General features: G+C 60.6%; 60 protein-coding genes and 1 tRNA gene (2 of these 61 only partly in view). 37 read left to right on the plus strand and 24 right to left on the minus strand.

The features are described from left to right. Positions 1 to 254: the 5' end (the start) of an N-acetyltransferase DgcN gene (gene dgcN, locus GLP52_RS10855; RefSeq protein WP_237272387.1), read on the minus strand. It extends 748 nt beyond the left edge of the window; 254 of the gene's 1002 nt are visible here — the first part of the coding sequence; the start codon lies at positions 252 to 254; its stop codon lies beyond the left edge, outside the window. Between the two features lie 249 nt (positions 255 to 503). On the opposite strand from dgcN, the gene GLP52_RS10860 reads away from it, so the two are divergent. The 3 genes from GLP52_RS10860 to GLP52_RS10870 all read left to right on the plus strand — a co-directional run bounded on the left by GLP52_RS10860 (position 504) and on the right by GLP52_RS10870 (position 3197). Further along, positions 504 to 1463: an L-malyl-CoA/beta-methylmalyl-CoA lyase gene (locus GLP52_RS10860; RefSeq protein ID WP_237272388.1), complete on the plus strand. Its 960-nt coding sequence runs from the start codon at positions 504 to 506 to the stop codon at positions 1461 to 1463. A gap of 107 nt (positions 1464 to 1570) precedes the next feature. Then, positions 1571 to 2170 carry a LysE family translocator gene (locus tag GLP52_RS10865; RefSeq protein WP_237272389.1) on the plus strand — a complete coding sequence of 200 codons (600 nt, stop codon included), beginning with the start codon at positions 1571 to 1573 and terminating at the stop codon, positions 2168 to 2170. 64 nt (positions 2171 to 2234) lie between these two features. Then, positions 2235 to 3197, plus strand: coding sequence for an acetyl-CoA carboxylase carboxyltransferase subunit alpha (locus GLP52_RS10870; protein ID WP_093731502.1), 963 nt, complete (start codon positions 2235 to 2237; stop codon positions 3195 to 3197). Positions 3198 to 3219: 22 nt separating this feature from the next. Here the strand turns inward: GLP52_RS10870 and GLP52_RS10875 are convergent, their stop codons facing one another. Continuing rightward, positions 3220 to 3870, minus strand: a complete 651-nt coding sequence (locus GLP52_RS10875) for a GntR family transcriptional regulator (RefSeq protein WP_093731503.1) — start codon at positions 3868 to 3870, stop codon at positions 3220 to 3222. Between the two features lie 61 nt (positions 3871 to 3931). After that, entirely contained in the window at positions 3932 to 4624 is a 693-nt protein-coding gene (locus GLP52_RS10880) for a M48 family metallopeptidase (protein WP_093731504.1), read from the minus strand. A gap of 112 nt (positions 4625 to 4736) precedes the next feature. On the opposite strand from GLP52_RS10880, the gene GLP52_RS10885 reads away from it, so the two are divergent. The 4 genes from GLP52_RS10885 to GLP52_RS10900 all read left to right on the plus strand — a co-directional run bounded on the left by GLP52_RS10885 (position 4737) and on the right by GLP52_RS10900 (position 7016). Beyond that, positions 4737 to 5063, plus strand: coding sequence for a TIGR02300 family protein (locus GLP52_RS10885; RefSeq protein WP_093731505.1), 327 nt, complete (start codon positions 4737 to 4739; stop codon positions 5061 to 5063). A 116-nt stretch (positions 5064 to 5179) separates the two neighbouring features. Further along, positions 5180 to 5255: transfer RNA gene (locus tag GLP52_RS10890), tRNA-Ala, on the plus strand. 165 nt (positions 5256 to 5420) lie between these two features. Then, positions 5421 to 6014, plus strand: a complete 594-nt coding sequence (locus GLP52_RS10895) for a TetR/AcrR family transcriptional regulator (RefSeq protein ID WP_237272390.1) — start codon at positions 5421 to 5423, stop codon at positions 6012 to 6014. 21 nt (positions 6015 to 6035) lie between these two features. Further along, entirely contained in the window at positions 6036 to 7016 is a 981-nt protein-coding gene (locus tag GLP52_RS10900) for a zinc-binding dehydrogenase (protein WP_237272391.1), read from the plus strand. A 98-nt stretch (positions 7017 to 7114) separates the two neighbouring features. Here GLP52_RS10900 and pobA read toward each other — a convergent pair whose 3' ends face one another. Beyond that, positions 7115 to 8284, minus strand: a complete 1170-nt coding sequence (gene pobA / locus GLP52_RS10905) for a 4-hydroxybenzoate 3-monooxygenase (protein WP_237272392.1) — start codon at positions 8282 to 8284, stop codon at positions 7115 to 7117. 93 nt (positions 8285 to 8377) lie between these two features. Between pobA and GLP52_RS10910 the strand changes: the two genes are divergently transcribed. The 17 genes from GLP52_RS10910 to GLP52_RS10990 all read left to right on the plus strand — a co-directional run bounded on the left by GLP52_RS10910 (position 8378) and on the right by GLP52_RS10990 (position 24535). After that, positions 8378 to 9229 (plus strand): helix-turn-helix domain-containing protein, encoded by an 852-nt coding sequence (locus GLP52_RS10910; protein WP_237272393.1) that lies wholly within the window; start codon positions 8378 to 8380, stop codon positions 9227 to 9229. Between the two features lie 194 nt (positions 9230 to 9423). After that, the gene (locus tag GLP52_RS10915) at positions 9424 to 10461 is read left to right on the plus strand and encodes a TRAP transporter substrate-binding protein (protein WP_237272394.1); all 1038 of its coding nucleotides are present in this window, start codon (positions 9424 to 9426) and stop codon (positions 10459 to 10461) included. 112 nt (positions 10462 to 10573) lie between these two features. Beyond that, positions 10574 to 11140: a TRAP transporter small permease subunit gene (locus GLP52_RS10920; protein WP_093731511.1), complete on the plus strand. Its 567-nt coding sequence runs from the start codon at positions 10574 to 10576 to the stop codon at positions 11138 to 11140. Further along, positions 11137 to 12450, plus strand: a complete 1314-nt coding sequence (locus GLP52_RS10925) for a TRAP transporter large permease (RefSeq protein WP_237272395.1) — start codon at positions 11137 to 11139, stop codon at positions 12448 to 12450. Before GLP52_RS10920 ends, GLP52_RS10925 begins: the two co-directional genes overlap by 4 nt. A gap of 154 nt (positions 12451 to 12604) precedes the next feature. After that, on the plus strand, positions 12605 to 13477 hold the full coding sequence (locus tag GLP52_RS10930; protein WP_093731513.1) for an urease accessory protein UreD: 873 nt from the start codon (positions 12605 to 12607) through the stop codon (positions 13475 to 13477). 1 nt (position 13478) lies between these two features. Next, complete coding sequence (locus GLP52_RS10935; RefSeq protein WP_093731514.1) at positions 13479 to 13781, plus strand: urease subunit gamma; 303 nt, start codon at positions 13479 to 13481, stop codon at positions 13779 to 13781. Positions 13782 to 13808: 27 nt separating this feature from the next. Beyond that, positions 13809 to 13994, plus strand: coding sequence for a hypothetical protein (locus GLP52_RS10940; RefSeq protein ID WP_005851166.1), 186 nt, complete (start codon positions 13809 to 13811; stop codon positions 13992 to 13994). Further along, complete coding sequence (locus GLP52_RS10945) at positions 13991 to 14296, plus strand: urease subunit beta (protein WP_093731515.1); 306 nt, start codon at positions 13991 to 13993, stop codon at positions 14294 to 14296. Before GLP52_RS10940 ends, GLP52_RS10945 begins: the two co-directional genes overlap by 4 nt. 24 nt (positions 14297 to 14320) lie before the next feature. Continuing rightward, positions 14321 to 16030, plus strand: a complete 1710-nt coding sequence (gene ureC / locus GLP52_RS10950) for an urease subunit alpha (RefSeq protein WP_237272396.1) — start codon at positions 14321 to 14323, stop codon at positions 16028 to 16030. A 9-nt stretch (positions 16031 to 16039) separates the two neighbouring features. After that, the gene (locus GLP52_RS10955) at positions 16040 to 16492 is read left to right on the plus strand and encodes an urease accessory protein UreE (RefSeq protein WP_237272397.1); all 453 of its coding nucleotides are present in this window, start codon (positions 16040 to 16042) and stop codon (positions 16490 to 16492) included. A 12-nt stretch (positions 16493 to 16504) separates the two neighbouring features. Then, entirely contained in the window at positions 16505 to 17140 is a 636-nt protein-coding gene (locus GLP52_RS10960; protein ID WP_237272398.1) for an urease accessory protein UreF, read from the plus strand. Continuing rightward, complete coding sequence (ureG, locus tag GLP52_RS10965; RefSeq protein WP_093731519.1) at positions 17137 to 17766, plus strand: urease accessory protein UreG; 630 nt, start codon at positions 17137 to 17139, stop codon at positions 17764 to 17766. Before GLP52_RS10960 ends, ureG begins: the two co-directional genes overlap by 4 nt. A 133-nt stretch (positions 17767 to 17899) precedes the next feature. Beyond that, positions 17900 to 18520 (plus strand): CHAP domain-containing protein, encoded by a 621-nt coding sequence (locus tag GLP52_RS10970; protein ID WP_093731520.1) that lies wholly within the window; start codon positions 17900 to 17902, stop codon positions 18518 to 18520. Positions 18521 to 18605: 85 nt separating this feature from the next. Next, the gene (locus GLP52_RS10975; protein WP_093731521.1) at positions 18606 to 20174 is read left to right on the plus strand and encodes a gamma-glutamyltransferase; all 1569 of its coding nucleotides are present in this window, start codon (positions 18606 to 18608) and stop codon (positions 20172 to 20174) included. 164 nt (positions 20175 to 20338) lie between these two features. Then, positions 20339 to 22513 carry a DEAD/DEAH box helicase gene (locus GLP52_RS10980; protein WP_237272399.1) on the plus strand — a complete coding sequence of 725 codons (2175 nt, stop codon included), beginning with the start codon at positions 20339 to 20341 and terminating at the stop codon, positions 22511 to 22513. Between the two features lie 270 nt (positions 22514 to 22783). Next, positions 22784 to 24181: an aminotransferase family protein gene (locus tag GLP52_RS10985; RefSeq protein ID WP_237272400.1), complete on the plus strand. Its 1398-nt coding sequence runs from the start codon at positions 22784 to 22786 to the stop codon at positions 24179 to 24181. 96 nt (positions 24182 to 24277) lie between these two features. After that, positions 24278 to 24535, plus strand: coding sequence for a glycine zipper 2TM domain-containing protein (locus GLP52_RS10990; protein ID WP_037944890.1), 258 nt, complete (start codon positions 24278 to 24280; stop codon positions 24533 to 24535). Between the two features lie 149 nt (positions 24536 to 24684). Here the strand turns inward: GLP52_RS10990 and dapA are convergent, their stop codons facing one another. Further along, complete coding sequence (gene dapA / locus GLP52_RS10995) at positions 24685 to 25560, minus strand: 4-hydroxy-tetrahydrodipicolinate synthase (RefSeq protein ID WP_093731524.1); 876 nt, start codon at positions 25558 to 25560, stop codon at positions 24685 to 24687. A 119-nt stretch (positions 25561 to 25679) separates the two neighbouring features. On the opposite strand from dapA, the gene GLP52_RS11000 reads away from it, so the two are divergent. Then, complete coding sequence (locus tag GLP52_RS11000) at positions 25680 to 27653, plus strand: lytic transglycosylase domain-containing protein (RefSeq protein WP_237272401.1); 1974 nt, start codon at positions 25680 to 25682, stop codon at positions 27651 to 27653. Here the strand turns inward: GLP52_RS11000 and GLP52_RS11005 are convergent. Together GLP52_RS11005 and mnmD are read right to left on the minus strand one after the other, a co-directional pair. Beyond that, positions 27609 to 28517, minus strand: a complete 909-nt coding sequence (locus tag GLP52_RS11005) for a DMT family transporter (RefSeq protein WP_237272402.1) — start codon at positions 28515 to 28517, stop codon at positions 27609 to 27611. The two genes, GLP52_RS11000 and GLP52_RS11005, sit on opposite strands and share 45 nt — an antisense overlap. Further along, entirely contained in the window at positions 28514 to 29185 is a 672-nt protein-coding gene (gene mnmD / locus GLP52_RS11010) for a tRNA (5-methylaminomethyl-2-thiouridine)(34)-methyltransferase MnmD (RefSeq protein WP_237272403.1), read from the minus strand. Before mnmD ends, GLP52_RS11005 begins: the two co-directional genes overlap by 4 nt. A 59-nt stretch (positions 29186 to 29244) precedes the next feature. On the opposite strand from mnmD, the gene GLP52_RS11015 reads away from it, so the two are divergent. Next, a complete protein-coding gene (locus GLP52_RS11015) occupies positions 29245 to 30276 on the plus strand; it encodes an NAD(P)/FAD-dependent oxidoreductase (RefSeq protein ID WP_237272404.1) in 1032 nt (343 codons plus the stop codon). A gap of 98 nt (positions 30277 to 30374) precedes the next feature. On the opposite strand, the gene GLP52_RS11020 is transcribed toward GLP52_RS11015, so the two are convergent. Both GLP52_RS11020 and GLP52_RS11025 read right to left on the minus strand, forming a co-directional pair. Beyond that, complete coding sequence (locus GLP52_RS11020; RefSeq protein WP_237272405.1) at positions 30375 to 31043, minus strand: OmpA family protein; 669 nt, start codon at positions 31041 to 31043, stop codon at positions 30375 to 30377. Between the two features lie 128 nt (positions 31044 to 31171). Beyond that, positions 31172 to 32065, minus strand: a complete 894-nt coding sequence (locus tag GLP52_RS11025) for a methylated-DNA--[protein]-cysteine S-methyltransferase (RefSeq protein ID WP_093731529.1) — start codon at positions 32063 to 32065, stop codon at positions 31172 to 31174. A 139-nt stretch (positions 32066 to 32204) separates the two neighbouring features. Here GLP52_RS11025 and nth point away from each other — a divergent pair, with 139 nt between their 5' ends. From nth to GLP52_RS11040, 3 genes are read left to right on the plus strand one after another with little or no spacing between them, the layout of a single operon-like run. Continuing rightward, complete coding sequence (nth, locus tag GLP52_RS11030; RefSeq protein WP_237272406.1) at positions 32205 to 32849, plus strand: endonuclease III; 645 nt, start codon at positions 32205 to 32207, stop codon at positions 32847 to 32849. Further along, positions 32846 to 33835, plus strand: coding sequence for an adenosine kinase (locus tag GLP52_RS11035; RefSeq protein ID WP_093731531.1), 990 nt, complete (start codon positions 32846 to 32848; stop codon positions 33833 to 33835). The genes nth and GLP52_RS11035 overlap by 4 nt, the downstream gene beginning before the upstream one ends. Next, positions 33835 to 34425 carry a GNAT family N-acetyltransferase gene (locus GLP52_RS11040; RefSeq protein ID WP_093731532.1) on the plus strand — a complete coding sequence of 197 codons (591 nt, stop codon included), beginning with the start codon at positions 33835 to 33837 and terminating at the stop codon, positions 34423 to 34425. The genes GLP52_RS11035 and GLP52_RS11040 overlap by 1 nt, the downstream gene beginning before the upstream one ends. Before the next feature lie 15 nt (positions 34426 to 34440). Here the strand turns inward: GLP52_RS11040 and purU are convergent, their stop codons facing one another. Together purU and GLP52_RS11050 are read right to left on the minus strand one after the other, a co-directional pair. Next, on the minus strand, positions 34441 to 35325 hold the full coding sequence (purU, locus tag GLP52_RS11045) for a formyltetrahydrofolate deformylase (RefSeq protein WP_093731533.1): 885 nt from the start codon (positions 35323 to 35325) through the stop codon (positions 34441 to 34443). A gap of 211 nt (positions 35326 to 35536) precedes the next feature. Then, on the minus strand, positions 35537 to 36028 hold the full coding sequence (locus GLP52_RS11050) for an RNA pyrophosphohydrolase (protein ID WP_237272407.1): 492 nt from the start codon (positions 36026 to 36028) through the stop codon (positions 35537 to 35539). 167 nt (positions 36029 to 36195) lie between these two features. On the opposite strand from GLP52_RS11050, the gene GLP52_RS11055 reads away from it, so the two are divergent. The 3 genes from GLP52_RS11055 (at position 36196) to GLP52_RS11065 (ending at position 40333) form a co-directional block, all read left to right on the plus strand. Further along, entirely contained in the window at positions 36196 to 38223 is a 2028-nt protein-coding gene (locus tag GLP52_RS11055) for an NADPH-dependent 2,4-dienoyl-CoA reductase (RefSeq protein WP_237272408.1), read from the plus strand. A 136-nt stretch (positions 38224 to 38359) separates the two neighbouring features. After that, the gene (locus tag GLP52_RS11060; protein ID WP_093731536.1) at positions 38360 to 39301 is read left to right on the plus strand and encodes a zinc transporter ZntB; all 942 of its coding nucleotides are present in this window, start codon (positions 38360 to 38362) and stop codon (positions 39299 to 39301) included. Between the two features lie 126 nt (positions 39302 to 39427). Continuing rightward, entirely contained in the window at positions 39428 to 40333 is a 906-nt protein-coding gene (locus tag GLP52_RS11065) for a LysR family transcriptional regulator (RefSeq protein ID WP_093731537.1), read from the plus strand. A 94-nt stretch (positions 40334 to 40427) separates the two neighbouring features. On the opposite strand, the gene GLP52_RS11070 is transcribed toward GLP52_RS11065, so the two are convergent. The 4 genes from GLP52_RS11070 to GLP52_RS11085 are packed head-to-tail and all read right to left on the minus strand — an operon-like array spanning position 40428 to position 43386. Continuing rightward, positions 40428 to 41381 (minus strand): OmpA family protein, encoded by a 954-nt coding sequence (locus GLP52_RS11070; protein ID WP_237272409.1) that lies wholly within the window; start codon positions 41379 to 41381, stop codon positions 40428 to 40430. Then, entirely contained in the window at positions 41378 to 41947 is a 570-nt protein-coding gene (locus GLP52_RS11075) for a peroxidase-related enzyme (RefSeq protein WP_093731539.1), read from the minus strand. The genes GLP52_RS11070 and GLP52_RS11075 overlap by 4 nt, the downstream gene beginning before the upstream one ends. 12 nt (positions 41948 to 41959) lie before the next feature. Continuing rightward, complete coding sequence (locus tag GLP52_RS11080; RefSeq protein WP_237272410.1) at positions 41960 to 42670, minus strand: GNAT family N-acetyltransferase; 711 nt, start codon at positions 42668 to 42670, stop codon at positions 41960 to 41962. Further along, positions 42667 to 43386 carry a competence/damage-inducible protein A gene (locus GLP52_RS11085; RefSeq protein WP_237272411.1) on the minus strand — a complete coding sequence of 240 codons (720 nt, stop codon included), beginning with the start codon at positions 43384 to 43386 and terminating at the stop codon, positions 42667 to 42669. Before GLP52_RS11085 ends, GLP52_RS11080 begins: the two co-directional genes overlap by 4 nt. Before the next feature lie 46 nt (positions 43387 to 43432). Here GLP52_RS11085 and sfsA point away from each other — a divergent pair, with 46 nt between their 5' ends. Then, a complete protein-coding gene (gene sfsA / locus GLP52_RS11090) occupies positions 43433 to 44170 on the plus strand; it encodes a DNA/RNA nuclease SfsA (protein ID WP_093731542.1) in 738 nt (245 codons plus the stop codon). A 34-nt stretch (positions 44171 to 44204) separates the two neighbouring features. Then, positions 44205 to 45020 (plus strand): type I methionyl aminopeptidase, encoded by an 816-nt coding sequence (map, locus tag GLP52_RS11095; RefSeq protein WP_093731543.1) that lies wholly within the window; start codon positions 44205 to 44207, stop codon positions 45018 to 45020. Positions 45021 to 45023: 3 nt separating this feature from the next. Here the strand turns inward: map and pssA are convergent, their stop codons facing one another. From pssA to GLP52_RS11115, 4 genes are all read right to left on the minus strand, one after another. Then, complete coding sequence (gene pssA / locus GLP52_RS11100) at positions 45024 to 45785, minus strand: CDP-diacylglycerol--serine O-phosphatidyltransferase (RefSeq protein WP_237272412.1); 762 nt, start codon at positions 45783 to 45785, stop codon at positions 45024 to 45026. After that, entirely contained in the window at positions 45786 to 46445 is a 660-nt protein-coding gene (locus GLP52_RS11105) for a phosphatidylserine decarboxylase (protein ID WP_208596004.1), read from the minus strand. 93 nt (positions 46446 to 46538) lie between these two features. Beyond that, on the minus strand, positions 46539 to 47090 hold the full coding sequence (gene rsmD / locus GLP52_RS11110; RefSeq protein WP_093731546.1) for a 16S rRNA (guanine(966)-N(2))-methyltransferase RsmD: 552 nt from the start codon (positions 47088 to 47090) through the stop codon (positions 46539 to 46541). After that, positions 47087 to 48295, minus strand: a complete 1209-nt coding sequence (locus tag GLP52_RS11115; RefSeq protein ID WP_237272413.1) for an NAD(P)/FAD-dependent oxidoreductase — start codon at positions 48293 to 48295, stop codon at positions 47087 to 47089. Before GLP52_RS11115 ends, rsmD begins: the two co-directional genes overlap by 4 nt. 92 nt (positions 48296 to 48387) lie before the next feature. On the opposite strand from GLP52_RS11115, the gene GLP52_RS11120 reads away from it, so the two are divergent. Then, on the plus strand, positions 48388 to 48876 hold the full coding sequence (locus GLP52_RS11120) for a peroxiredoxin (RefSeq protein WP_138924495.1): 489 nt from the start codon (positions 48388 to 48390) through the stop codon (positions 48874 to 48876). An 86-nt stretch (positions 48877 to 48962) separates the two neighbouring features. Here GLP52_RS11120 and GLP52_RS11125 read toward each other — a convergent pair whose 3' ends face one another. From GLP52_RS11125 to GLP52_RS11140, 4 genes are read right to left on the minus strand one after another with little or no spacing between them, the layout of a single operon-like run. Continuing rightward, positions 48963 to 49274, minus strand: coding sequence for a 4a-hydroxytetrahydrobiopterin dehydratase (locus GLP52_RS11125; RefSeq protein WP_093731549.1), 312 nt, complete (start codon positions 49272 to 49274; stop codon positions 48963 to 48965). Then, entirely contained in the window at positions 49271 to 50458 is a 1188-nt protein-coding gene (locus tag GLP52_RS11130; RefSeq protein WP_237272414.1) for a GNAT family N-acetyltransferase, read from the minus strand. Before GLP52_RS11130 ends, GLP52_RS11125 begins: the two co-directional genes overlap by 4 nt. A gap of 50 nt (positions 50459 to 50508) precedes the next feature. Then, a complete protein-coding gene (locus GLP52_RS11135; RefSeq protein WP_237272415.1) occupies positions 50509 to 51270 on the minus strand; it encodes a glycerophosphodiester phosphodiesterase family protein in 762 nt (253 codons plus the stop codon). Next, positions 51267 to 51725, minus strand: coding sequence for a RidA family protein (locus GLP52_RS11140; RefSeq protein WP_093731552.1), 459 nt, complete (start codon positions 51723 to 51725; stop codon positions 51267 to 51269). Before GLP52_RS11140 ends, GLP52_RS11135 begins: the two co-directional genes overlap by 4 nt. A 191-nt stretch (positions 51726 to 51916) precedes the next feature. On the opposite strand from GLP52_RS11140, the gene GLP52_RS11145 reads away from it, so the two are divergent. Beyond that, entirely contained in the window at positions 51917 to 52666 is a 750-nt protein-coding gene (locus GLP52_RS11145; RefSeq protein WP_237272416.1) for an MlaA family lipoprotein, read from the plus strand. Positions 52667 to 52804: 138 nt separating this feature from the next. Here the strand turns inward: GLP52_RS11145 and GLP52_RS11150 are convergent, their stop codons facing one another. Further along, entirely contained in the window at positions 52805 to 54988 is a 2184-nt protein-coding gene (locus tag GLP52_RS11150) for a transglycosylase domain-containing protein (RefSeq protein WP_237272417.1), read from the minus strand. A gap of 256 nt (positions 54989 to 55244) precedes the next feature. Here GLP52_RS11150 and GLP52_RS11155 point away from each other — a divergent pair, with 256 nt between their 5' ends. After that, positions 55245 to 55310: the 5' portion of a P-II family nitrogen regulator gene (locus GLP52_RS11155; RefSeq protein WP_005851080.1), read on the plus strand. 273 nt of this gene lie beyond the right edge of the window; the window shows 66 of its 339 coding nt (coding positions 1-66); it begins with the start codon at positions 55245 to 55247; the stop codon falls past the right edge of the window.

Raw genomic sequence — 55310 nt, forward strand, 5'->3', positions numbered from 1 at the left:
TCGACCAGCACGGCGCGCCATGTGGCGCTGATGGTGCCACCGCGGTTTGCGACACCGATGACCAACGTCTTTGCGCCCGCTTCTTTCGCCTGCGCTAGGGTCATATCGGTCAGGCCCAGATCCGCCTTACACCCGTCCAGCCGCAATTGGCCGACAGCATTATCGGGACGCCAGTCCTTGATGCCTTGCGCTACTTTAGCAGCAAGATGATCTGGCGCGTCGCCCAGGAAAAGAAGGTATGGTGTTTTGATCATGATCACATGCTCCTGTAATTTGGCTTTGGCTCAGTTTCGCAGCCTTTCGGCGCGATAAGGTTGCAAATGAATGGCCGACGCAAGAGAGACCGGAGAATATTTGCAAAGATCCGCCCATCTGCGCAAGAATTGTGCATAGAAATTTAGCGCCCGATGCTGCAGCTGCGAGATCACTCTTGCAGGGCGCAGCGCAATTTAATACCACCCAAGGCAATCAAGTCGTAACTTTATTACTCAAGGAGTTCGCATATGAGCTTTCGCATCCAGCCCACAGCCCCTGCACGCCCCAACCGTTGCCAATTGTTCGGCCCGGGTTCGCGCCCGGCAATCTTCGAGAAAATGGCAAGCTCTGACGCAGATGTCATCAACCTGGATTTGGAAGACAGCGTTGCCCCCTCGGACAAAGACAGCGCCCGCGCCAATATCATCAAAGCGATCAGCGACGTAGACTGGGGCGACAAGACGTTGTCCGTACGGATCAACGGCCTGGACACACCTTATTGGTACCGTGATGTCGTCGACCTGCTGGAACAGGCGGGCGAGCGTCTGGACCAGATCATGATCCCCAAGGTCGGCTGCGCCGCTGACGTCTATACTGTCGACGCGCTGGTCACGGCAATTGAAACCGCCAAAGGCCGAAGCAAGAAGATTTCGTTCGAGGTCATCATCGAATCGGCGGCGGGAATTGCCCATGTTGAAGAAATTGCGGCTGCCAGCCCGCGCTTGCAAGCGATGAGCCTTGGCGCGGCCGACTTTGCCGCCTCTATGGGGATGCAGACCACCGGCATCGGCGGCACGCAAGAAAACTACTACATGCTGCGCGACGGGACCAAGCATTGGTCTGATCCGTGGCATTGGGCGCAGACAGCCATCGTCGCCGCTTGCCGGACCCATGGCGTGCTGCCGGTCGATGGTCCGTTCGGTGATTTCTCGGACGACGAAGGCTACCGCGCGCAGGCGCGCCGGTCGGCAACTTTGGGCATGGTCGGCAAATGGGCCATTCACCCCAAGCAGATCGCCGTCGCGAACGAGGTGTTCACCCCCTCTGACGAGGCCGTCGCTGAAGCCCGCGAGATTCTAGCCGCGATGGAAACAGCCAAGGCCAACGGCGAAGGTGCGACCGTCTACAAGGGTCGTCTGGTCGATATCGCCAGCATCAAACAGGCCGAGGTCATCGTGCGCCAGTCCGAGATGATCGCCTCGCGCTAACCCCGCAATACGACACAGCGGCGCGGACCTTGCCCCTGCGCCGCTGTTGCCCCCGCCCGTAGCGAAGCGGGCTTGGCATACCCTGCGGCTTGGGGCATCAAGGCGGCATGTCCATTGATGTCCTTTCCGCGCTCGCGCTTTTCGCCCTCATCACCTCTATCACGCCGGGGCCGAACAACCTGATGCTGATGGCGTCCGGGGCGAATTTCGGCTTCGCGCGCACAGTGCCGCATATGCTGGGGATTACCCTTGGCTTTATGGTCATGCTGCTGCTTGTCGGCTTTGGACTGATCCGCGTGTTCGACGCATTTCCCATCATATATACCGTGCTCAAGCTGCTGAGCCTGATCTATCTGATCTACCTTGCCTATAAGATTGCCACCGCCGCGCCGGTACAAAGCGCAGACCCGAACGCCAAACCGCTGAGCTTTCTGCAGGCGGCGGGGTTTCAATGGGTCAACCCCAAGGCCTGGGCCTTCGGTCTGAGCGTGATCACGATCTACGTGCCCTCTGCCGGCATATTGCCGCTGGTGATCACGGCGCTTGTCGTGGCGGTGATGGCGCTGCCTTCGGTAACGCTTTGGACCCTTCTTGGCGGGCAGATGGCCCGTTTTCTGACGAATCCCCGACGTTTGCGGGTGTTTAACGTGACCATGGCCGCGCTGCTTGTGGCATCGCTGTTGCCTGCCCTTTGGCCGGCCAGCTGACAGGTCACGTTGCAAAGACCGCAAATCAACGCCATATAGCCCTGAACAAAGCGCGGAGCAGGTGATGACACAGTATCTGGATTTCGAAAAACCACTGGCCGAAGTTGAAGGCAAAGCGGAAGAACTGCGCGCACTGGCGCGGACCTCTGAAGGGATGGACGTCAGCGCCGAAGCCAAGACGTTGGACGAAAAAGCCCATCAAATGCTGGACGATCTGTACAAGTCCTTGACGCCGTGGCGCAAATGTCAGGTGGCACGTCACCCCGACCGCCCCCATTGCAAAGACTATATCGAAGCCCTGTTCACCGAATTCACGCCGCTGGCGGGCGACCGGAACTTTGCCGATGATCTGGCTGTCATGGGCGGTCTGGCGCGGTTCAATGATACACCTGTCGTCGTGATCGGCCACGAAAAGGGCAACGACACCAAATCCCGCATCGAACGCAATTTCGGCATGGCCCGCCCCGAAGGCTACCGCAAGGCTGTGCGCCTGATGGAGCTGGCGGATAAATTCGGCCTGCCCGTGATCACGCTGGTCGACACCCCCGGTGCCTACCCTGGTAAAGGGGCCGAAGAGCGCGGCCAGTCCGAAGCCATCGCCCGTGCGACTGAAAAATGTCTGCAAGTCGGCGTGCCGCTTGTGTCGGTCATCATCGGCGAAGGCGGATCGGGCGGGGCTGTGGCCTTTGCCACGGCGAACCGTGTCGCCATGCTGGAACATTCCGTCTATTCCGTGATCTCGCCCGAGGGCTGCGCGTCGATCTTGTGGAAAGACGCCGAAAAGATGCGCGAAGCCGCCGAAGCGTTGCGCCTGACAGCGCAAGATTTGAAACAGCTCGGCGTGAACGATCGCATCATCCCCGAACCCCGCGGCGGCGCGCATCGTGACCCCAAAGCCGCCATCGCATCGGTACGCAGCGCGATTGCCGCGATGCTGGATGACCTGTCAGGCAAAGACGCCAAGGCGCTGGTCGCGGATCGCCGCCAAAAGTTCCTTGGCCTCGGGGCCAAAGGGCTGGCGGCGTAATTCTACGCCGCCCCGCAGGGCCCTAGGACACCAGCATCCGCAAGCCTTGCGTCACATCCGTACGCACCGCCAGACGCAGACCGGGTTCATCCCCGGCGCGCAGGGCTGCGATAATCAGCTTGTGAAAATGCGGCGGCTCTGTCCGTCGCAACCGCCCATAGAGCGCACGCATCGTCGGGCCCATCTGTAGCCAGACAGTCTCTGCCATCGCGAGCATCGCAGGTGCCTGCGCCCGCAGATACAACGTGCGGTGAAATTCGAGGTTTGTACGGATATAATTCACGGCGTCGCGATTGTTCACCGCGTCGGAAATGGCATTGTTGATCGCCTGCATCCGGTCAATCAACGCAAGGTGGGCACGGGGCAAAGCACGACTGGCGAGCTCTACCTCGATCAGCGCCCGTAGCGCGGCCAATTCTTCGATGCGTTCGTTGCTCAGCTCGGGTGTGGAAATCCGGCCCGACGCCGACATGGTCAGCGCCCCCTCTGCCGCCAACCGGCGCACGGCTTCGCGCGCGGGGGTCATCGACACCTCGTATTCCTTGCCAATCCCCCTCAGGGTCAACGCCTGCCCCGGTGGCAGATCCCCGTACATGATACGGGTCCGCAACTGCCGGTACACGCGGTCATGCGCCAATGGATGCGCATCAAGAGGACGAGGGTTCAGGTTCATATCGTCGTTGTGATCACGAATCGCCGGTGCGTCAATGTGGTAAACGCGCCGAGGTGCTGCGCTACGCAGTAAACTTGAACCGGTGCAGGTCGCTGCCATGCCTGCGCAACCAGCCACGCGCCTCCTGATAGGGTCCGTAAATCCGTTCGACCTCGGCCCAGAAGGCGGGCGAATGATTCATCTGCGCCAGATGCGCGACCTCGTGCGCGGCAACATAATCAAGCACGTCGGGCGGGGTCAGGATCAACCGCCACGAAAACATCAACCCCCCGTCAGAGGTGCAGGACCCCCACCGCGACCGCGTATCGCGCAGCGTCAGCTTGGCATAAGGACGCCCCAGCAACGCACTATAGTCGTCACAGGCCCCCGTCAGCCGGTCGCGCGCAAGCTCCTTTAGATGGGCAGCCAGCCGCACGGGCACGCGATCCGCGGGTCCGGGGACACAGATCGTATCGGCCCCCAGAACCACCCGCCTGCCCTGTCCCGCCTCGACCCGAAGCATCCGCCCGCCCAAGGGAAATTCTGCTCCGATGCCCACCACGACATCTTCACCGCGCGCGTCGAGATGCTGCCGAATCCAGGCCTCCTTCTCGCGTGCAAAGGCGATTCCCTCGGCTTCCTTCAGACGTTTTGGCATCGTCAGCGTCACCCGCCCGTCCAGCTGCGATATCCGCAGCGATATGCGCCGCGCCCGTGCAGAGCGGCGCAGGATCAGCGGGATAGGTGGGTTTCCGGGCAGGACAGGATCAGGCATTTCAGGGTTCCGGGTCGCGATGAGGTGGCGATTGCCTTTGACAGTGCGTATCTCATATGGCACTTGGCCTGAATCATCTATACGCAACAACACTTTCAAAAAGGGGTCTTCGATGCCCAATGAAGAATGGGGAACCAAGCGCCTGTGCCCCACAACGGGCAAACGGTTCTACGACCTGAACAAAGATCCGATCATCAGCCCATACTCCGGCGAAGTGGTCGAGGTTGATAACTCCAAATCCCGCATGATCGCCGCAGACGCCGAAGATGCCGTCACTGCCAAATCCAAGAAAGGCAACTCTGATGATGAAGAGTCGCTGGTGGATGATGACGACGTAGACGTAGATCTGGACGACGACATTCTGGACGATGATGACGACGATGAGGATACTGTTCCTCTCGAAGAAATCGCGGACGTTGCCTCCGAAGACGACGATTAATTGAATTTTGCGATGGCGGGATAGATTTTCCTCTTGATCCCGCCCTCGCGACCGCCTATTCAGCGGCGCATCGGCCTTACACGGTTGATACACTTCCCGGATCTTTGATCCACGATGGGGCCTTAGCTCAGCTGGGAGAGCGCCTGCATGGCATGCAGGAGGTCAGCGGTTCGATCCCGCTAGGCTCCACCATTCACTCACCAAAAATCCAGCATAAACGTTTCGCACCACGCGAGGCTGACTGACGCGCGCCCGCAAGGTGTTACATGTGCTGCGCATCTTTAGCGCGGCTCGACGCTGACAAAGATTTCTGCTCCGGCACTAGACGACCGGTCTAATAGCTCCTATCTCCCTCCTATGACAGAGCAAAAGAAATCAGATCAAACGCGGAAGAAAATTCTGACCGCCGGACGATCGCTCATCAGCAAGCACGGGTTCGGTGCCGTCGGGCTGGCGCGTATTCTGAAGGAAAGCGACGTTCCCAAGGGGTCGTTCTACTACTATTTTCCGTCCAAGGATGCCTTTGGTCAGGCATTATTGCATGATTATGTCGCCGACTATCTGGCCCGCATCGATACGCTGTGCAGCGGGGCGGGGTCTGCGCATGACAAGCTTACGGCCTTTTGGTCAGCATGGCTGGCGCATGCGGATTCCGAAGGGATCGCCAACCAGTGCCTTGTGGTCAAGTTGGGTGCCGAGGTCGCTGATTTGTCTGATGAGATGCGCCGTATTCTGAATGACGGCGTGGCAGAACTTGTGACCCGTATCGCCGACCTGCTGGTTGCCGGAGCGAAAGACGGCTCCGTCCCGCCGATCAGTGACCCACGTGCGACCGCGCAGACGCTTTATGCCAAGTTCCTAGGGGCCGCGATCCTGTCAAAACTCTCGCAGGATCAAATCCCGCTACAGCAGGCTTTGTCACAAACCACCGATTTTCTAGCCATACGATAAACACAAGAAAGCGAGACACCTATGAAAGCAGCAGTCCACAACAGCTTTGGCGAACCCATCGACGTCATTGAAGGCACTGAAATCGACACCCCCACCGCAGGCGCGGGCGAGGTTCTGGTCAAGATGACGCTGTCCCCGATCCACAACCACGACCTTTGGACAATCCGCGGCAACTACGGTTACAAGCCCGAGCTTCCCGGTGCGATTGGCGGGAGCGAAGCGCTTGGCACGGTAGAGGCCGTTGGCGAGGGCGTTGACGAAGCGATGATCGGCCAGCGCGTGTCGATTGCGGGCGTGCATGGCACATGGGCTGACTACTTTGTTGCCCCCGCCACTGGCGTTCTTCCCCTGCCCGACGCGATCTCTGATGTCGCCGGTGCGCAGTTGATCGCCATGCCGTTCAGCGCGATTTCCCTACTGGAAACGCTGAAGGCAAAGAAGGGCGACTGGATCGTCCAGACCGCAGCAAACGGGGCCGTGGGCAAGATCATGACCACGCTCGCCAAAAGCCGCGGCATCAACCTGCTGAACCTCGTGCGGCGCGAAGACGCTGTGACAGAGCTGACGGATCTGGGCATCGACAATGTGCTGTCGACCTCGGAAGCGGGCTGGCAGGATAAAGCGCGCGAAATCATTGGCGAAAAAGGTGCCGCATCCGCGATCGATTCCGTGGGGGGTGATATCTCTGCTGATCTGGTCGATCTGCTGGGACTGGACGGCGAGCTTGTCGTTTTCGGGACAGCCACCGGTGCGCCGATGCCGCTGAACTCGGGTGCGCTGATCATGAAGCACATCACGGTAAAAGGCTTCTGGGGTTCCCGCGTGAGCGGCGAGATGGACCCCGAAGAGCGCAAGCGCCTGATCACAGAGCTGGTGACGCTGGTCGCCAAAGGCGAGCTGGTGCTGGAAGATGGCGGGCAGTTCGGGTTGGACGATCTGTCTGGGGCACTGAAAGCGTCGCTGACACCGGGTCGCTCTGGTAAGGTGATGATCCGCGGCTAAACGCAGCTGCACCGAAAACAAAGACGCGGCCCGCCCCCTGATCATGCGTCAGTGGGCGGGCCGTTTTCGTATCGCAAGCCCATCTTGGGCCGCGATCTTTAGAACGGCAGCCCTGTATAATTTTCGGCCAGATCCCGCCGCGCCGTTTCGCTTTGTGCCAGATGGGCAAGCGACGCCCGACGCATCTGCGGCGCAAAGCTGTCTTCGCCCTCGAACTGGTGCAGCATGGTCGTCATCTGCCAGCTGAACCGCATCGCCTTCCAAATCCGCGCCAGCGCATGTTCGGAATAGCCATCAATGCCGCGCTGATCCCCTCGCTTGAGCGCGGCAATCAATGCGTCGTGCAAATAGAAGACATCCGACACCGCAAGGTTCAGCCCCTTGGCGCCGGTCGGGGGGACGATATGCGCAGCGTCGCCCACCAGAAACAGATTGCCCCACCGCAACGGCTCGCTCACAAACGACCGTAGCGGCGCGATGGATTTTTCCATCGACGGACCGGTGATCAATGCGCTGGCCACGGACTGAGGCAGCCGTTGCTTCAGCGCCTCCCAAAAACGGTCATCGCTCCAGTCTGCGACGTTCTCTGAGGAGGCCACCTGAACGTAATACCGGCTCAGACTTTCGCTGCGCATAGATGCAAGGGCGAAGCCGTGTTCGGAACTGGCATAGATTAATTCGTCATTCACCGGCTTCGTACGCGACAAAACCCCCAGCCAGCCAAAGGGGTAAACGCGTTCGAATTCCTTGCGTTTGGCGGCGGGGATCGTCTTGCGGCTGACACCGTGGAATCCGTCACAGCCTGCGACGTAGGTGCAGCTGATCTCTTGCCGCTGGCCATCTTTGGAAAAGGACACCGTGGGCGCGTTGGTGTCTGCGCCGGCAATAACCACGTCCTCGACCTCGTGGATGATCGTCGCACCCATTCTGTCCTGCGCCTCGTATAGATCGCGGGTGACTTCGGTCTGGCCATAGACCATGACCTGTTTCCCGATCAGCTTTTGGAAATCGATATGCACCATCGAATCGTTGTCGGTCAGGTAGCAGCCCTTGTGCGGCAGACCTTGCTGATCCATCCGTGCGCCCACACCGGCGTGGCGCAGCAGGTTCGTCGTACCGTCTTCCAGCACACCGGCGCGGATTCGAGACAAAACATGGTCGCGGGTGGTCCGTTCAAGAACGACAGTGCTGACACCTGCATTATTCAGCAGTTGCGACAATAACAGACCAGATGGCCCGCCCCCGATAATGACGACTTGCGTTTTCATATTAAATTTTCCTGCCCGACTATCGGATTAACCTATTGTACGAAACGTGCAGGAAGAATGGATCGTTAGGGCAACTTCTGGTACTATTCGTGCATGACACAGCTTTCCCCGATCCCCAGCTATGCGCTTTTTGGTGAAACCAAAGGGTTTCCCGATGTGCTGCATTGCGAACGGATCAAGGACCGCGCACCGGATCACGCTTGGCATATCGCGCCGCATCGCCACGCTCAGCTTGCTCAGGTACTGTATATTCTTTCGGGCGGTGGCACCGCAAATATCGAGGGCGACCGCTTTGCCCTGACGCAGGGGTCGGCTGTGTTTATTCCACCGCGCATGGTGCATAGCTTCGACTTTACCCCTAACACCCAAGGCATGGTGCAATCCTTTCCCATCGCGATTCTGCACAGCATCGGGCCGGTGAATGCAGAACTGGGCAATGCGCTGTCCAAACCCGCGGTTGGGCGGGCGGCGGGCTCCTTGGTTGCGCTGATGACACAGCTTGAAACGGTGACCGCCCAGACGACTGCCCCGTTTCGGGCGCAGATCGCTGTGGGGCTAGGGCACGCTGTTCTGTCCAGCATCGCGGCATGGGGGACGCTGCAAAAGGACGGCAGCGCCCCGCACGACGACCGGCTGGCGCAGCTGGACCAGTTGATCAGTGATCCGGCCAACGCGGGCTGGACGGCCAAGGATTTTGCCGGCAGCATTGGCGTCAGCACCGGACATCTGTCGCGCCTGTGTCGCGCAGCCAAAGGCCAGTCCGCCACCGCCTATATCGAAGCCCGCCACATCGACGAGGCCTGCCGCTTGCTCGCATTCACGCGCCTTTCAGTGGCCGAGATAGGCTACCGTCTGGGCTTTGCCGACCCGTCCTATTTCTCGCGGCGATTTCGTACCGTTCAAGGCGTCACCCCGTCGCAATACCGCCATCAGTTCGCAACATGACCGCTGTTTCCCTGCACCACAGGTTGAAGAGTCGGCAATTCCGTGCCCCAAAGCTGACAAACGTCAGATTTATTAACTGTTATCGCTAACAGCCGTTTGACCTCCCCCTGACGATGCGTGAAGGTGACGCTAGGGAGCCTGCGTAAATCGTGATGCGCAGAATAAAGAAACCAAAGTTTCTGGGAGGAAATCTAATGACTAAAGGCAATATGAACCGCCGCACCATGCTGCGTGGGGCCGCTCTTGGCGCGCTGGCAACACCGGCGCTGGTTGGCAAGGGTATCGCACAAGGTAAGGTAAACTGGCGCGTGCAGGCGCACTGGCCCAAGGCGTCCAGCTCTTTCAACGACAGCCTTGGTAAACTGGCAGAAGTGCTTGAGGCGCGCACCGAAGGCGCGTTCAAGATGGATCTGCTGGGTGCGGGCGAATTCGCCAAAGGCCCCGACATCTACAACATTGTGCGCAAGGGCGTTGTGCCCATGGGGACGGTCAGCCCGTCCTATGTGCAGGATCAGGCGCAGGCCGCGTCCTTCCTGTTCGGCATCCCCGGCACTTTCCGTCAGGCGTGGGAAATGGAACACGCGGTCAAGAACCTCGGCCTTGAGGCCCTGGTGAACGAAGAACTGAACGCCGACGGCGTGATGATGAAGACGGAAAAAGTTCTGCCCGTCGAGATCGTCGTGTCGAAAAAGATCGAATCCGCCGAAGACTTCAAAGGGCTCAAGCTGCGGTCGTCCGGCACAATGCTTGATTACCTGCAGTCCGCCGGTGCCGCGCCGCAATACATTCCAGGCTCCGAGCTTTATCAATCGCTCAGCTCGGGCGTTGTGGATGGCGCACACTGGGGCGCTGCCGTGGGGGCGAAATCCATGTCCCTATGGGAGGTCTGCAAATACCATTACAAACCCGCGCTTGGTCAGACCACTGACGCCTTTATCCTGAATATGGAGGCCGTTGACGGGCTGGAAGACGATCTGCGCACTGCCCTGCTCGACACAATGGAGACGCGGTTCTTCCAGCGGTCGGCCGAATACCAGCACGCCGAAGCCATCGCGATTTCCGAAGGCATTGCCGAGAACAACATCGAAGTATCTGAACTGCCCGACGATGTGCTGGCAATCCTTGCGGATGCGTCGTCCAAGATCCTCGATACAGAGGCGCAGAAAGGCGAACGCGCGGCGAAGGCGGCAGACATCTACAAAACCTTGATGACCGACCTCGGCTATCTTTAAGCGTCTGATCCGGGGGGATCCCCCCCGGTAAGGCCGCGCTGAAAATCATTGTAGCCGCCTGATATGTCCTTGCATTTCTGGCGGCTCGTTTTTGTCCTGAGGGAGAAACGTTTTGTTTAAACTTGCGCGCTTCATCACGCAATTGAACCGCATTATCGGCTATTGGATCAGCTTTTGCGTGCTGATTATCTTTGCCCTGCTCTTGGCCGATGTGGTCATGCGCTATCTGATCGGACAGCCCGCGATCTGGACTGCCGAACTGGCGACGCTGATCTTTGGGGTCTATGCAATCATCGGGGGCGGGTACCTGCTGACCGAACGCGGCCACGTGAACGTCGATATCATCTACGGCCAGTTTTCACCCAAGCGCAAAGCGCTGGTGGACATCGTGACATGGCCGCTGTTCCTGATCTTTGTCGGCGTGCTGCTGTGGCAAGGCTACGACATCGCGTCCGAGGCCATTGCGGATATGGAGCGGTCGAACTCTGTCTGGAAAGCCCCGCTGTGGCCGACTAAATCCCTGATCCCCGTCGCCGCCTTGCTGCTGCTGTTGCAGGGGTTTGTACGCCTTTGGGCCGATGTGCGCACCCTGATGGGACTGCCCAATGATCCCGCTATTTTTGGTCAACCCGCCACCGGTGACACCGAAGCCGCCCAAGCCGCTGGAGGCCACTCATGAGCGTTGAAATTCTGACCATGCTATTCTTTGGCGCGCTGCTGCTGTTTGTGATGCTCGGCACGCCGCTTGCCTTTGCCCTTGGGGGAATTTCGGTCATCTTCCTGTACGCCGAAATGGGCGATCTGGGGTTCTATCTGCTCGCCTCTAAAATGTGGGAGACGATGCAATCACCCACCCTGATGGCGATCCCGCTGTTTGTCTTCATGGCGATCCTGCTTGAAAAATCGGGGGTCGCGAATGACCTTTACGATATGATGCACGAATGGTGGGGCGGCCTGCGTGGCGGTCTGGCAATTGGCACGGTGCTGATCTGCGTGATCTTTGCCGCCATGTCGGGCATCTCGGGTGCGGCGGTTGTGACAATGGGTACCATCGCACTGCCCAAGATGCTGGAACGGGGCTATGACAAAAAGCTCGCACTTGGGGCTATTAACGCGGGCGGCGGCTGGGGCATCCTGATCCCGCCGTCGATCCTGATGGTGCTCTATTCGCTGCTCACCGAGGTGTCTGTCGGTCGGCTGTTCGCAGCGGGCATCGGGCCGGGGCTGCTGCTGTTTTTCCTCGTGTCCGTCTATATCGGCGGACGCTGCTGGATGCAGCCGGAACTGGGTCCCGCCCTCCCGAAAGAGGAACGCGCGAACTGGGGGCAGAAACTGCGGTCTCTCAAGGCGGTGATCCTGCCGATCCTGATCGTGGTGATCGTGCTGGGGGCCATCTTTGGCGGGTTCGCCACCCCGACCGAAGCCGCCGCCATCGGTGTCTTTGGTGCGATGGTCGCCACAGGCGTGAACCGGCAACTGTCATGGGCCGTGATCCGTGACGCCTCTGTCGCGACGCTGAAACTGACCGCGCTGATCATGTGGATCCTGTTCGCGGCCCACGCCTTTAGCACGGCCTATACCGCGCTTGGGGCACAAAGCCTGATCCAGGACATGATGAACCTTGTGCCCGGTGGGCGTTGGGGGTCGCTGGTATTTATGCTGGCGGTGCTCTTCATCCTTGGCATGGTGCTGGATCCGGTGGGGATCATGCTGATCACCCTGCCTGTGTTCCTGCCCGTGGTGCAGAGCTATGGCTTTGATCCGATCTGGTTCGGCATCCTCTTCATCATCATGATGGAGGTCGGGTATATGACCCCGCCCTTCGGCTTTAACCTCTTTTACCTCAAAGGGGTGGCCCCGCCGGATGTGACGATGGGCGACATCTATGCCTCTGTGACGCCCTATGTGATCGTCACGCTGATCGGGGTCTTGCTGATCATTCTGATCCCCGAGATCGCGACCTATCTGCCCAAGTACTTCTACGGGTAGGCCGACCGCAAAACTGCTTTGACCCGCGCCCAAGCTGCGGGTCAAAGCCACTGACGGGATATGCCCAAATTATAGGCATCCGTCGCGAAGCAGCCTCAAATTGCGCCAAAAATGCCCATTTCGGATCGCACCCGACGGGAATCACGCTATCCAGATGGGAGTTATTTTCAACTGGACGAGGCCCCCCATCAACATCGCCGCCCATACCGATCAGGCTTTCGCCGTGCCGATGCAACCCCGCGCCCGCGGGGCGTTGCGCATCAGCAGCAAGACCTACGGCGGGACGTCGGTGATCGACGATCTGTACCAGCAGGGCTGCTTCAAGGCGCTCTTTCCGCGTGCGGCGGCGGGTGGTCTGACGGGGGTCTTCCTTAACACTTCAGGCGGGATGACGGGCGGCGACGAACTGTCGATCCACGCCACTGCCGGTGCGGACAGCCGCCTGACCTTGACCAGTCAGGCTGCCGAACGTGTCTATCTGGCACAACCCGGCCCGATGGCGCAAATGACGACGCGGCTGGTCGCAAAAGGCGGGGCACGGATCGATTGGCTGCCGCAGGAAACGATCCTGTTCAACGGCTCTGCCCTGCGCCGCAAGCTGGAGGTGGACCTGACGGGCGATGCCTGTTTCTTCGGCGTAGAGCCGCTGGTCTTTGGCCGCGTCTCCATGGGCGAAACGCTAAGCGACGCGCGCTTTGCCGATAACATCACGATCCGCCGCGACGGGCACCCCATCTTTGCTGATGCCGTGCGCCTGTCCGGCGATATCCACACGCAACTTGCTGGCACCGCCACGGCGGGCGGCAACTGCGCTATGGCCAGCGTGATCTACGCCGCCCCCGATGCCGAGGCGCTGCTTGCCCCCCTGCGCGCGCTGCTGCCCGCCAGCGCCGGTGCCAGCCTGATCCGCGACGGCGTGCTTTATGCGCGGCTCCTCGCGCCCGACAGTTACATCCTGCGCCAGTCTCTGGTGCCGATCATCGCCCGCCTGCACGGCGCGGCCCCTCCCAAAACATGGATGCTTTGACATGCAGCTGACCCCCCGTGAAAAAGATAAATTGCTGATCGCCATGGCGGCCGAAGTCGCGCGTAAGCGCTTGGCCCGCGGCGTCAAGTTGAACCACCCCGAGGCAATTGCCCTGATCACCGATACCGTCGTCGAAGGCGCACGCGATGGCCGCAGCGTGGCCGAGATGATGCAGGCCGGTGCCCAAGTCATCACCCGCAACGACTGTATGGAAGGCATCGCCGAGATGATCCACGACGTACAGGTCGAAGCCACTTTCCCCGACGGGACCAAGCTGGTCACCGTGCACAACCCCATCCGCTAGACCCCGTTCGCAAGAAAGGCCCCCGTTATGAAACATCTGATGATCCTGCCCGCCGCCCTGATGGCCGGCCCTGCCCTTGCCCACCCCGGTGTGCATATCGCCCCCCACGGGGCCGAATGGATGCCTGTCTTCATGGGGCTCGCCGTCATCGCAACCGCCGCGGCCATCGCGCTGCGCGGGCGGGTCAAGGCCCCCCGCAAGGCGCGCAAATGATCCCCGGAGAGGTGCTTTGCGCCACAGGGGACATCACCCTGAACGCGGATCGCACGGCCATCACCCTGATGGTCGCCAATACCGGCGACCGTCCGGTGCAGGTCGGCAGCCATTATCATTTCGCCGAAACCAACCCCGCGCTCGACTTTGACCGCGCCGCCGCGCGTGGTCACCGGCTGGACATCGCCGCCGGCACCGCCGTGCGCTTTGAACCCGGTCAACGCCGCGAGGTGCAGCTGATCCCGCTCGCGGGCGACCGTAAGGTGTATGGGTTCAACGCTGAAGTGATGGGCGCGCTCTAAGGCGCTTCGAGGAAAGAGAGACCGATGACCACCACACTCCCCCGCTCTGAATATGCAGCGATGTACGGCCCCACCACGGGCGACCGGCTACGGCTGGCTGACACCGATCTGATCATCGAGGTCGAACGCGATCTGACGACCTATGGCGAAGAGGTGAAGTTCGGCGGCGGCAAGGTGATCCGTGACGGCATGGGTCAGTCGCAGGTCACGCGGGCGAATGGTGCGGTGGATACCGTGATTACCAACGCGCTGATCGTCGATCATTCGGGCATCTACAAGGCGGATGTCGCGCTGAAAGACGGGCGCATCGCGGCGATTGGCAAGGCGGGCAACCCCGACACCCAGCCCAACGTCGACATCATCATCGGACCAGGAACCGAGATCATCGCCGGCGAAGGGCGCATCCTGACCGCCGGCGGTTTCGACAGCCACATCCACTTTATCGCGCCCCAGCAAATGGAGGACGCACTCCATTCCGGCGTGACCACCTGCTTTGGCGGCGGCACCGGTCCGGCGCATGGCACGCTCGCCACCACCTGCACCCCCGGCCCGTGGCATATCGGGCGCATGTTGCAGGCGATGGACGGCGTGGTGATGAACATCGGCCTCGCGGGCAAGGGCAACGCAAGCCAGCCCGGTGCCCTGATCGAAATGGTGAACGGCGGGGCCTGTGCGCTGAAGCTGCACGAAGATTGGGGCACCACCCCCGCCGCGATTGATTGCTGCCTGTCGGTCGCGGACGACATGGACGTGCAGGTGATGATCCACACCGACACGTTGAATGAATCCGGCTTTGTCGAACATACGCTTGGCGCGATGAAAGGCCGGACCATCCACGCCTTCCATACCGAGGGCGCAGGCGGCGGCCACGCCCCCGACATCATCAAGATTTGCGGCGAAGAACACGTGCTGCCGTCATCGACCAACCCTACGCGCCCCTTCACGGTGAACACGCTCGAAGAGCATCTGGACATGCTGATGGTCTGTCACCACCTTGATAAATCCATCCCCGAAGACGTCGCCTTTGCCGAAAGCCGCATCAGACGCGAGACGATTGCCGCCGAGGATATCCTGCATGACATCGGCGCGTTCTCGATCATCGCTAGCGACAGTCAGGCCATGGGACGTGTGGGCGAGGTGCTGATCCGCACGTGGCAAACCGCCGACAAGATGCGCAAGCAGCGCGGGCGCTTGCCCGAAGAAACCGGCGACAACGACAACTTCCGCGTCAAACGCTATATCGCGAAATACACGATCAACCCCGCCATCGCCCATGGTGTCAGCCGCGAGGTCGGGTCGATCGAGGTCGGCAAGAAGGCCGATCTGGTGCTGTGGAACCCCGCCTTTTTTGGGGTGAAGCCCGAAATGGTATTGATGTCGGGCATGATCGTCGTGGCGCAAATGGGCGACCCGAATGCGTCGATCCCCACGCCGCAACCGGTCTATACCCGCCCGATGTTCGGGGCCTATGGCAGCGCGCTCCAACATTGCGCGGTGACCTTTATCTCGGAAGCCGCGCAATCGAACGGGCTGCGCGACAGCCTTGGCCTGCGCAAACAGACCATCGCGGTGCAAAACACCCGCAACATCGGCAAATCCGATCTGATCCATAATTCGGCCACCCCCAAGGTAGAGGTGAACCCCGAAACCTACGAAGTCCGCGCGGACGGCGAGCTGCTGACCTGCGCGCCCGCTGAAACCGTCCCCATGGCGCAACGCTATTTCATGTTCTGAGGCCCCACGATGACCGACCTTCCCCCCGCCCATACCATCAAACGCCACGGCCAGTGGGACCACGCGGATGACAGTTGCGTGTTGACCTACGACGACCGTTTTTTACGCCGCAAGCGGTTGCTCACCAGTCACAATCGCGGGTTCCTCGTCGACCTCGCCCATACGGAATCGCTGAACCACGGCGATGCATTCGAGCTTGAAGGCGGGCAGATCATCGAGGTCATTGCAGCCAAGGAAGCTTTGCTGGAAATCACCGGCGACGATCTGGTGCGGCTGGCGTGGCATATCGGCAACCGCCACTGCCCCTGCCAGCTTGAAGCCGCCCGCCTGCTGATCCAGAACGACCACGTGATCCGCGACATGCTGACCAAGCTCGGCGCGACGCTGCGGGATGTGTCCGAACCCTTCATTCCCGAAGGCGGTGCCTATGGCCACGGTCGCACCCACAGCCACGCCCATTAGGCCGCTTTGACGATGCAGACCCAAGCGCTGATCACATTGGCCCAATGGCTGTCGCCCAGCTTTCCCATCGGCGCGTTCAGCTATAGCCACGGGCTGGAAATGGCCGTGCAGGACGGCACCATTCACGATGCGGCCAGCCTTCAGGCATGGCTGTCGGATCTCATCACCCACGGTGCGGGCCGGACTGATGCGATCCTGCTGAACGCTGGCTTTGCGGGCAAGGGGGTGGACGAGGTGGATGCGCTGGCGCGCGCGCTGGCACCCTCGTCGGAGCGACTGACAGAGATGACCCAACAGGGCGCGGCCTTTGTACGGGTGGTCAATGACGTCTGGGGGCATGAGCTCCCCGACCTGACGCTGCCCGTCGCCTTTGGCGCGGCCTGCGCAGCGCAGGGCTTGCCTGTGGATCAAGGCGCGCAGCTGTTCCTGCACGCCTTCGTCAGCGCACTGGTGTCTGCCGCGATCCGTGCGGTGCCTTTGGGCCAAACGGACGGGCAGCGGGTCATCACCGCCCTTGCCCCTTTGTGCCACCAAACAGTGACCCTGGCCCTGTCACAAACCGTCGACGATATCGGCAGCGCCTGTTTTCTGGCCGATATCGCATCGATGCAACATGAAACGCTTTACTCTAGGATGTTCCAGACATGACCTCTCCCCATGGACCGCTTCGTATTGGCATTGGTGGCCCCGTTGGCGCGGGCAAGACCACGACGACCGCCGCGCTGTGCCGCGCCATGCGCGACCATTGGTCAATCGGCGTGATCACCAATGATATCTACACCCAAGAGGACGCCGAAGCGCTCATGCGGCTTCAAGTCCTGCCGCAAGACCGGATCATCGGTGTCGAAACCGGCGGCTGCCCACATACTGCTATCCGCGAAGATGCCTCGATCAATCTTGCCGCCATCGCGCGGATGCGTGATCGCCATCCCGATCTGGACTGTGTGCTGATCGAATCCGGCGGCGATAACCTGTCTGCGACCTTCAGTCCCGAGCTGGCAGATGTGACGCTTTACGTGATCGATGTGGCCGCAGGCGAAGAAATCCCGCGCAAGGGCGGGCCGGCGATTACAAAGTCAGACATCCTGATCATCAATAAAACAGACCTCGCGCCGCATGTGGGCGCGTCGCTTGAGGTGATGGATCGTGATGCAAAACGGATGCGCGGTGATCTGCCCTATCTCTTTGCAGAGATGAAACACGATAGGGGTGTGGCAGAGTTGCTGGACCTGATTGTCAAAATCGGAGGCCTTCGTCCGGTTCCCGAAAATTAACAATTTGCAATAATACTGGCGGAATTTTGCCCACAGGAATCCAGACGCTTTGATTTTGGCCAAGAATCGCGGAATGTCTGCCGGACTTTACTGGGACAGTAAGGTGAGTGGAAACGAGCAGCAGGACAGATAAATGAGCGTGAAACGCCAGTGGACGTCGAAAATCGGTATTTCAATTTTGTCCGCAGCCCTGCTGCTGACAGCGGCCTGTGCCCGCGGCCCGGTTGAGGTTCAAACCATCAGCCAAGCGGGCATCAACCCTGACCTACACGCCATGGCGATCCGCGAAGTTCGCGTTCTGCAATCCAAAGGCCAGCGCGTTTGGTGCGTACCCTTCGCGCGCAACGCCAGCGGTGTCCAAATCCGCGGCAACGCCAACACTTGGTGGGCCAAAGCCAACGGTCTTTACGAGCGCGGCACAAAACCCGCTGTTGGCGCCGTCATGGCGTTCAAAGGCACCCGCCGGAACCCGATGGGCCATGTCGCCGTGGTCTCCGAAGTTGTTTCCCCCCGCGAGATCAAGGTTGATCACGCCAACTGGAAGCGCAACAAGATCTCTCTGGCGATGACCGTCAAAGACGTGTCGCCCCGCAATGACTGGTCCGATGTGCGGCTGGAAAGTCAGGCTGGTTCATTCGGCAGCGTTTATCCGATCAACGGGTTTATCTATCCCAACACGAAAAAGGGCCCGTCCAACGAGATGGCCCAGGCCCCCGTGTTTGCATTTTCAGCGACACCGACACAAAGCAACTAATCAGCGGGGCGGCAACGCTCCTCATGGTTGCAAATCTGCTGACACTGGCGTTGGGTAGGCACACCTAGATAACAGGATGCCCCCAATGACCCAGCAGCAAAACGCCTCTTGGCAGATCACCAAACCCGCAACCCGCAGCCGCAAAGGCATCGTCGCGTCGCAAAGCCGTGTGGCGGCTCAGGTCGGGGCGGATGTCATGGCGCAAGGCGGCAATGCGGTGGATGCCGCCATTGCCACCTCCTTTGCGCTTGGGGCGGCTGAACCGTGGATGAGCGGAATGGGTGGCGGCGGCTTTATGGTCGTGCGTATGGCCGGCGAGAAGACTGCCAAAGTCATTGAGTTCGGAATGAAATCCCCCAAGGGGCTGGATGTTGCCGACTATCCAATCGTCGGTGGCAAGGCGAGCGATCTGTTTCCGTGGCCTTCCGTGCTGGACGATCGCAACGTTTTCGGGGCCAAGGCGATTGCAATTCCTGGTCAGGTCGCAGGCATGGGGCTGGCGCATGAACGCTTTGCCACGAAGCCCTGGGCCGATCTGCTCGCCCCTGCGATCAAGCTTGCCGATGCGGGGCTGCCCGTCGATTGGTATACGCAGCTGATCCTTGGTGGATCGGCCAAAGACCTCGCCCCCTTCCCCGCCTCGGCCGAGACGTTCCTTAATGAAGACGGCTTTCCGAAATCCTCGGGGTGGACCGCCTTGGGCGAGACGACATGCGACCTGAGCCGTCTTGCGGCATCGCTGCGCACCGTGGCAACAGATGGGCCGCGTGCATTTTACGAAGGGCCGCTGGCGCAGTCGATTGTCGCGGATTTGCAAGCGGCGGGCGGACACCATGCGGCAGAGGATCTGGCGCAATATCAGGCGACACTGGTCGATGCGATGCACTATGCCTATCGCGACCACGAGGTGATCGCCACGCCGACGCTGACCGCAGGCCCCACCATGCGCCGCGCACTTGATCTTATGACGGCTTGGCAGCCCGGCACTGACACCCCCGACGCCGATGCGTTCATCGCCTATGACCGCGCCATCCGGCAGGCCAATCAGGAACGCTATGATACGATGGGCGATACCGAACATGAACCGGATCCGTCCTGCACCACACACTTTAGTGTCGTGGACGAAGCGGGCAATATGGTCGCCGTCACGCAAACGCTGCTGTCGATCTTTGGCTCGCGGATGATGCTGCCGCAATCCGGCATCCTGATGAACAACGGTATCATGTGGTTCGACCCCGAACAGGGCAAGCCGAACTCGCTCGGGCCAAACAAGCGTTGCCTTGCCAATATGTGCCCCACCCTGCTGCACCGCGCTGATGGCTCGCAGTTCGCGCTTGGTGCATCTGGCGGGCGCAAGATCATGCCCGCGGTGGTCGAGCTGACGTCGCTCCTGCTCGATTACGGGATGGATCTGGAAACCGCCTTTCACGCGCCGCGCACGGATATGAGCCTTGCCGATATCACCATAGTGGATCAGGCGCTCCCGCCGCAGGTGATCGCGACGTTGAAAGAGACGCTGGAAAACGTCGTGACTGCACCGCGCACGATCTTCCCCTATCACTTCGCCTGCCCCTCTGCTGTCGGCCGAAAGGGAGATGAAAACACCGGCGCGACAGAGGTGATGTCGGCGTGGGGGGATGCGATCAGCGCCTGAAAGAAAGGCGGCGGAGCATAGCCGCTCTCACCTGTGCGCCTGACAAAGAGATGTACATTCGCGTCATAACCGACTAGGGACGGGCGCAACACGTGGCTGGCGTATCCGCTTTTGCCGCGACGCGCGTATTTGTAGCGCGACATTTTCTCAGACAGGACAATCCCTTGATCCAAACCATCGCAGACGCGCTTGCCACCCAAGGCTATGATTCGCTTACCCCCGTCCAAGAGGCGGTTACCAACCCAGATCTGGTCGAAGCCGACCTTCTGGTGTCAGCCCAGACGGGGTCCGGCAAGACAGTGGCCTTTGGTCTGGCCATCGCACCGACCCTTTTGGGCGACGATGAAAAATTCGGACACGCTGGCGCGCCACTGGCGCTGATCATTGCACCGACCCGCGAATTGGCCATGCAGGTCAGCCGCGAACTGACGTGGCTGTATGGCAAGGCCGGTGCGGTCGTGACCACCTGCGTTGGCGGCATGGACACACGCACCGAACGCCGTGCGCTGGACCGTGGCGCACATATCGTCGTCGCGACACCGGGCCGCCTGTGCGACCACATCAAACGCAACAACATCAACCTGTCCGACATCCGCGCCGTGGTGCTGGATGAAGCGGACGAGATGCTTGATCTGGGTTTCCGCGAAGAGCTGGAATTCATCCTCTCCGAAGCGCCGGAAGAGCGCCGCACGCTGTTGTTCTCGGCCACCGTGCCTGCGGCGATCGCCAAGCTGGCCAAATCCTACCAGCGTGATGCGCAGCGCGTCGAAACCGTGGGCGAAAAGAAACAACACGCCGACATCGAATACCGTGCGTTGAACGTACACCCGCGCGACACTGAAAACGCGATCATCAACGTGCTGCGCTTCTACGAGGCGAAAAACGCCATCGTCTTCTGCAACACCCGCGCCGCCGTTGCGCGCCTCACCACCCGCTTTACCAACCGTGGTTTTTCGGTCGTGGCACTGTCGGGCGAACTGACGCAATCTGAACGGACCAACGCGCTGCAAGCGCTGCGCGACGGACGGGCCCGCGTTTGTATCGCGACAGATGTGGCCGCACGTGGCATCGATTTGCCCAACCTTGAACTGGTTGTGCATGCTGATCTGCCGTCGAACTCTGATACATTGCTGCACCGGTCGGGCCGTACCGGCCGTGCGGGTCGCAAAGGTGTGTCCGCCCTGATCGTCCCTGCCAAGATGCGCAGCAAAGCCAACCGCCTGATTGGTGGTGCCAAACTGAAAGTCGAATGGGCCAACCCGCCCTCCGCCGAAGAAGTGAACGCCGAAGACGAAAAGCGCTTGCTGGCCGATTCCGCTTGGTCGAACCCGATCCCCGATGATGCGGCAGGCTTTGTTGCGAACCTCGTGGATCAGTTCAGCCCCGAGCAACTGGCCACCGCTTTTGTGAACCTCTATCGTGCGCGCCAGTCGGCACCCGAGCAGTTGGCAGAGCCCGGCACACCCGCCGACGAACGCCCCCGTGGCGACTTTGGTCCGTCGGTCTGGTTCTCGATCTCGATCGGGCGCAACGACGAAGCCGAACCGCGTACGATCTTGCCGATGATCTGCCGTATGGGCGATCTGACCAAGGATGACGTGGGCGCGATCCGTGTGCAGCCAAGCCATACTTTTGTCGAAATCCTCGCGACGTCGGCTGATAAATTCACCACCGCCCTTGGCCCCGAAATGAAAGTCGAAGACGGCGCTGTTGTGACCAAGCTCGACAAGGCTCCTGATCTGTCGCGCGGGCCCAAGCCCGGCGGCCGCGGCCCGAAACCCCAGCGTGGCGGTTCGCGTTTTGATGACAACGCGCGCCCGGATCGCGGGCCGCGCCCGGACCGTGCACCTTACGATCCCGACGCGCCACGCGCACCGCGCAAACCCCGTGCGGCGGGCACCGAAGAGGCCTCGGTCTCTTATGACAAGCCACGCGGGCCACGCCCCGACAAAGGGTTCGACAAACCACGCGGCGACAAGCCCAAGTTTGACAAGCCCAAGGCCCCCAAAGGTGAACGCCCGCCCAAGTCGCACAAGACCGAACGGTCCCCAATGAAGCCCGGTGCCGCACCAAAGCCAAAGACTGCGGGCAAGCCCGACAGCTCTGACAAGCCCAAGGCCAAAGCCGTCTGGAAAAAAGACAAGCCGGCGGATCGCTCGGGTGGCGACAGCAAGCCTGCGGGCGACAAGCCGTTTAAGGCGCGCGCGTCTGACCCTTCGAAACGTTTTGTCCCTCCGGGCAAAGTGGGTGCCAAGCCCAAGGGTGGAAAGCCTGCAGGCAAACCCGCCGGTGGCGACGCATCCCCCAAGCGCGGAAAATCGAGCTTTCGCCCGAAATAAGCGCTTAAGCGCACGCCCCGCGTAGAACCGGGGAAATATAGATCGATCAAATGCTTAGGGGCTGGAATTTTAATCAATTTCAGCCCCTTTTGCGTGCGTCACCCCCCCAAAGCTCCCCTGCGGGGCAGGTTTTTGCTTTTCAGAGGGGGACGTTGCTCCTAACAATCACTGCATAGGGACCGAAACAGGCGCAGGACGCCTGCGCACGGGCCGTTAGAAACAGGGTGCTTTGCCACCCGTCCCAATCCCAACCTCGGAAAGGTCACGCACATGGATGGTACATTTAGCGAAAACGATATCTCCCGTGTGGTCGAGGCAGATCGCGCGCACATCTGGCACCACCTCAGCCAGCATAAAGCCTATGAAACCACCGACCCGCGCATCATCGTCGAAGGCAAGGGCATGCGTGTCTGGGATCAAAAGGGCAAAGAGCATCTGGACGCTGTGTCCGGTGGCGTCTGGACGGTCAACGTCGGCTATGGCCGCGAAAGCATCGCCAATGCGGTACGCGACCAGCTGATCAAGCTGAACTATTTCGCGGGCTCTGCCGGGTCCATTCCGGGGTCGATCTTTGCCGAAAAGCTGATCGCCAAGATGCCGGGCATGAGCCGCCTCTACTACTGCAACTCCGGCTCTGAGGCGAACGAGAAAGCCTTTAAGATGATCCGCCAGATCGCCCACAAACGCTATGGCGGCAAGAAGCACAAGATTCTCTATCGCGACCGTGATTACCACGGCACGACCATCGCTTGCCTGTCTGCAGGCGGTCAGGACGAACGGAACGCGCAATACGGCCCGTTTACCGACGGCTTCGTCCGCGTGCCCCATTGTCTTGAGTATCGCAAGTTCGAACAGGACGGCGCCCCCGAGGATAACTACGGCATTTGGGCAGCCGACCAGATCGAGAAAATCATCCTTGCCGAAGGCCCCGATACCGTGGGCGGGCTCTGCCTTGAACCCGTTACAGCGGGCGGCGGTGTTATCACGCCTCCGGACGGCTATTGGGAACGGGTGCAGGAAATTTGCCGCAAATATGACGTTCTGCTGCACATCGACGAAGTCGTCTGCGGCGTCGGGCGTACCGGCGAATGGTTTGGCTATCAGCACTTTGGCATCCAGCCGGATATGGTCACAATGGCCAAAGGCGTCGCGTCGGGCTATGCGGCGATCGCCTGCCTTGTGACAACCGAAGAGGTGTTCAACCTGTTCAAGGACGACGCCAGCGATCCGATGAACTATTTCCGCGACATCTCGACGTTTGGCGGCTGTACCGCAGGCCCTACCGCCGCAATTGAAAACATGGCCATCATCGAGCGCGAGAACCTGCTGCAAAATACCTGCGACATGGGGCAATATATGCTCGAAGAGCTCGAAGAACTGTCGGACAAATACGATGTGATCGGTCAGGTGCGCGGCAAGGGTCTGTTCCTTGGCGCTGAGTTGGTCCAAGACCGCAGCACCCGCGTTCCCGTTGTCGAAGCGCAGATTCAAGCGGTCGTCGCAGACTGTATGGCGCAGGGCGTGATCATCGGGGCGACCAACCGGTCGGTGCCGGGCAAGAACAACACCCTTTGCTTCAGCCCTGCGTTGATCGCGAAGAAGGACGATATTGATCAGATCATCGCGGCTGTAGACGGGGCAATGGGTCGGGTGTTCGGCAGCAAATAGGCTGCCGCTCCGGCACTTTGTTGCCGATCAAAATAATCTTACTGGAACCAAACCCGTCACATAGCGTTAAGTACTGAAGCTAGTATGGAGTATATCATGAAAAAGCTACTTTTGGTCCTGCCTATGGTTGGCGCACTCGCCGCTTGCGAAACGCAGACTCAATCTTCTGTAACCGGCGCTGCTGCTGGTGCGGCTCTGGGTGCTGTCGTGTCGGGCGACGATGACAAAACCAAAGGCGCCGTTCTGGGTGGCTTGGCTGGCGCTGCTGCAGGTGCATACCTGGGCCGCGGCAAAAACGGCCAGTGTGTCTACCAGAACTCCGCAGGTCAGCGTTACACAGCTGCTTGCCCATAAGCGTTTTCTGCTCCCGAAGGCAGATATTCACATCAGGCCTCGGCGTTTTGCCGGGGCCTTTTTTATGCGCTGACCGATTGGCTGGGTCTTGCCCATAAAAAAAGGGCGGCTAGATGCCGCCCCGTCTTACCCGTGATTTTACCGCGTGATCAGCCCAGCAAACCCGCGTGCTTCAACCCGTGATCCACGAGCGCTTTGGTGGCATCGGTAAGCGGCACCAGTGGCAGGCGCACCTCGTCCGAACACAACCCCAGACGCGCCATCGCGTATTTCACACCCACCAGGCCCGGCTCGGTGAAGATCGCGTTGTGCAGCGGCATCAGCTTGTCCTGGATTTCCAGCGCCGAGGCATAGTCCCCCGCAAGGCAGAACGCCTGCATCTGGCTCAGCAGCTTGGGCGCGACATTCGCGGTGACAGAGATACAGCCAACGCCACCTTGGGCGTTGAACCCGTGCGCTGTGGCATCCTCGCCCGAGAGCTGGACAAAATCCGGCCCGCACAGCATCCGCTGGTCACAGACCCGCGCCAGATCGCCGGTGGCATCCTTGACACCGATGATGCGCGGCAGCTTGGCCAGCTCCGCCATGGTTTCGGGCAGCATATCAACGACCGAACGGCCGGGGATATTGTAGATGATGATCGGCAGACCGCAGGCCTCGTGGATCGCGGTGAAATGCGCGATCAGACCGGCTTGGGTCGGCTTGTTGTAATAGGGCGTGACAACCAGAACCGCATCGGCACCGACGCTTTCGGCGTGTTTGGCCAGACGGATGCTCTCGGTCGTGTTGTTCGAACCGGCACCTGCAACGACGGGGATACGCCCCGCGGCGGCTTTGACGACTTCGGCGACAACGGTTTCATGCTCGGCATGGGTCAGGGTGGGCGATTCACCGGTGGTCCCGACAGGCACCAGCCCGTTCGATCCTTCCGCGATGTGCCATTCCACCAGCTTCTTGAGCGTGTCCAAATCCAGCGCGCCGTCCGTGAACGGCGTGACGAGTGCAGGTAGTGAACCTTGTAGCATATGCACGCTCCTATTCTTGCGTTGCTGGGCAAGCGCCCAATTGCTGATAGCGGCAAGTTGAGTTGAAACCCCCGCGCCGCGCCGTATGTTGCAAGGCTGTAGCCTTTGACCAGTAGGAAATGCAAGTGATGAGACGCGCCTTGGCGACGCTGACGATGGTTTTTGCCCTCGCCCTTCCGGCCCATGCCGAAAGGCCGCGTCCGCTGGGATGGGCGATGGACGCCATGCGCGCGGGCAGCTGGGATAATGCCGCCCTGATTGCGCGCCGTGATGGTGCCGTTGCGGTAGATGTGATCGAATGGCACCGCCTGCGCGCTGGTCGGGGCACCTATGCCGAGGTGACCGATTTCCTCAGCCGCCGCCCAGACTGGCCGGGCGAAGCCTATCTGCGCAGACAGTCCGAAGAGGCCGTGATCCGCGAAGGTGACAAGGCGATACTGGATTTCTTTATCGGTCAGGGCCCGCAGACGCCCGAGGGTGTGCTGGCCCATGCCGCAGCGCTGCTGCGTGCGGATCGTCTGGGCGAGGCACAGGCGCGGCTGGTGCTGGCGTGGCGTACCCTCCCCATGAGCGGGAACGATCAGGCAAAGTTTATTGACGCGCATGGGTCTTTGTTGAAACAGCACCACGCCGCCCGTCTGGACGAGATGCTATGGCAACGGGAACACGCCGAAGCCCGCCAGATGTTCGATCTGGTCAGTGATGCCGACAAGGCGCTGGCCGAAACCCGCATCGCCTTGCAAAATCTGGACGGCGATGTAAACGCCCTGATCGACGCGCTGCCCGCCAGCAAGGCCGGTGATCCGGGGCTGCAGGCCGACCGCTTTGAATGGCGCATCCGCAAGGGCTACGGCGACAGCGCCAAGGATCTGATGCTGTCGCAATCGATCAGCGCTGCGGCCCTTGGTCAGCCCGCTGCATGGGCCAACCGCCGCCGCGCGCTGGCGCGGGATGAAATGCGCAATGGCGATCCGGCGCGGGCCTATCAGATGGCGTCGAAACACTTCCTTTCCGAAGGGTCGCATTTTGCGGACCTTGAATGGCTGTCGGGCTATATCGCCCTGCGGTTTCTCAAAGACCCCAAGCTGGCGCTTGGTCACTTTCAGGCCCATGACGGCGCAGTAGAATCCCCCATCAGCCAAGGGCGCGCGGGCTATTGGCAGGGTCGCGCTTATCAGGCCATGGGCGACGCCGAGGGCGCCGCCAAAGCCTATGCCCAAGGCGCGAAGTTCCAATCCTCTTTCTACGGTCTGCTTGCGGCAGAGCGGGGCAATCTGCCGTTCGACACGAGCCTTGCAGGCGCGCGCCCTGAACAGGATTGGCGCACATCGGCGCTGGCACAGGCACCGCTGTTTCAGGCGGGGCTGTTGCTTCAAGCCTCGGGCGAGCTGTCGACCGCGGAACGGTTCTGGACCCATCTGGCAGAGCAGTTGATCACCGAGGACGCTGCCCTTCTGGGACAGGCCGCGATTGACGTGGGCCAGCCGCATCTGGCCGTGATGATCGGCAAACGTGTGGCGCAACGGGGCATCACCATCGCCGGCCCCTATTACGCGCTGCATGATGCGATCAAGCTGGACCTGAACATGGCCCCCGAAATGGTGCTGGCCATCGCCCGCCGCGAAAGCGAATTCGATCCCGTGGTCCAAAGCCATGTGGGCGCGCGCGGTCTGATGCAGCTGATGCCCGCCACGGCCAAGGATGTCGCCCGCGATCTGGATATCAGCGCGCTGCACACCACCGACCGGCTGACCGCCGACCCGGAATACAATGCTTTGCTAGGGTCCGAATACCTGTCGCAGATGGCGGGCCGGTTTAACGGGAACGTGGTCATGGTCTCTGCCGCCTATAACGCCGGCCCCTCGCGTCCGACGCGCTGGATGGACACCTACGGCGACCCGCGCGAGGGCGACATCGATATCGTCGACTGGATAGAGATGATCCCTTTCCGCGAGACGCAGAACTATGTGATGCGGGTGACCGAAAGCCTGCCCGTTTACCGCGCGCGCATGGGCAAAGACCCCCTGCCCCAACCCTTTACCGAGGAACTAACGGGCACGACCCTTTTGCCGTTCGCGCCAAAAGGTGAATAGCCCCGCCGCGACGATCAGCGCCGCCCCGATGGCGACATTGGGGCGCACGGTTTCGCCAAAGGCGCTGATGCCGATGATCGCGGCAAAGACCAGCTGCAGATAGGCAAAGGGCTGCACCGCGCTCGCCTCGGCCACTTCGTAGCAGCGGATCAACAGCCAGTGGCCCGTGACACCGGTGATGCACAGGCACCCCATGATCAGCCAGTCGCTGGCGATCATCGGCTCCCAGTACCACAGCCCCGTGGCTGTCATCGCCACTGACCCTGTGACGCCGGTCCAGAAAAAGCTCGTGGCGGTCTTGTCCTTGCGCCCGACATAGCGGGTCAGTAGCCCGTAGACCGCGAACATCGCGGCAGCCACCAGCGGGATCACGGCGGCAGGGTCAAAGACGTTCATCCCCGGCTGCAAGATGATCAGCACCCCGATAAAGCCGACCCCGATCGCCGCCCACCTGCGCCAGCCGACGCTCTCGCCCAAGACGGGGCCGGACAATGCGGCCACCAGCAGCGGATAGCAGGTAAAGACCGCGTGGCTTTCCACAAGGCCAAGGATGGTGAAGGCAACAATCATCACGCAAATCTCTGCCGCCAGCAGCAGCCCGCGAAAGATCTGGAGCACCGGCTGGCTGGTCCGTGCCGCCGCCCGCAACCCACCTGCATGGCGTTTCGCCAGCGCAATCACAAAGGCCGCAAAGAACCAGTAGCGGATCATCACGACCATCATCACATTGTATTCAGACGCCAGATGCCGCGACAGCCCGTCCTGCACCGCAAAGACAAAGGTCGTGATGACCATTAAGGTGATGCCAAGCGGAATATTGTTCGACTGCGCCGACGCAGCCGCGCGGTTGGTTGCCATGCTCATACGCGCACGGCGCGGGTCATATGCCGTTTGCGGCCATAGCCGGTCGTACGTTCCACCGCGAAGCCCGCGCTTTCCAGTGCTCGGCGTACCGCACCGGCAGCAGTATAGGTCGCAGCGGTCCCGAATGGTGCTGTGTGACGCGCCACATCATGCAGCAGGTCCGGCTCCCACAGCTCGGGGTTTTTAGCGGGGGAAAACCCGTCAAGGAACCATGCATCTGCCAGACCGTCCCACGCAGGCACCGCGCGTCGCGCATCGCCGATGACCACAGTCAGCACCACATCGCCAAAGCGCATCTCTCCACCCTCGGGCGACCACGCGGCAAGCAACCCGTCACGCTTGCCGTCGAAATCGGGAAATGACTGATGCGCTTGCGCCATATCTTCGGACGACATCGGGAAGGCTTCGAACGAGGTGAAATGCAGCGTGCCTTTCGCGCCATTGCGCTCCCATGCGTCCCAAGCCACGAGAAAATTCAGCCCTGTCCCGAACCCCAACTCTGCGATGCGGAACCCGTCGCGGAAGCGGTTGGCCAGATCGTTGCCCTCGATAAAGACATGCTGCGTTTCCTCTACCCCGTTATCAAGGCTGAAGTACGGATCATCGAATTTAGAGGACACCGGAACACCGCTGTCTTTCCATTCAATCTCAGCTGTCTGGTTCTCCATGGGATGGCCTTGTGCTATGGGCTTTGCCGAACACTGCGCAAAAAGGGCAAGGATTGGCAATGGCCGAAATCACGATACGCGGCGCGGGAATATTTGGCCTGTCGGTGGCATGGGCCTGCGTGCAACGCGGCGCGACGGTGCACGTGATTGACCCGAACGGGCCAGCTGCAGGCAGCAGCGGCGGCATCGTCGGCGCGCTGGCCCCGCATGTGCCCGAGAACTGGAACGCCAAGAAAGCCTTTCAACGCGATAGTCTGCTGATGGCTGAAGGCTTCTGGCAAGAGGTTGAACAAGCGGGCGGCGGCAACGCGGGTTATGCACGCAATGGGCGACTACAACCCGTCGCGGATGACGCAGCACTGGCCTTGGCGCAGCAGCGGACCGAAACGGCCGAGGCGCTGTGGCAAGGTCAGGCCACATGGTCCGTGATCCGCGCGACTGATACACAATGGCAGCCCGACAGCCCGACCGGCTGGTTGATTTACGACACGCTCAGCGGCCTGATCCACCCCCGCCGTGCCTGTGATGCGCTGGTGCGGGCACTGGCGGCCAAGGGCGTGACCGTACAGGCCGAGGGTGCGGATCGCGGACAGGTGCTATGGGCGACAGGCGTCGCTGGGCTAGAGCAGATGACCGCCAATCACACGCGCCTTGTGGGCGCTGGTGTCAAAGGTCAGGCGGCGCTGTTGCAGTATGACGCAGGCGGCCTGCCGCAACTTTTTGCAGGGGGCGTTCATATGATCCCGCATAGCGACGGGACCGTCGCCATCGGGTCCACCACCGAGCGGAATTATTCTACGCCCGACCAGACCGATGCACAGCTTGATGATGTGATTGCGGCGGCGCGTGCCGCGGTGCCCGTCTTACGCGATGCGCCGGTGATTACCCGCTGGGCCGGCGTGCGCCCGCGCAGCCGCAGCCGTGCCCCAATGCTGGGGCCCTTGCCCGACGCTCCTGGGTATTTCGTGGCCAATGGCGGGTTCAAGATCGGGTTCGGCATGGCGCCTAAGGTGGCCGAGGTCATGGCTGATCTGATGCTGGAAGGGCGCGATATCATCCCCGACGGGTTCCGCGTCGAAGACAACCTTTAGCGCCGCCGCGCACTGTCGCCTACCGAAAGCCCCTCCCCCTCAAACGCAAAAGGGCCCCGGCAGATGCCGAGGCCCTTTCAGATGAGTGACGCCAAAGCTTAGCTAGCGTTTGGCAGGATCACGATCTCAACGCGGCGGTTTTGTGCCTTTCCGGATGCGTTCAAGTTGCTCGCAACCGGCTGGCTTTCACCGCGGCCCACGGACCGGATACGGCTGGCTGGAACGCCATTCGACACCAGCACGTTTGCAACGGCGCGTGCACGGCCTTCGGACAATTGCTGGTTATAGGAAGCTTGACCATCGCTGTCAGTGTGACCGATGACTTGCAGCGTGGAGTTGCTGTACACATTCACATTGCGTGCCAGTGCGGCCAGATCGTTTTGCATGCCGGACTGAACCTGTGTGCTGTCTGTCGCGAACAGAATGTCCTGTGGCAAGGTCACGATCAGGCGATCACCGGTGTTGGTGATGATGACGTCGGAATCCAGCTGACGGCGCAGGTCGGCCTCTTGCTTGTCCAGCGAATAGCCATAGCCGGCGCCCAGTGCACCGCCTGCGACCGCACCGGCCAACGCGCCTTGTGCGCGGTTGCCGTCACCTTTGGACAGCGCGCCGATCACGGCACCGGTACCTGCACCGATCAGCGCACCGTTACGTGTGTTGGCGTTCGGGTCGTTGGGGTTGCCACCAATCGGACCGGGTTCACAAGCAGCCAGCGCCAGAACGCTTGTCAGAGCTACAGCAATGGAGGTTTTCGAAAGTGTCATATCTTATTCTGCCTTTAAGTTGTGGCCCCGTTCGGGCGAGGCAATCTTCACATAACGCCTTACACCAGCCTTTGTTCCCGTTGAACCGGCAGGATCATATGCATAGGCAGCAACCCGCCGACGGCCTCTCAGGCATCAGCGCGGGCAGATTCAAACGCCAGCATGACACGCTTGACCGGCAATCCCCAGTGATAGCCTCCCAAGCCGCCGGATTTGCGCAAGGCGCGGTGGCAGGGGATCAGCCAGCTGATCGGGTTGCGCCCCACCGCTGTGCCCACGGCCCGCACCGCTTTGGGCGTGCCAATTGTTTGGGCGATCTCGGAATAGGTGGTGACATGGCCCGACGGGATCGCCAGCAGCGCCTCCCACACTTTGATCTGGAACGGCGCTCCGATCAAATACATTGGTGCCTTCTCTGCCCCGCCCCCCTGCACGCCGAATGCAATTTGCACCCAGTCGCGCAGCAGTGCCGGATCTTCGCAAAAACGCGCCCCCGGCCAGCGGCGGCACAAATCCTCCATCGCGGCATCGGTGCCCATTTCTGCCGAAAAGGCGAGCCCGCAAATTCCGCGTGGCGTGCCCATGACCAGCGCAGGGCCAAAGGGGCTGTCGAACCACCCCCACGAAATCACAAGCCCCTCCCCCTTACGGGCGAAATCACCGGGGCTCATCGCCTCCCATCGCAGGAACATATCGTGCAAACGACCGGAGCCGGACAGCCCCAGCTCATGCGCCGTGTCCAGCGTGGTAAAGCGATCGCGCAGCAGCGATTTGGCGTGATCCAGCATCAGGTATTGCTGATAGCGTTTGGGCGACACGCCCACCCACTGCGAGAAAAGCCGCTGAAAATGCGCCGGGCTCATCCCCATTTCGCCCGCGATCTGATCCAGCGCCAGCGGGTCGGCGGCGGCATCGATCAGATCAATCGCCCGCCGCATCACACCGTAGTGATAGGCGCTGCCGTCTGCGGTAGCGGCATCTTCGGGGGCGGCGGTTTGGGGCGTGTGCTGTGCTTGTGTCATAGGGGCAGACTACGGCAAGCCCCGCCCCCGCGCGACCCGAAACATGCGCCTAATGACGCAGCCCCCTGCCGCAGCGACGCCCGTAAAATCCGCCGCGCGCGGCTTGCCCTGAGAGGCGAAACCACGCATACCTTGGCGCATGGCCAAAACCCTTGATTATCACACGATCCGCGAGATTTTTATCCGCTTTCAGGACGCCGAGGCGGAACCGAAAGGCGAGCTGGATCACACCAACGTCTATACGTTGCTGGTCGCTGTCGCGCTGAGCGCGCAGGCGACGGATGCGGGGGTGAACAAGGCCACGAAATCCCTGTTCGAGATCGTCGAGCATCCACAGCAGATGCTGGACCTCGGGCTGGAGGGGCTGACCGAACATATCAAATCTATCGGCCTGTTCCGCCAAAAAGCCAAAAACGTCATGAAGCTCAGCCAGCTTCTGGTGGATGACTATGGCGGGGTCGTGCCCAACAGCCGTGCCGCGCTGCAATCGCTGCCGGGTGTGGGCCGCAAGACGGCGAATGTGGTGCTGAACATGTGGTGGCACTATCCGGCGCAGGCGGTAGACACGCATATCTTTCGCGTTGGCAACCGCACCCGGATCGCGCCCGGCAAAACCGTGGACGCGGTAGAGCGCGCCATCGAAGACAATATTCCCGTTGATTTCCAACACCATGCCCACCACTGGATGATCCTGCACGGGCGATACCATTGCAAAGCACGCAAACCTTTGTGCAGAACCTGCATCATCCGTGACCTTTGCCCCTATGAGGAAAAAACCGAATGACCCAATACGAAGTGGTTGGCATCGGCAACGCCGTTGTCGATGTGATCTCGCATGCGGATGACACGTTTCTGAACGACAACGGCATCGAAAAAGGCATCATGCAGCTCATCGAGCGTGACCGCGCCGAAAGTCTTTATGCCACGATGCAGGACCGACTGCAGACCCCCGGCGGGTCGGTTGCCAATACCATCGCGGGCATCGGTGCGCTTGGCCTGTCCACTGCCTTTATCGGGCGGGTCCGCGATGATGACCTGGGCCAGTTCTATGCCAAAGCGATGACCGACATCGGCATTGATTTTGTCAACGCGCCTGTGACCGGGGGCGAGAACCCGACCTCGCGCTGCATGATCTTTGTGACCCCGGATGGGGAACGCTCGTTGAACACCTATCTTGGCATCTCCACGGGGCTTACCTCGGACGATGTTCCGCAGGCGGTGGCCTCCAAGGCCAAGCTGATGTTCCTCGAAGGCTACCTTTTTGACCACGACGCGGGCAAAACCGCATTCCGCGAAGCGGCGCGCGCGGCGACGGCGGGCGGCGGCATGGCTGGAATCGCTATTTCCGACCCCTTCTGCGTGGAACGTCACCGGGATGACTTCCTTGCGCTGATCGAAAACGATCTGGGCTATGTCATCGGCAACGAAGCCGAACTCCGCGCCCTGTGGGAAACCGACGATACCGAAGTCGCTCTGGCCAGAACGGCCGAGATTTGCCCGCTGGTGGTCTGCACCCGCTCGGGCGACGGGGTCACGCTGATGCGCGGCGAAGAACGCGTTGATGTGCCCGTCGAAAAGGTCGTGCCAGTCGATGCCACCGGCGCGGGTGATCAATTCGCGGCAGGATTTCTGTACGGCATGGCCACGGATCGTGACCTCGAGACATGCGGCAAGATGGGCAACATCTGCGCGGCCGAGGTCATCAGCCACATTGGCCCGCGCCCGCAAACCTCGATGATGGACCTGTTCAAAGAGCAAGGGCTGGTCTGATGCTGACGGACGGATACCACGACGTACCTCTTGGCAAGCTGGCGATGGTTGTCACACATCTTGAGATGCGCGAGGCCGCGCCCTCGCGCGATGTACCCGCCCCCGAGGGCGTGACCTTGCGCGCGCTGAGCCCGACACTGGACTGGTACCGTGATATCTTTCGCCGGGTCGGACAGGACTGGCTCTGGTTCGGACGGCTCACAAAAACCGACGCCGAATTGCAGGCGCTGTTGTCGGATGCGGACACGCAGTTTTTCACGCTGACGAAAGATGGCAGTGACGAGGCGCTGCTCGAGCTCAAGTTCACCGCCGACGGCACCTGCGAGCTGGCTTATTTTGGCCTGACGCCCGCGCTGATCGGGTCGGGTGCAGGGCGCTATCTGATGAACCACGCGATCCGTACCGCTTGGGCAAGGCCGATCTCGCGGTTTCATCTACATACTTGCACGCTTGATAGTCCGCAGGCGATGTCTTTCTATATCCGCAGCGGGTTTACACCATATAAACGGCAGGTCGAGGTCGCGGATGATCCGCGCTTGATCGATCTGCTGGACAAGGATGCAGGGGCGCATGTGCCGACTATCGGCTAGCGCCCCCCGCGCCGGTCACCCCATCCGTTCAGAGGCGTAGGACCCCGGCGAGGCAGGAAAGACCACCGTCTTGTTGCCATTCACAAACACGCGCCGGTGGATATGCGCGTGGATCGCCCGCGCCAATACCTGACTTTCGACATCCCGCCCGAGCGAGACATAGTCCTCGGCGGATTGCGCATGGGTGACGCGCACGATGTCCTGCTCGATGATCGGGCCTTCATCCAGATCGGCGGTTACGTAATGCGACGTCGCCCCGATCAGCTTTACCCCGCGCTGGAACGCCTGCTTATAGGGGTTCGCCCCCTTGAAACTGGGCAGGAACGAGTGGTGGATATTGATGATCCGCCCCGACATCTTTTGGCACATCTCGTCCGACAGAATCTGCATGTAGCGCGCCAGCACGATCAGCTCGGCCCCTGCGTCTTCTACCACCGCCATGATCCGCGCTTCGGCGTCGGCCTTGTTTTCCGCTGTGACCTTGATGCAGTGGAACGGGATGTCGTTGTTCACGACGACCTTTTGATACTCCATATGGTTGGACACCACCGCGACGATATCAATCGGCAGTGCGCCGATGCGCCAGCGATACAGCAGGTCATTCAGGCAATGCCCAAAGCGCGAGACCATGATGACGACTTTCATCTTCACCGCCTCGTCGTGGAACTCATAGGCCATGTCAAAGGGCCGCGCCGCATCGGCAAAGCCGTCCGAAAGCGTCGCCAGATCAACGTCGGCCTCGCTTTCAAAGCTGACGCGCATGAAGAAACCGCCGGTTTCCTTGTCGTCGAACTGAGAGCTGTCAGAGATGTTGCAGTCTTGATCGGCCAGATAATTCGCGATCGCCGCGACGACCCCACGCGCAGAGGGGCATTTCACGGTCATGGCATATGTCTTCATCGGGTGTATCCTAGGGCTAGACGGTCCGACGTCGCGCGCCGATAGCTACCTGTTCCCTATCCATCCCTGCCCCGTCAAGTTCGCGATGCGCAAAAAAGGGTAGGTGCCGACCGCGCTGCCCGCCAAATCAACGCAATCGGTTTCCGATCATGCACATTGGACGATATCCGCTACGCAATCGGGCAAAGGCCGAACGTCGCGCGCCTGTTTGTCAGGCGTTCGCGAAATGACCTGCAAAGGCGTTGACCACAGCGGTATAGACCTCGCGCTTGAACGGTACGATGTTGTCGACCAGATCGTGCACAGGCAGCCAGCGCCATTCAGAAAATTCGGGGTGTTCGGTATCAAGGTCGATCTCGTCATCCGACCCGTGAAAGCGCAGCAGGAACCATTTCTGCTCTTGCCCGCGGAACCGGCCTTTCCAGATGTTGGGCACCAGATCGACCGGCAGGTCATACGGCAGCCATCCTTCGGTCTGTGCCACCACGGTGACAGAGCTTGGGGGGATACCGGTTTCTTCCTCCAGCTCGCGCAGGGCGGCGACTTCGGCGCGTTCACCCTTTTCGACGCCACCTTGTGGCATCTGCCATGCATCTTGATCACGGTCCCGACGCTGCCCGACAAACACGTGCCCGTCGGCATTGACCAGCATGACCCCGACACAGGGGCGATAGGGCAGTTGGGCGATTTCGTCTGGCGTCATGTCAGGGGCCTTTCGCGGCAAGAGAAGTCCCACGGGAATTAGCACGAATCCCGCGCCCATGTATATTGGCTTACGCAGCGTTGTGCGTGACAGAACCGCAGGCTTAAGGTGAACTGCAGCACAGAACTGCCCAGTACCATACATTCAGCCCTCGAAAGGTTTGCCAAATGTCCGACTATCCGCACCTTCTTGCCCCGCTTGATCTGGGCTTCACGACGTTGAAGAACCGCGTGCTGATGGGGTCTATGCATACCGGGCTTGAGGAAACGCAGGATTGGAACCGCGTGGCCGAATTCTATGCCACCCGTGCACGCGGGGATGTGGGGTTGATGGTCACGGGCGGCATTGGCCCGAACCCCGAAGGCTCGGTCGCCCATGGTGCGGCAATGATGGTTTCGCAAAAGGACGTGGACAACCACAGCATCGTCACCGATCGCGTGCACGAGGCCGGCGGTAAGATCGCGATGCAGATCCTGCACGCGGGGCGCTATGCCTTCAGCCCCGATTGCGTCGCCCCATCCGCGATCAAATCCCCCATCTCGATGTTCGCCCCGAAAGAGCTGGACGCCGACGGCATTGAAAAGCAGATCAGCGATATCGCCGCCTGCGCCCTGCGTGCCAAACAGGCAGGCTATGACGGGGTAGAGGTGATGGGCTCCGAAGGGTACTTCTTGAACCAGTTCCTTGTCACTCACACCAACAAGCGGACCGACGAATGGGGCGGGTCATACGAGAACCGCATGAAGCTACCCGTCGAGGTCGTGCGCCGCGTGCGCGAGGCCGTGGGCCCTGACTTCATCCTCATCTACCGTCTGTCGATGATCGACTTGATCCCTAACGGATCGACATTCGATGAGGTCGTCCAGCTTGCCAAGGCGGTTGAGGCCGCAGGGGCCACGATCATCAACACCGGCATCGGCTGGCACGAGGCGCGCATCCCGACGATCCAAACCTCGGTGCCGCGGGCGGCCTTTGCATGGGTCACGAAAAAGCTGATGGGTCAGGTGGGCATCCCGCTCATCACCTCCAACCGGATCAACACCCCCGAAGTCGCCGAAGAGGTGCTGGTGGACGGCTGTGCTGATATGGTGTCGATGGCCCGTCCCATGCTGGCCGATGCCGATTTCGTCGCCAAGGCAGCGGCAGGCAAGTCCGACCAAATCGCGCCCTGTATCGCCTGCAATCAAGCCTGTCTGGACCATACCTTTGGCGGCAAAATCTCGAGCTGTCTGGTCAACCCGCGCGCCTGCTACGAGACTGAACTGCGCGTCGATCCGGTTGACGCGGCCAAGACAATCGCCGTGGTGGGCGCGGGGCCTGCGGGGCTCTCCGCTGCCATCACCGCAGCAGAGCGCGGCCATAAGGTCACTGTCTTTGACCGCGCATCAGAGATTGGCGGCCAGTTGAACCTTGCCAAGCAGGTCGCCGGCAAAGAGGAATTCTGGGGCCTCGTCGACTGGTATAGTGCGATGATCAAAGAGCATGGCGTCGCGGTCCAATTGAACACCGAAGTCTCGGCCAACGATCTGGGCAATTATGACGAGGTGATCATCGCCACAGGTGTTGTCCCGCGTGATCCGCAAATCCCCGGTCAGGACGCAGGCAATGTCGTCAGCTATATCGATATCCTGAACGGCACCGTTACGGCGGGTCAGCGCGTTGCCGTAATCGGTGCAGGCGGCATCGGGTTCGATGTGTCTGAACATCTGGTCCACGATGGAGACAGCACCACGACCAACCTGCCCGAATGGATGAAGGAATGGGGCGTCACGGACCCTGCCGATCACCGCTCTGGCCTTGCGCCCGAAGGGCCGCAACCCCACGCCCCTGCCCGCGAAGTCACCATGTTGCAGCGCAAGACCACCAAGGTCGGCAAAGGCCTGGGAAAAACGACCGGATGGATCCACCGCGCATCCCTGACCATGAAAAACGTGCAGATGATTGCGGGCGTCAACTACGAAAAGATCGACGCAGAGGGGCTGCACATCAGCTTTGGCGAAGCACGTGAAAAGCCGCAGGTAATCGCGGCGGATACGATCGTGCTTTGTGCCGGTCAGCTGTCGGATCGGTCGCTTGCCGATGCGCTTGAAGCCAAAGGCATCCCTTGTCACGTTATCGGTGGCGCGGATGTCGCGGCAGAACTGGACGCGAAACGTGCGATTGACCAAGGCACCCGTCTGGCCGCCGCGCTGTAAGCTATCGTTCCGACATCAGGGCAGGCGGTGGCGGGCTGCCCTGCCCTTTGCCCGCCTTACCCCACGCAGCACGTCTTGCGCCTCGGCTCCGGTCTGTCAAAATGCGCGAGATTAATAGTTGTTTCAGGGTGTGGCCATGCCGATTTGCGTTTTCGATATCTTTGCCGACGGCACGACCCAAGTGCCCGCCGATACAAAGCTGACTGGGCCGGGCATCTATCGCTGGTGGCACTTTGATCTAGCTGACCCGATGCTCGACCCTTGGGTGCGCGAACACCTGCATGAAATCCCCGCCGGATCGCTGATCCAGAAACAGACCCGCCCGCGCTGTGACCGCTTTGAAGGCGGGCTGATCCTGAACCTGCGTGGCATTAACATGAACGAGGGGCAGGACGCCGATGAAATGGTATCGGTACGGATGTATGTGGATTCCGACCTGCTGATCACCGTGCGCCGCAAGAAAGTCTTTGCCATCGACGCGATCCGCCGCGACGCCGAAGCGCAAAAGGCCCCTCCCAGCCCTGCCGAGTTCCTTGAGGAATTGGTGGGCCGTCTGACCCAGAGGGTGCAAGAACACGTCGCGGGGCTGGATGAACAGGCGGAGTTCTTTGAGGATGATCTAGAAGACAAGAATACCCCGATGCCGCACGAACTGCCCGAAATCCGGCGCAGCGTGATCCGGCTGCGGCGCTATCTTGATCCGCAACGGGTGGCCCTGACCAAGCTTGCAGCCTTTGATATTCCGCTAATCCCCGACGACAGCCAGCTGGAACTGCGCGAACAAGCCAACAGCGCGCTGATTGCCGTCGAAGAGCTGGACGAGTTGCGCGACCGCCTGGTGTCGGTTCAGGAAGAGCATGACGCCAATACGGCGCAACGGCAGGCGCGGCATGGGTATGTGCTTTCGGTGGCTGCCGCGATCTTTCTGCCGCTGGGGTTTCTGACCGGTCTGTTCGGGGTCAACGTCGGCGGCATGCCGGGTGTGGATCATCCATGGGCCTTTGCCATCTTGTGTCTGGGCATGGTCGGACTGGCGCTGCTGATGTTTCTGGCCCTGAAACTGGTGCGCTGGATCTAGTCCCCGCCTGTTTCTCCGCCGCGAACGATCCCTACAAATACCTCTCCACTGTCTCACCACTGCCGTGATCCTGCCTGATTTGGCCGCCATACCATTTTCAGACGCAGATGATGAAAGGGAACGGGTATGGACCGCCTGACAGAGATGGAAGCATTCGCCACGGTCGTGGACCAAGGTGGCTTTACCGATGCTGCCAAGAAGATGGGTATCTCCAAATCCGCCGTATCCAAACATGTCTCATCGCTTGAAGCGCGGCTTGGGGCGCGCTTGCTGAACCGGACGACCCGCCGTGTCAGCCCGACAGAGATCGGCCTTGCCTATTATGACCGTGCCCGCCGTGTGTTGAATGATGCGGGCGAAGCCGATGCGCTGGTAACGTCGATGCAATCCGCGCCCTCGGGCCTTTTGCGTATTTCGGTCGCGACGGACTTTGGCGTTAACCATCTGTCGCCTGCCCTGTCCGACTTTCTGGCCGATTTCCCCGATATCACCGTCAACATGGTGCTGAACAACCGCTATGTTGAACTGATCAGCGAAGGCTTCGACATGGCCGTCCGTATCGGAGAGCTGGAAGACAGCACCCTACGCGCCCGCAAACTGACCGAGACGACCAAACGCATGATCGCGTCGCCCGGCTATTTCGAGAAATACGGCCGCCCCGAAAAGATCGACGACTTGAACGATCACAAGCTGCTGCATTATTCGAACCAATCCAGCGGCAATATGTGGAAGCTGACCTCCCCCTCGGGCGAAAAGCGTCAGGTGCGCACGGCGGGCTGGCTGTCGGTCAATGATGGTCAATCGCTGTTGAATGCCGCCATCTCGGGTCTTGGCATAGCCTATCTGCCCAGCTTTCTTTACGCCGACGCGATGGAAAAAGGGCTGGTCGAAGACGCGATCCCCGATCTGCCGCCCGAAACCCAAGGCATTTATGCCGTCTATCCTCCGGGCCGGTTCACCCAGCCCAAGGTGCGCGCTTTCATTGATTTTCTAGCCCATACCTTTGCCGAAAAAGGTCCTACGGACTGGTAACACGAGATCACCAACTGCCCTCGGTGAACTTGGCCCGCATGTGGCCGACCCCGCTCCCTTTTTAGGGCAGCGGGGATTTTTTTGAATGCGGTATTCAGCTGGCAGGCAACAGGACGGCTTCGACACGGCGGTTGGCATCCCGCCCCGCTTCCGTTTGATTAGACGCAATCGGCGACAGATATCCCATGCCCTGCGCGTCGATCCGGTCGGCCGCGATCCCATGGACGGCAATCAGACGTTGCCGCACCGCCGCTGCGCGGTTCTTCGACAGCGTGATATTGCCCTGTAGCCCCCCCACGGTGTCCGTGTGCCCCACCAGAGCAATCCGCAGTTCGGGTTGATCCTTCAACACCGCCGCAAGATTGACCAGCGCGTCGAACTCCCCCTGTCCCAAGGCCGCCGTGCCGGTATCGAAATCCAGCGCCGCGAGCACAACATGGCCGAATTCCTCCAACGCAGATGCCATCTTGGACGGGCTTTGCGCCGGAGCGTCGGGGGCTGCGGGTTGGGTATCTTGAGCCACGACCGAGGCGACGGGGCTGGCTGCGCCCGCTTGGGTATCGGCTTGCACGATTTGCAGATAGGCCGAGGTGTCGGTGGTGCTGATCAATAGCGTCACAACCGCGTCTGGCGCTTGCAGCGACCCTTTGACGGCGGTGACAAACTGGTACTGACGCAGATCGACATACATGTTCGGCGCGGGCAGTGTTTCAATCGCAAAGCGGAAATCAAAGCCCCCGCAAACCGTAGCACTGCAATCAAGCACGATCCTGTAGTCCGCATTCTCTAGCTGGGTGCGCAAGGGGCGCATGATCTGCAAGGGGGTCAGGCCCGGAGCCTCTAACCGCCAAGCAGATCGCGCGATCGCGCCTTCGATCTTGACGCTGGCAAAGCCGCCGTCTTCATAGGCAGAGATCGGCGCAAGGTAGCTGTCGGGACCGGTATCGCGCGACACGGTTTGCCGCGCCGCGGCGGGCAAGGACAATTCCAACGCGTTCGCCCCGCCCGCCAGTAAAAGCCAGATCAGCCCGGCACGCCAGCCGATCATCTGAATTGCGCGTGATAGCCGTCGTTCGGCTTCATCTCGGTGGCGCTGGCGACGCGGTTGGTCATGTTGAAGAACCCTGTGACCGATGCGATGTCAAAGATGTCGCGGTCCGAAAAGCCCACATCGCGCAGCGCCTGACGGTCCGCCTCCGTGGTTTTGGCACTGGCAACGGTCAGATGTTCGGCGAACGCCAGCATCGCGGTTTGGCGTGCGTCCAGATCAGCGACGCGCCAGTTCATCACCATCTGTTCGCCAAGGATCGGGTTGCCCGACAGTTGCCGCACAGCCGCGCCATGGGCCGTCAGACAATAGTAGCATTTGTTCACGGACGACACGACGACCGCAATCATCTCGCGCTCGAGCTTTGACAGTTTCGACGCGCCCAGCATCAGATCGTTATACATCGCGGTAAACGCGTTCAACTTGTCCATGTCAAAGGCATAGGCCTGCAGCACATTCGGCACCATCCCCAGCTTTTCCTGACAGACATCAAAGTATTTCTGCGTGTCCTCGGGCAGCGGATCAACCATCGGCAGGTTCAGGGCAGTGGGGGCATCATGCGCCATGGGGCGGCTCCTTTAGTCAGGGGATTGACGGTAATGATAGTGGCCTACCAGATCAAAGCCCAGTCCTTGATACAGGCGGTTCGCGGCCGCGTTCGCCTTTGTGCAAAGAACCGCCACCTGCGTCGCTCCCTGCGCCTGCGCCCAGAAACCGGCGCTGCGCATCAGCCATTTGGCGACGCCCTGCCCGCGCTGGTGTTCCAGCACCTCGACCGCATGGACCATGCACACCCCGTCATGCAGTGCGGCAAAGGCCACGCCACCGGGCATCTCATTCCAGCGGGTCAGGATCGCGGTTTTGGTCGCGGCGCGGTGCATCACGTTGATCCGTTCGGGGCCGACGCCGCCCTTGGCCCAAATCTCGGTCATGATGGCCAGCGGTTCCCATATCTGGAACGCGGTCACACGCGGCATCGGCACATCGGTCAGCTTGCCCACAGGGGCCACATAGAGGTTCACCGGATCGACAATGTCATACCCACGCGCGGCAAGCTCTGCGTCTAACGTGTCGTCGCTGTCTCGGATCATGAAAATGGGCCGCTGGTCCATGGCGCGCATCGCGGCCTCGGCCTGACCGATATCGGCATTCGGTTCGGCCATCGTCGCGGCAGAGACGCGTTTGCCTCCGCCCTGCCCGTCGCGCAGGGTCCAACCTGTTTCAGTCCAGATTTTCGCCGCGGGCCAGGTGTGGTCAATGACGTGATAGAGCTGGGACAGATCGGTCATGGGAACACCTTTGCAAGGTCGGCAATGGCCGCGTCGATCTCGGCCTGATCATTGCCACGGATCACGATATGCGCGCCGTATTTTCCGTCTTTCTGGAACGGATAGGACCCGATGGCGAGGGTCGGATAGGCCGTTGCCAGTTCCCCCAACGGTCCGGCGATGTCACCCTCGCCCCGTTCGATCCGATGGGTGGCGCTGATCAGCGGCGCACCACCGGTCAGCGTCGGTAAAACGCTGGCAACCATCGCTTCGAACACGGAGGGGACACCGGCCATGACATAGACGTTCTCCAGCTTGAACCCCGGTGCGGCGGACACAGGGTTATCAATCAGAGTGGCATCGTCAGGGATACGCGCCATGCGCAGGCGGGCGGTGTTCAGCTCGGTTGCGCTTTTGGCATAGTGTTCGGCCAGTATGGCGCGGGCATCCTCGCGCACATCGATATTTTTGTTGAAAGCAGCGGCAATGCAATCAGCGGTGATGTCATCATGGGTCGGCCCGATGCCGCCACTGGTGAACACGCTGCCATAGACCCGCGACAGTTCCTGCACCGCGGCGATGATGGTGCCGTTCTCGTCGCCCACCACACGGACTTCTTTCAGGTCGATCCCGACGCTGGTCAGCTGCCCCGCCAGATGGTGCATGTTTGAATCGCGGGTGCGCCCCGACAGGATTTCATCGCCGATGACGATCATCGCAGCAGTGGGATTGGGCATGGCTGTCTCCTTGAGGGGCCGTTGATTGAGGTATAGGTCACACCCCATGCGCTTTCAAACCGAACTTGTCCCCGCCCGCCTGATCCGCCGCTACAAACGGTTTCTGGCCGATTGCCAGCTAGAGGACGGCACCGAGGTGACGGCCCATTGCGCCAACCCCGGGTCAATGATGGGTTTGGCGACTCCCGGTATGAAAATCTGGCTCGAGCCCAATGATGACCCCAAGCGCAAGCTGACCTATGGCTGGCGGCTGGTTGACCATGAAAACGGGCATTTCACCGGCGTCGATACCGCGCTGCCGAACCGCGCGATCAAGGCCGCATTGATGGATCGGCAGATCGCCCCCTTTGCCGGCTACACCACCGTGCGGCCCGAGGTGAAATACGGTGAAAACTCGCGCATCGACTTTCTGCTGACCGAAACCGGTCTGCCCGACGCCTATGTCGAGGTAAAGTCTGCCACCCTGTCACGTACCGACGGTTTGGTCGAATTCCCCGATAGCGTGACCAAACGCGGCACCAAGCATCTGGGCGAACTGGCGCAGATGGCGCGTGACGGGCACCGCGCGGTGCTGCTTTATCTGGTGCAGCGTACCGATTGCGGCACCTTTTGCGTGGCTGCCGACATTGACCCCGCTTATGCGGCGGCCTTTGCCGACGCCCGTGCCGCCGGACTGGAAACCCATGTCATTGGCACCCATATCAGCCCCCAAGGGGTCAGCGTTGCAGGTACAATCCCCCTAATCGACCCGCCTGCACTGGTTCTTGGGAACCAAGCGGGTTAGACAACACCAAATTCATATGACGGAGACAGCGGTGATGAACGAACACCGAGGACGCCAGACCAAAGATGGCATTCGCATTTACGACCCCTCGGATTTCGCGGGGATGCACGCGGCGGGCAAGCTGGCGGCGCAAATCCTTGATGATATTGCCGAACATGTCTTTGTCGGGCAGACCACGGGTGCCATCGACGGCGTCATCACGCAGATGGTCGAAGACGCAGGCGCGAAATCGGCCACCATCGGGTACAAAGGCTATCAGCACGCCAGCTGCATCTCTTTGAACCACGTCGTGTGCCACGGCATCCCAGGTGACAAAAAGCTCAAGGATGGCGACATTCTGAACATCGACGTCACCGTGATCGTCGATGGCTGGTTTGGCGATACCTCGCGGATGTATGTCGCAGGCAAGCTGTCGCGCAAGTCAGAGCGGTTGATTAATATCACCCATGACGCACTGATGCGCGGCATAGAGGTCGTGAAACCCGGCAACACTTTTGGCGACATCGGTCACGCGATCCAGACCTTTGCGGAATCCCACCGGATGAGCGTTGTCACTGATTTTTGCGGTCACGGGCTGGGGCGCGTTTTCCATGCCCCGCCAAACGTACTGCACTATGGCCGCCCCGGCACCGGTGCGGTGCTAGAGCCCGGCATGTTCTTTACCATCGAACCGATGGTCAATCTGGGCCGCGCCGAAACCAAGGTACTGGCCGATGACTGGACAGCCGTGACCCGCGACAAATCTCTGTCAGCGCAGTTTGAACATTCGATTGGCGTGACGGAAACCGGCTGCGAGATCTTTACCCAATCCCCCGGCGGCATGTTCCACCCGACCTATAGCCAGGGCTGATTTTCAGCCCCGGCGCTTGGCGAGCTCAAGCTCGATCACGGCCCACAACACGCTGCCCGCATAGGCAAAGCAGCAGATCACTAAGGTGGCCCAAGGAAAGCTGACAAGACAGGCGATGAAGCCGGTAAAGAAGATCAGGAAATAGGTCACGTTGGTCCGCGAAAAGCTAACCGACTTTAACGACCATGTCGGGATGCGGCTGACCATGACCCAGCCGACCAGCACGATATAGAGGCACGTCAACGCATCCGGCATCGCAGCACCGGGGCCAAAGGCATAGGGCAGGTATATCGGCAACATCACCAGCATCGCGCCTGCAGGCGATGGCACGCCGGTGAAATAGCCACCGTCGTCCAGCGGGTCTTTGGTCCGCGAATCCACGTTGAACCGCGCCAGTCGCATCACGCAGCAAATCGCAAAGACCAGCACACTAAGCCAGCCCGCGCGGTAGAAATCCTGCAGCCCCCAGAAATACACCACCAAGGGCGGTGCGACGCCAAAGTTCACGAAATCCGCGAGACTATCCAGTTCGGCACCGATCTTGCTGTTGCTGCCCAGATAGCGCGCAGTGCTTCCGTCCATGCCGTCAAGGATGCTGGCCAGCGTAATCAATGCGACGGCCAGCGCAAAATTCCCCTCGGCGGCAAACCGGATAGCCGAAATACCTGCACAGATCGCGGCAATGGTCAGCATGTTAGGTAACAGCTGCAGCAGCGAAAATTCGGTCTTCACTTTATCGGGTGCGACGGGGGGTTGATCTGTCATTTAGGAAAGCTCCGCCAGAACGGTTTCGCCTGCGACCATGGTTTGTCCGATGCTGACGCGCGGGGTGACACCTTCGGGCAGATAGACATCAACACGCGAGCCAAAGCGGATCAGGCCAAAGCGCTGCCCCGCCTGCGTATGCGCGCCCTTCTTGGTGAAGCACACGATACGGCGCGCCACCAGCCCGGCGATTTGCACGGCTGCCACCTCGCGGCCATCGGCCATTTTGATGCGCAGGCTGTTACGTTCGTTATCCTCGCTCGCCTTGTCCAGCGAGGCGTTGAAAAACTTGCCGGGGCGATAAGCGATTTCGGTGATCTCGCCTGCGACGGGCGCGCGGTTCACGTGGCAGTTAAACACGTTCATGAACACGCTGACCCGCGTCAGGGGGGTGTCTGCCATCCCCAGCTCTGCGGGTGGCACGGCAGGTTCGATCAGGGACACGATACCATCGGCAGGGCTGATGACAAGGTGGTCGCCCTTGGGTGTCACACGTTCTGGGTCGCGGAAAAAGTAGTAGCACCACACGGTTGCGCCGACACCCAGCCACCCCAGAGGTTCAGCGATGATGAAAAGCACCACCGTGATCGCCGCAAAGATAGCCACGAACTTGCGCCCCTCGGGGTGCATCGGCTTGATGAAGGTGCTGGTCATGCTCAGGCTCATGGCGGTCTACTTTCCTTTAGGTCTTTGTGTAGCACATAGGCCGCAGCGCTCCGAATGCAAAGCGGCATCTAGCAGCGGACCTGTCGGCTACTTAGGTGTCAGCAGCGTGATCCATGTGTCGCCATATTTGCGCTTGTCCTCGCGGGTGAACCCTGGGGGCGGATCAAGCGGGGCGTTTTCCTCGCAGACGATCATGGCACTGGGGGTCAACCAGCCGCCTGCACGCGCCTTGATCAACGCGGCCTGCCCCATGCCTTTGCCATAGGGCGGGTCAAGAAAGACCAGATCGAACGGTGCCGCGATCCAGTCGCCAAGCGCTGTCGCATCCGACCGCATCAGCGTCGTTTCACCCTCGACCCGCAGCTTTTTGATGTTCTCGGTGATCAGCTTTTGCCCGACGCGCCCGTTCTCGATGAACACGACTTCGCGGGCGCCACGCGACAGCGCCTCTAGGCCCAAGGCACCCGTCCCTGCGAACAGGTCCAGCACCCGCGCGCCGTTGATGACGTTGTGATGGGTCAGCATCGAAAACAGGCTCTCGCGCACACGATCAGAGGTGGGGCGCAAATGCGCTTCGGTGTCGCCCTTGCCCACATCAGCCAGCTGCGTACCACGGTGTTTGCCGGCGATGATCCTCATGATTTCAGCAGCGCTTTCATGTCTGTGGCGGGGTCTTCGATCAGCGCGGGCGCGGGGGATTTGCCCGCCTCGATCAACCGGCGCCCGATCATGAACCCGCGCGGATCGTTCATCGCGTCCACCGCCAGCAGTTCGTCCCCGCGATAGTACCAAAAGGCCACACTATCGGCATCGGTGCGGCGGGTGATGACACGGTCATAGCCCATGTTCAGCCCTGCGATCTGCAGTTTCACGTCATATTGGTCGGACCAGAACCACGGCTTTGCGACATATTCCTTATCCGCACCCATGATATTCTCTGCCACCAGTTCAGCCTGATCGATGGCGTGTGGCACAGATTCCAACCGGATGCGCCCGCTGCGATAGGGGAAGGACGCGCAATCGCCCGCGGCCCAGACATGCGGCGCAGAGGTGCGGCCGTGCGTGTCCGTCATGATCCCGTTGTCATTCACAATGCCTGCCGCATCGGCCAGCGCTGTTGCAGCCCCGATACCAACGCCGACAATCACAAAATCCACCGCAAGTTCAGACCCGTCCGACAGCTGCGCGCCGGTGACATGGGTATCGCCTATCAAACGTTCCAGACCAACGCCCTCGTGGATGGTCACCCCATGCGCGGCATGAAGGTCGCGGAAAAAGTTAGAGGTCTGCGGCGCTGCAACCCGTTGCAAGATGCGGTCGCCCATTTCTACCAGTGTCACCTGCAACCCCAGCTTGGCCGCAACCGAGGCCGCCTCTAGCCCGATATAGCCACCACCGACGATCAGCACCCGCGCGCCTTTGGTAAAGCGCGGCCCCATCGTATCGACGTCCGTTAGGTCGCGTACCATATGCACGCCCTCCAGATCGCCCCCGATGCGGGCAGGCAGGCGGCGCGGGAACGATCCGGTGGTCAGCACCAGATCATCATAGGGCATGTCCCCGCCGTTCACCCGAATGGTCTGCGCTGCCGGATCGATGCTGTCGACAGTGGTGCCCAGCATCAGGTCGATACCGTGATCGGGATAAAAGCTTTCGGGCCGCAGATAGAGCCGTTCAAGCGCCATGTCGCCCAACAGATAGGCTTTGGACAGGGGGGGGCGTTGGTAAGGGGGCACGGTCTCCGCGCCGATCAACGTGATTTTCCCTTCAAAGCCGGAGTTGCGCAGCTTAGCCACACAGGATGACCCCGCCTGCCCTGCCCCGATCACCACCACATGACCCATCCTAGCCCCTTTCGAAAAAACCGTGTTCCTGCCTGCGTGCAAAGCCTATATCTTCCTTGAAGACAAACGCAATGACACGAAAGGTCTCGCATATGACGATTTCCCAAGGCGACACGCTGCCCGACGCAACGCTGGTGCAAATGGGGCCGGACGGCCCAAAGCCTGTGCAGATGGCTGACAAGCTAAAGGGCCGCAAGGTCGTCGTCTTTGCCGTGCCCGGTGCCTATACACCGACCTGTGATTCCGCGCATGTGCCCAGCTTTGTGCGCACCAAAGACCAGTTCGACGCCAAGGGCGTGGACGAGATCATCTGCGTATCATGCAACGACCCTTTCGTTATGGCGGCTTGGGGTGAGTCAACCGGCGCGACAGCGGCGGGCATCACCATGCTGGCCGATGCCAGCAGCGCCTTTACCAAAGCCATCGGCATGGAATTCTCGGCCGAGCCCGCGGGCCTGATCTCGCGCTCCAAACGCTATGCGATGCTAGTGGATGATGGCAAGGTCACGCTGTTCCAAGCCGAAGTGCAAGCCGGTGTCTGCGATATGTCGGGCGGTGAAGCGCTGCTGGACAACATGTAATCCTGCCCGCCCCTGAAAACGAAAAACGCAGCCGCGGGTGCACCGGGGCTGCGTTTTTCTTTGGATATACGACGGTCAACTGTGCCTCAGCCCGCTTTGACCTCGCCCATCAGCCCGTCCATCTTGCGCGCCAGCTTGGCGTCGAGCGAGCTTAGGCCATCAACGTCATGGGTCGTCAGGGTGACGATGACCTTGTTATAGACGTTCTCCCACTCTGGGTGGTGGTTCCACTTTTCGGCCCAGATCGCCGCGCGGGTCATCCAGCCGAACGCATCCGCGAAATCATTGAACTTGAATGTTTTGACGATGGCGTCGCGGTCATCCACCATGGCCCAGCCTGTACTGAACAAGGGTGCCAATACGGTTTTGCGCGTCTCTTCGCTTAATCTTTCGCTCATTCCTGTTCCTCAACCTCGACCCTTTTGAACGGGCCGTAATCTGTCAAAATATCTATCTCTTCGTCAACGGCTGCCCGTTCCTGTACAAGATAGTCTTGAACGGCCCGCATAAAACCCTCGTCGCGCATCCAATGGAGCGACCACGTCGCCTTTGGCAGGTAACCGCGCGCCAGCTTGTGTTCACCCTGCGCCCCTGCCTCTACCGTGGACAGGCCCAGTTTGATCGCGATATCGATGGCCTGATAATAGCACAATTCAAAGTGCAGGAACGGGTGATGTTCGCTGCAGCCCCAGTAACGCCCATATAGCGCATCGGCACCGATAAAGTTCAGCGCCCCCGCCACCCACTCACCGTCCCGCTTGGCCAGCACCAACGCGATGTCGTCGCGCAGCTGATCTTGGGCAATGTCAAAGAAGGCGCGCGTCAGATAAGGCGTGCCCCATTTGCGCGCGCCGGTGTCCTGATAGAACCGCCAGAAGGCATCCCAATGTTCAGGACGCAGGTCATCGCCGGTGAACACCTCTATCTCGCCGCCGAACGCCTGCGCCTGCTGGCGTTCCTTGCGGATGTTCTTGCGCTTGCGCGAGCTGAGCGTGTCAAGGAAACCGTCGAAATCTGCGAACCCGTGATTGTGCCAATGGAACTGCTGGCTTTTGCGGGTCAACAGGCCCAGCTGCTCGGCTGCTGACGCCTCTGACTTGGTGCAAAAGGTAATGTGAAGCGATGACAGCCCATTGGAATCGGTCAGCTGGACCGCGCCTTGGATGAGCGCTGCGGTGCCCGTCTCTTCGAACCCCGGACGCGTTAGGAACCGGCGGCCCGTGGCGGGAGTGTGAGGCACGGCGATCTGCAGCTTGGGGTAATAGCGCCCGCCGGCGCGTTCGAACGCATGGGCCCAGCTGTGATCAAAGATGTATTCCCCCTGACTATGCGACTTGGCGTACATCGGGGCGACCGCGATGACCTGCCCGTGGATAACGGCACTGAGGTACTGGGGCTGCCAGCCTGTGCCGGGGCCGACACTGCCGCTTTCCTCTAGCGCCGACAGGAAGCGATAAGTGGTGAAAGGGTCCGCAGGGCGCCCCCCTGCTGCGACCTCGGAGCAGGCACATGCGTCCCACGCGTCCTGACCAATTTGCGCGATGCCCGAAGCAATTCTGATTTCGACGTCGCGCGCGTTCATTCTGGGTGTCCCGTTGTCATAGTCCTTATCTGTGGCCAAAGCCGGACGGTTCAACCTTGCAGCGGCGCGTCATAGCCTTCGAAGGTGATATTATGCGCAAATTCGCGCGCGCCGTTTTCGACCGATAGACTGCGCACCGTCCAGCAGCAGATCATGGCACCTGCCTCGCGCAGCTCTGCCACGCGGGGGCGGGGCAGGTCGTCGACCTCATGGCTGATAAAACAGGCCCCTGTGCGGTCGTAATCAGGGATCTCGCGCAGGTGGTCACAGGTGGCTTTGGGCAGCGGCCATTCGACATAGCGATAGGCGCTGGTCACCAAACCGCGCGGCACATCCGGCAGCAGGTCAGCCATGCGCGCAACGCTGTTGGGGTTGAACGACATGACGGCGACATCACCACCGTAGCCCCGCAGCGCATCTGCCGTCGCTTGCTCTAGCGGGCCGATATCTTTGCCCATGGCACCGTCCTGATCCTTGATCTCGATCAGCAAGGGCACGCGCCCCGCGACCAGCGCCAGTACCTGCGGCAAGGTGGGAATGGTGTCGCTGCCGCCGGTCAGCGTAATTTGGCACAGGTCATCCGCATCGCACTGCCGGAGGGCTCCGGTCTGGGCCGTCAGACGGTCCAGCGCGTAATCATGAAACACCAGCGCCACACCGTCGCGCGACAGCTGCACGTCAAGTTCGATCCCGTATCCGCGATCCATCGCTGCTTGAAACGCGGCAAAACTGTTTTCGGGCCAACCGGCATCGCGGTGATGAAAACCGCGATGCGCTATAGGGATCGTATAGAACGCCTCGGGTAGGGTCATTCGATTTCAAAGATGCCTTCGATTTCGACCGCGACACCCAGCGGCAAGGACGCTGCAGAGACTGCCGAGCGTGCATGACGGCCCGCGTCGCCCAAGGCTTCGACCAGAAAATCGGAGGCACCGTTAACCACTTTGGGCTGATCGGTGAAATCGGCGGTGGAGTTCACAAACGCCGTCAGCTTGACCACCCGCTTGAGCCGCTCGATATCGCCGCCACAGGCTGCTTGGACTTGCGCCAGCAAGCTGATCGCGCATGTCTTGGCCGCTTCGGCACCGGCGGCCACGTCCATATCTGCACCCAGTTTGCCCGTGATGAACCCGTCCGGCCCGTTCGAGATCTGCCCCGACACATAAACCGTGTTTCCGGTGACCACAAAGGGCACATAGTTCGCCGCGGGGGCCGGCGCGTCAGGCAGGGTAACGCCAAGATCGTTTAAACGGCTGGTGATGCTCATGGGGGGCTTCCTTGAAATGAGTGGTCATTGGCCGGACGATAGCGCTGCGATACGCAAACGAAAAGGGCCAAGAGGGACGAACGGCAACACCTGCCAGCAACACGGGGGCGACCAAGGAGACTCATGTTGCGTAATTCCGTCATGCTGCGCATAACAAAACATGTTTTTCACGTGTTTTCGGGATTTTTACCATGATTAAGGCCACGACCCTCTCCACATCGCTGCGCGCCCTTGCGGGTGTCACTTTGGTTGCGGGCCTTGCGGCCTGTAGCGGTGCCTCGCGCACCCAGCCAGCCGGGATCAATGACCCGCACGAGCCTAGCAACCGCAAGATACATGCGCTCAATCAAAAGATCAGCGCCTCTGGCAAACCGAACCGCGTGGCGGCTGCGGTCCCGACCGAGTTCCAGTCTGTCATTCACAACGTGTCTGAAAACCTGTCGATGCCACAGGCCGCCGTGAACAGCGCCTTGCAAGCCGACTTTGCGGGCTTCGGTTTGGCGACATACCGCTTTTTGGTGAACAGCACGCTGGGTATGGGTGGCCTCTTTGACGTGGCATCCGACTTCAAAGTCCCCGAGCATGATACGGATTTTGGCGAAACGCTGTATGTCTGGGGTGTGGGCGAAGGCCCCTACTACGAACTGCCGGTGCTTGGTCCGTCGACCCGCCGTGACACCGCCGGTCGCGTGGTGGATCTGTTCACCAACCCACTGTCCTATACGCTCGATAGCCCCGAGAAATACGTGGGCACCGTCACCGGCTATGCCGATAGCGTGTTTGAAAAGAACCGCCGTATCGTGAATGGCGAGCAGGTGCCTATGTCAGCTGCGGGCGACAGCTATGCTCAAGCGCGTCAAGAGTATCTGCAACAGCGCCGTGCGGATCTGGCGCGCCCGACCAGCATCGCCGCCACGACCGGCCCGCGCAGCACCAACTAAGGTAGCTGTCCGCGAGGGCGTTCGGGCTGACAGCCGGTGCTAGCCGCCAAGCCGTAATATAGAATCTAGAAGGGAGGCCGGATCGTTCCGGCCTCCCTTCTTTCGTTTCAGTGTCCCCTGAAGAGAGGCATGTGCCCGTTACCCGCCAAAGATATCGCGGAGCACCCTGTCGATAACCCCCAGCGGGTTGTCCTGACGCGGTAGGCGCTGCGGCTGCTGCGGTTGTTGGGGCTGTTGTGGTTGCGGCGGCGGTGCCTGAACCACAGGCGGTTCGGGCACAATCATCGGCAGCGGCGTGTTGGGTAAGCCTTCGTGCACCCGCACCATGACCTGCTTCCAGATCTCGGTCGGCAACCCACCCCCCGATACGCCTGTCAAAGGTGTGTTGTCGTCATACCCCATCCAGACACCGGCCACGTAATCAGCCGAAAAGCCGATGAACCACGCATCACGGTTGGCCTGTGTCGTACCGGTTTTACCAGCCAGCTCGCGCCCACCGAACTGTGCCCGCTGACCGGTCCCCTCGGACACGACTTTTTCCATCATATAGACCAGCTTCAGGGCGGCATCTTCTTGAATGACCCGCTCACCGATACCACCGCCGGTGCCCATCACCGGTTCGCTATCCCCCTGCAACGTCAGATCAAGCAAACCGTAAGGTTTAACCGAAGACCCGCCGTTCAGGATGCCCGCATAAGCCCCCGTCATTTCGAGCAGCGTGCTTTCGGAGGCGCCAAGCGCCAGTGCAGGACCGGCAGCAAGATCGCTTTTGATCCCGAACTGCTCTGCCACTTCGCTGACCAGATCACGCCCGACGCTTTCGGATACTTTGACGGCCGGAATGTTAAGCGAATCCTTCAGGGCATTGGTCAGGGTCACATTCCCCTTAAACCTATTGGTATAGTTCTTGGGGCACCACTCGCCTGACCCGGGGATGTTCAAACAATAAGGCGCGTCGTCAATCAGATCATTCGGGGAATAGCCCAGATCCAGGGCGGCGGCATAGATAAAGGGTTTGAACGCGGACCCGGTCTGGCGCATCGCTTGGGTGGCGCGGTTAAAGGCACCCGCAACCTTGGTCTTGCGCCCGCCAACCATACCGCGCACGGCACCATCTGCAGACATGATCACCACAGCGGCTTGCGCCTTGGACCCGTCACGCACCTGATTTTCAAAAACCCAGCTGAGCCCCTCTTCGGCGGCGCGTTGGATCTTCTGGTCCAGCGTGGTTTTTATCACCACATCTTCGGTGGTGTTGCGGGTAAAGAACTCGGGGCCGGACGACATTACCCAATCAGCGAAATACCCGCCCGCTTCGGCCTCCGCGGCCTCTGACAGCTCTGCGGGGTTGGCGATGGCGTTATCCGCCTCGGCCTTACTCAGATAGCCCTGATCTTCCATCAAACGGATCACGGTGGCCGCGCGGCTTTGGGAACGATCAAGGTTATTGGTGGGTGACAGCGTGGTCGGGGCCGTCAACAGCCCTGCAAGCATCGCGCCCTCGGCAGGCTTCAACGCCGCCGCCGGTTTGCCAAAGAAACGCTGTGCGGCAGCTTCGGCCCCGAACGCACCGCCGCCCATATAGGCCCGGTTCAGATAGATAGAGAGGATGTCATTCTTGGAGTACTTTGCCTCCATCGCCATGGAAAACAGCGCCTCTTTGCCCTTGCGCGACAGCGAGGACCGGCGGCATTCGGATTCGTATTCTTTTTCCGTTTGCCCCGACGTGGCATCATAGGGTTCACCCAGACACAGCAGCTTGGCGACCTGTTGCGTAATCGTTGACCCGCCGTGGCCCGACAACGGCCCACGCCCTTCGCTCAGGTTGATCTTGACCGCAGACGCGATGCCGCGCGGGCTGATACCAAAGTGCTTGTAGAACCGTTTATCTTCGGTTGCGATGACCGCGTTTTTCAACGCAGGCGATACGCTTTCGGCGGTCACGATCCCGCCGAACTGATCGCCACGCCACGCAAAGACATCACCATAGCGATCCTTGAGCGTGACAGACCCGCGGGCGCGCCCGTCCAGCAACGCCTCGAGCGGGGGCAGCGTGGTGTAGAAATAGCCAACAGCAAGTGCCACCATCAGCACGGCGACAGCCGTCACACGCCAGACGATCGTCCAGATCAAACGGAACACCCACCGCACCAATGCAGCCAGCCAACCGATCGGCCCCTTGGGGCGCGCGGGGGTGCGCCGCGCGGGCTTACGTTTGGCAGAGGCCTTTTTCGCAACGGGTTTGCGGGGCGAATTGCCGCCTTTGCCCGCAGTGCGCTTGTCGGCAACCAAGGGCCGCTTCCGTTTGGATGAATCACTCATATACTGCTCACTGAACCGTTCTTTTTTTCGCACTCTATCCCGAAGAGCGCGGTTTGTTTAGCGTCGACGCCGCTTTGTGCCACCTAATTAACGCACAATAATCAGGCACTCCGCCTCGATACGCCCAACAATTACGCATCCGCGCCTTGCACCAGGGGGACTAAGCGCGATGAACCCTTCCTTCAAGGGCCACCGGCCGGTCTTTTGTTCAAGGCATACCGCAGGAGATACCTGCCATCTGAAAGAGGGATTATAGGTGAAACTCATTATCGCAACAATCAAGCCGTTCAAGCTCGAGGAAGTGCGTGAAGCACTGACCGAA

Source organism: Sulfitobacter sp. M22 (assembly GCF_021736025.1).
In the GTDB taxonomy this organism is placed as follows: domain Bacteria; phylum Pseudomonadota; class Alphaproteobacteria; order Rhodobacterales; family Rhodobacteraceae; genus Sulfitobacter; species Sulfitobacter litoralis.

Bases quoted from the DNA above. Each gene is read 5' to 3' on its own strand.
- GLP52_RS10860 (WP_237272388.1), top strand. From the start codon at position 504: ATGAGCTTTCGCATCCAGCCCACAGCCCCTGCACGCCCCAACCGTTGC.
- GLP52_RS10865 (WP_237272389.1), top strand. From the start codon at position 1,571: ATGTCCATTGATGTCCTTTCCGCGCTCGCGCTTTTCGCCCTCATCACC.
- GLP52_RS10870 (WP_093731502.1), top strand. From the start codon at position 2,235: ATGACACAGTATCTGGATTTCGAAAAACCACTGGCCGAAGTTGAAGGC.
- GLP52_RS10875 (WP_093731503.1), bottom strand. From the start codon at position 3,870: ATGAACCTGAACCCTCGTCCTCTTGATGCGCATCCATTGGCGCATGAC.
- GLP52_RS10880 (WP_093731504.1), bottom strand. From the start codon at position 4,624: ATGCCTGATCCTGTCCTGCCCGGAAACCCACCTATCCCGCTGATCCTG.
- GLP52_RS10885 (WP_093731505.1), top strand. From the start codon at position 4,737: ATGCCCAATGAAGAATGGGGAACCAAGCGCCTGTGCCCCACAACGGGC.
- GLP52_RS10895 (WP_237272390.1), top strand. From the start codon at position 5,421: ATGACAGAGCAAAAGAAATCAGATCAAACGCGGAAGAAAATTCTGACC.
- GLP52_RS10900 (WP_237272391.1), top strand. From the start codon at position 6,036: ATGAAAGCAGCAGTCCACAACAGCTTTGGCGAACCCATCGACGTCATT.
- pobA (WP_237272392.1), bottom strand. From the start codon at position 8,284: ATGAAAACGCAAGTCGTCATTATCGGGGGCGGGCCATCTGGTCTGTTA.
- GLP52_RS10910 (WP_237272393.1), top strand. From the start codon at position 8,378: ATGACACAGCTTTCCCCGATCCCCAGCTATGCGCTTTTTGGTGAAACC.
- GLP52_RS10915 (WP_237272394.1), top strand. From the start codon at position 9,424: ATGACTAAAGGCAATATGAACCGCCGCACCATGCTGCGTGGGGCCGCT.
- GLP52_RS10925 (WP_237272395.1), top strand. From the start codon at position 11,137: ATGAGCGTTGAAATTCTGACCATGCTATTCTTTGGCGCGCTGCTGCTG.
- GLP52_RS10930 (WP_093731513.1), top strand. From the start codon at position 12,605: ATGGGAGTTATTTTCAACTGGACGAGGCCCCCCATCAACATCGCCGCC.
- GLP52_RS10935 (WP_093731514.1), top strand. From the start codon at position 13,479: ATGCAGCTGACCCCCCGTGAAAAAGATAAATTGCTGATCGCCATGGCG.
- GLP52_RS10940 (WP_005851166.1), top strand. From the start codon at position 13,809: ATGAAACATCTGATGATCCTGCCCGCCGCCCTGATGGCCGGCCCTGCC.
- GLP52_RS10945 (WP_093731515.1), top strand. From the start codon at position 13,991: ATGATCCCCGGAGAGGTGCTTTGCGCCACAGGGGACATCACCCTGAAC.
- ureC (WP_237272396.1), top strand. From the start codon at position 14,321: ATGACCACCACACTCCCCCGCTCTGAATATGCAGCGATGTACGGCCCC.
- GLP52_RS10955 (WP_237272397.1), top strand. From the start codon at position 16,040: ATGACCGACCTTCCCCCCGCCCATACCATCAAACGCCACGGCCAGTGG.
- GLP52_RS10960 (WP_237272398.1), top strand. From the start codon at position 16,505: ATGCAGACCCAAGCGCTGATCACATTGGCCCAATGGCTGTCGCCCAGC.
- ureG (WP_093731519.1), top strand. From the start codon at position 17,137: ATGACCTCTCCCCATGGACCGCTTCGTATTGGCATTGGTGGCCCCGTT.
- GLP52_RS10970 (WP_093731520.1), top strand. From the start codon at position 17,900: ATGAGCGTGAAACGCCAGTGGACGTCGAAAATCGGTATTTCAATTTTG.
- GLP52_RS10975 (WP_093731521.1), top strand. From the start codon at position 18,606: ATGACCCAGCAGCAAAACGCCTCTTGGCAGATCACCAAACCCGCAACC.
- GLP52_RS10985 (WP_237272400.1), top strand. From the start codon at position 22,784: ATGGATGGTACATTTAGCGAAAACGATATCTCCCGTGTGGTCGAGGCA.
- GLP52_RS10990 (WP_037944890.1), top strand. From the start codon at position 24,278: ATGAAAAAGCTACTTTTGGTCCTGCCTATGGTTGGCGCACTCGCCGCT.
- dapA (WP_093731524.1), bottom strand. From the start codon at position 25,560: ATGCTACAAGGTTCACTACCTGCACTCGTCACGCCGTTCACGGACGGC.
- GLP52_RS11000 (WP_237272401.1), top strand. From the start codon at position 25,680: ATGCAAGTGATGAGACGCGCCTTGGCGACGCTGACGATGGTTTTTGCC.
- GLP52_RS11005 (WP_237272402.1), bottom strand. From the start codon at position 28,517: ATGAGCATGGCAACCAACCGCGCGGCTGCGTCGGCGCAGTCGAACAAT.
- mnmD (WP_237272403.1), bottom strand. From the start codon at position 29,185: ATGGAGAACCAGACAGCTGAGATTGAATGGAAAGACAGCGGTGTTCCG.
- GLP52_RS11015 (WP_237272404.1), top strand. From the start codon at position 29,245: ATGGCCGAAATCACGATACGCGGCGCGGGAATATTTGGCCTGTCGGTG.
- GLP52_RS11020 (WP_237272405.1), bottom strand. From the start codon at position 31,043: ATGACACTTTCGAAAACCTCCATTGCTGTAGCTCTGACAAGCGTTCTG.
- GLP52_RS11025 (WP_093731529.1), bottom strand. From the start codon at position 32,065: ATGACACAAGCACAGCACACGCCCCAAACCGCCGCCCCCGAAGATGCC.
- nth (WP_237272406.1), top strand. From the start codon at position 32,205: ATGGCCAAAACCCTTGATTATCACACGATCCGCGAGATTTTTATCCGC.
- GLP52_RS11035 (WP_093731531.1), top strand. From the start codon at position 32,846: ATGACCCAATACGAAGTGGTTGGCATCGGCAACGCCGTTGTCGATGTG.
- GLP52_RS11040 (WP_093731532.1), top strand. From the start codon at position 33,835: ATGCTGACGGACGGATACCACGACGTACCTCTTGGCAAGCTGGCGATG.
- purU (WP_093731533.1), bottom strand. From the start codon at position 35,325: ATGAAGACATATGCCATGACCGTGAAATGCCCCTCTGCGCGTGGGGTC.
- GLP52_RS11050 (WP_237272407.1), bottom strand. From the start codon at position 36,028: ATGACGCCAGACGAAATCGCCCAACTGCCCTATCGCCCCTGTGTCGGG.
- GLP52_RS11055 (WP_237272408.1), top strand. From the start codon at position 36,196: ATGTCCGACTATCCGCACCTTCTTGCCCCGCTTGATCTGGGCTTCACG.
- GLP52_RS11060 (WP_093731536.1), top strand. From the start codon at position 38,360: ATGCCGATTTGCGTTTTCGATATCTTTGCCGACGGCACGACCCAAGTG.
- GLP52_RS11065 (WP_093731537.1), top strand. From the start codon at position 39,428: ATGGACCGCCTGACAGAGATGGAAGCATTCGCCACGGTCGTGGACCAA.
- GLP52_RS11070 (WP_237272409.1), bottom strand. From the start codon at position 41,381: ATGATCGGCTGGCGTGCCGGGCTGATCTGGCTTTTACTGGCGGGCGGG.
- GLP52_RS11075 (WP_093731539.1), bottom strand. From the start codon at position 41,947: ATGGCGCATGATGCCCCCACTGCCCTGAACCTGCCGATGGTTGATCCG.
- GLP52_RS11080 (WP_237272410.1), bottom strand. From the start codon at position 42,670: ATGACCGATCTGTCCCAGCTCTATCACGTCATTGACCACACCTGGCCC.
- GLP52_RS11085 (WP_237272411.1), bottom strand. From the start codon at position 43,386: ATGCCCAATCCCACTGCTGCGATGATCGTCATCGGCGATGAAATCCTG.
- sfsA (WP_093731542.1), top strand. From the start codon at position 43,433: ATGCGCTTTCAAACCGAACTTGTCCCCGCCCGCCTGATCCGCCGCTAC.
- map (WP_093731543.1), top strand. From the start codon at position 44,205: ATGAACGAACACCGAGGACGCCAGACCAAAGATGGCATTCGCATTTAC.
- pssA (WP_237272412.1), bottom strand. From the start codon at position 45,785: ATGACAGATCAACCCCCCGTCGCACCCGATAAAGTGAAGACCGAATTT.
- rsmD (WP_093731546.1), bottom strand. From the start codon at position 47,090: ATGAGGATCATCGCCGGCAAACACCGTGGTACGCAGCTGGCTGATGTG.
- GLP52_RS11115 (WP_237272413.1), bottom strand. From the start codon at position 48,295: ATGGGTCATGTGGTGGTGATCGGGGCAGGGCAGGCGGGGTCATCCTGT.
- GLP52_RS11120 (WP_138924495.1), top strand. From the start codon at position 48,388: ATGACGATTTCCCAAGGCGACACGCTGCCCGACGCAACGCTGGTGCAA.
- GLP52_RS11125 (WP_093731549.1), bottom strand. From the start codon at position 49,274: ATGAGCGAAAGATTAAGCGAAGAGACGCGCAAAACCGTATTGGCACCC.
- GLP52_RS11130 (WP_237272414.1), bottom strand. From the start codon at position 50,458: ATGAACGCGCGCGACGTCGAAATCAGAATTGCTTCGGGCATCGCGCAA.
- GLP52_RS11135 (WP_237272415.1), bottom strand. From the start codon at position 51,270: ATGACCCTACCCGAGGCGTTCTATACGATCCCTATAGCGCATCGCGGT.
- GLP52_RS11140 (WP_093731552.1), bottom strand. From the start codon at position 51,725: ATGAGCATCACCAGCCGTTTAAACGATCTTGGCGTTACCCTGCCTGAC.
- GLP52_RS11145 (WP_237272416.1), top strand. From the start codon at position 51,917: ATGATTAAGGCCACGACCCTCTCCACATCGCTGCGCGCCCTTGCGGGT.
- GLP52_RS11150 (WP_237272417.1), bottom strand. From the start codon at position 54,988: ATGAGTGATTCATCCAAACGGAAGCGGCCCTTGGTTGCCGACAAGCGC.